42 protein-coding genes are annotated in these 49,897 nt (G+C 66.0%); 15 read left to right on the forward strand and 27 right to left on the reverse strand.

Annotated elements, in window-relative coordinates; genetic code table 11:
- Nucleotides 1-228, forward strand: a 228-nt coding sequence (locus ACT86A_RS25600; RefSeq protein ID WP_445094773.1) for a hypothetical protein, incomplete at its 5' end; no start/stop codon positions are given.
- A gap of 44 nt (nucleotides 229-272) precedes the next feature.
- Here ACT86A_RS25600 and ACT86A_RS25605 read toward each other — a convergent pair.
- The 5 genes from ACT86A_RS25605 to ACT86A_RS25625 all read right to left on the reverse strand — a co-directional run bounded on the left by ACT86A_RS25605 (nucleotide 273) and on the right by ACT86A_RS25625 (nucleotide 4,251).
- Nucleotides 273-743, reverse strand: a complete 471-nt coding sequence (locus tag ACT86A_RS25605) for a hypothetical protein (protein WP_445094774.1) — start codon at nucleotides 741-743, stop codon at nucleotides 273-275.
- Nucleotides 744-1,225: 482 nt separating this feature from the next.
- Entirely contained in the window at nucleotides 1,226-1,543 is a 318-nt protein-coding gene (locus ACT86A_RS25610) for a HEAT repeat domain-containing protein (RefSeq protein WP_445094775.1), read from the reverse strand.
- 595 nt (nucleotides 1,544-2,138) lie between these two features.
- Nucleotides 2,139-2,885 (reverse strand): SDR family NAD(P)-dependent oxidoreductase, encoded by a 747-nt coding sequence (locus ACT86A_RS25615; RefSeq protein ID WP_445094776.1) that lies wholly within the window; start codon nucleotides 2,883-2,885, stop codon nucleotides 2,139-2,141.
- A 67-nt stretch (nucleotides 2,886-2,952) separates the two neighbouring features.
- Entirely contained in the window at nucleotides 2,953-3,276 is a 324-nt protein-coding gene (locus ACT86A_RS25620) for a hypothetical protein (RefSeq protein WP_445094777.1), read from the reverse strand.
- 30 nt (nucleotides 3,277-3,306) lie between these two features.
- Nucleotides 3,307-4,251 carry an NADP-dependent oxidoreductase gene (locus ACT86A_RS25625; protein ID WP_445094778.1) on the reverse strand — a complete coding sequence of 315 codons (945 nt, stop codon included), beginning with the start codon at nucleotides 4,249-4,251 and terminating at the stop codon, nucleotides 3,307-3,309.
- A gap of 293 nt (nucleotides 4,252-4,544) precedes the next feature.
- Here ACT86A_RS25625 and ACT86A_RS25630 point away from each other — a divergent pair, with 293 nt between their 5' ends.
- On the forward strand, nucleotides 4,545-4,736 hold the full coding sequence (locus tag ACT86A_RS25630) for a hypothetical protein (protein WP_445094779.1): 192 nt from the start codon (nucleotides 4,545-4,547) through the stop codon (nucleotides 4,734-4,736).
- Between the two features lie 118 nt (nucleotides 4,737-4,854).
- On the opposite strand, the gene ACT86A_RS25635 is transcribed toward ACT86A_RS25630, so the two are convergent.
- The 7 genes from ACT86A_RS25635 to ACT86A_RS25665 form a co-directional block, all read right to left on the reverse strand.
- Complete coding sequence (locus ACT86A_RS25635) at nucleotides 4,855-5,940, reverse strand: LppU/SCO3897 family protein (RefSeq protein ID WP_445094780.1); 1,086 nt, start codon at nucleotides 5,938-5,940, stop codon at nucleotides 4,855-4,857.
- A gap of 942 nt (nucleotides 5,941-6,882) precedes the next feature.
- Entirely contained in the window at nucleotides 6,883-10,158 is a 3,276-nt protein-coding gene (locus ACT86A_RS25640; RefSeq protein WP_445094781.1) for a protein kinase domain-containing protein, read from the reverse strand.
- Between the two features lie 387 nt (nucleotides 10,159-10,545).
- Nucleotides 10,546-11,298, reverse strand: a complete 753-nt coding sequence (locus tag ACT86A_RS25645) for an SDR family NAD(P)-dependent oxidoreductase (protein ID WP_445094782.1) — start codon at nucleotides 11,296-11,298, stop codon at nucleotides 10,546-10,548.
- A gap of 46 nt (nucleotides 11,299-11,344) precedes the next feature.
- Nucleotides 11,345-13,180, reverse strand: coding sequence for a flavin-containing monooxygenase (locus ACT86A_RS25650; RefSeq protein ID WP_445094783.1), 1,836 nt, complete (start codon nucleotides 13,178-13,180; stop codon nucleotides 11,345-11,347).
- A gap of 19 nt (nucleotides 13,181-13,199) precedes the next feature.
- Nucleotides 13,200-14,006, reverse strand: a complete 807-nt coding sequence (locus tag ACT86A_RS25655; protein WP_445094784.1) for an alpha/beta fold hydrolase — start codon at nucleotides 14,004-14,006, stop codon at nucleotides 13,200-13,202.
- A gap of 49 nt (nucleotides 14,007-14,055) precedes the next feature.
- On the reverse strand, nucleotides 14,056-15,000 hold the full coding sequence (locus tag ACT86A_RS25660; RefSeq protein WP_445094785.1) for a zinc-binding dehydrogenase: 945 nt from the start codon (nucleotides 14,998-15,000) through the stop codon (nucleotides 14,056-14,058).
- Between the two features lie 54 nt (nucleotides 15,001-15,054).
- A complete protein-coding gene (locus ACT86A_RS25665) occupies nucleotides 15,055-16,269 on the reverse strand; it encodes a cytochrome P450 (protein WP_445094786.1) in 1,215 nt (404 codons plus the stop codon).
- A gap of 500 nt (nucleotides 16,270-16,769) precedes the next feature.
- On the opposite strand from ACT86A_RS25665, the gene ACT86A_RS25670 reads away from it, so the two are divergent.
- The 4 genes from ACT86A_RS25670 (at nucleotide 16,770) to ACT86A_RS25685 (ending at nucleotide 22,123) form a co-directional block, all read left to right on the forward strand.
- Nucleotides 16,770-18,755, forward strand: coding sequence for an acetoacetate--CoA ligase (locus tag ACT86A_RS25670; RefSeq protein WP_445094787.1), 1,986 nt, complete (start codon nucleotides 16,770-16,772; stop codon nucleotides 18,753-18,755).
- 29 nt (nucleotides 18,756-18,784) lie between these two features.
- Entirely contained in the window at nucleotides 18,785-20,014 is a 1,230-nt protein-coding gene (locus ACT86A_RS25675) for a CaiB/BaiF CoA transferase family protein (RefSeq protein WP_445094788.1), read from the forward strand.
- A 148-nt stretch (nucleotides 20,015-20,162) separates the two neighbouring features.
- Nucleotides 20,163-21,662 (forward strand): flavin-containing monooxygenase, encoded by a 1,500-nt coding sequence (locus tag ACT86A_RS25680; RefSeq protein ID WP_445094789.1) that lies wholly within the window; start codon nucleotides 20,163-20,165, stop codon nucleotides 21,660-21,662.
- Nucleotides 21,659-22,123, forward strand: coding sequence for a nuclear transport factor 2 family protein (locus ACT86A_RS25685; RefSeq protein ID WP_445094790.1), 465 nt, complete (start codon nucleotides 21,659-21,661; stop codon nucleotides 22,121-22,123). The genes ACT86A_RS25680 and ACT86A_RS25685 overlap by 4 nt, the downstream gene beginning before the upstream one ends.
- Before the next feature lie 46 nt (nucleotides 22,124-22,169).
- Here ACT86A_RS25685 and ACT86A_RS25690 read toward each other — a convergent pair whose 3' ends face one another.
- The 12 genes from ACT86A_RS25690 to ACT86A_RS25745 form a co-directional block, all read right to left on the reverse strand.
- Nucleotides 22,170-23,126, reverse strand: coding sequence for a cyclase family protein (locus ACT86A_RS25690; RefSeq protein ID WP_445094791.1), 957 nt, complete (start codon nucleotides 23,124-23,126; stop codon nucleotides 22,170-22,172).
- Complete coding sequence (locus ACT86A_RS25695; protein ID WP_445094792.1) at nucleotides 23,123-24,202, reverse strand: acyl-CoA dehydrogenase family protein; 1,080 nt, start codon at nucleotides 24,200-24,202, stop codon at nucleotides 23,123-23,125. The genes ACT86A_RS25690 and ACT86A_RS25695 overlap by 4 nt, the downstream gene beginning before the upstream one ends.
- 31 nt (nucleotides 24,203-24,233) lie before the next feature.
- A complete protein-coding gene (locus ACT86A_RS25700; protein ID WP_445094793.1) occupies nucleotides 24,234-25,457 on the reverse strand; it encodes an acyl-CoA dehydrogenase family protein in 1,224 nt (407 codons plus the stop codon).
- A 41-nt stretch (nucleotides 25,458-25,498) separates the two neighbouring features.
- Nucleotides 25,499-26,419 (reverse strand): enoyl-CoA hydratase, encoded by a 921-nt coding sequence (locus ACT86A_RS25705; RefSeq protein ID WP_445094794.1) that lies wholly within the window; start codon nucleotides 26,417-26,419, stop codon nucleotides 25,499-25,501.
- On the reverse strand, nucleotides 26,416-27,399 hold the full coding sequence (locus tag ACT86A_RS25710) for an alpha/beta hydrolase (RefSeq protein ID WP_445094795.1): 984 nt from the start codon (nucleotides 27,397-27,399) through the stop codon (nucleotides 26,416-26,418). The genes ACT86A_RS25705 and ACT86A_RS25710 overlap by 4 nt, the downstream gene beginning before the upstream one ends.
- A gap of 175 nt (nucleotides 27,400-27,574) precedes the next feature.
- Nucleotides 27,575-28,201, reverse strand: coding sequence for a nuclear transport factor 2 family protein (locus tag ACT86A_RS25715; RefSeq protein ID WP_445094796.1), 627 nt, complete (start codon nucleotides 28,199-28,201; stop codon nucleotides 27,575-27,577).
- A 136-nt stretch (nucleotides 28,202-28,337) separates the two neighbouring features.
- Nucleotides 28,338-30,173 (reverse strand): GAF domain-containing protein, encoded by a 1,836-nt coding sequence (locus tag ACT86A_RS25720; protein ID WP_445094797.1) that lies wholly within the window; start codon nucleotides 30,171-30,173, stop codon nucleotides 28,338-28,340.
- A 173-nt stretch (nucleotides 30,174-30,346) separates the two neighbouring features.
- Nucleotides 30,347-32,011: a class I adenylate-forming enzyme family protein gene (locus ACT86A_RS25725; protein ID WP_445094798.1), complete on the reverse strand. Its 1,665-nt coding sequence runs from the start codon at nucleotides 32,009-32,011 to the stop codon at nucleotides 30,347-30,349.
- Between the two features lie 29 nt (nucleotides 32,012-32,040).
- The gene (locus tag ACT86A_RS25730) at nucleotides 32,041-33,681 is read right to left on the reverse strand and encodes a flavin-containing monooxygenase (protein ID WP_445094799.1); all 1,641 of its coding nucleotides are present in this window, start codon (nucleotides 33,679-33,681) and stop codon (nucleotides 32,041-32,043) included.
- 56 nt (nucleotides 33,682-33,737) lie between these two features.
- The gene (locus ACT86A_RS25735) at nucleotides 33,738-34,133 is read right to left on the reverse strand and encodes a Zn-ribbon domain-containing OB-fold protein (protein ID WP_445094800.1); all 396 of its coding nucleotides are present in this window, start codon (nucleotides 34,131-34,133) and stop codon (nucleotides 33,738-33,740) included.
- Nucleotides 34,130-35,257: a thiolase family protein gene (locus tag ACT86A_RS25740; RefSeq protein ID WP_445094801.1), complete on the reverse strand. Its 1,128-nt coding sequence runs from the start codon at nucleotides 35,255-35,257 to the stop codon at nucleotides 34,130-34,132. Before ACT86A_RS25740 ends, ACT86A_RS25735 begins: the two co-directional genes overlap by 4 nt.
- Before the next feature lie 21 nt (nucleotides 35,258-35,278).
- Nucleotides 35,279-36,052, reverse strand: a complete 774-nt coding sequence (locus ACT86A_RS25745) for an enoyl-CoA hydratase/isomerase family protein (protein ID WP_445094802.1) — start codon at nucleotides 36,050-36,052, stop codon at nucleotides 35,279-35,281.
- A 293-nt stretch (nucleotides 36,053-36,345) separates the two neighbouring features.
- Between ACT86A_RS25745 and ACT86A_RS25750 the strand changes: the two genes are divergently transcribed.
- From ACT86A_RS25750 to ACT86A_RS25760, 3 genes are all read left to right on the forward strand, one after another.
- Entirely contained in the window at nucleotides 36,346-36,549 is a 204-nt protein-coding gene (locus ACT86A_RS25750) for a ferredoxin (RefSeq protein ID WP_445094803.1), read from the forward strand.
- 38 nt (nucleotides 36,550-36,587) lie between these two features.
- Nucleotides 36,588-37,799 carry a cytochrome P450 gene (locus ACT86A_RS25755; RefSeq protein WP_445094804.1) on the forward strand — a complete coding sequence of 404 codons (1,212 nt, stop codon included), beginning with the start codon at nucleotides 36,588-36,590 and terminating at the stop codon, nucleotides 37,797-37,799.
- A gap of 258 nt (nucleotides 37,800-38,057) precedes the next feature.
- Nucleotides 38,058-38,972: a TIGR03620 family F420-dependent LLM class oxidoreductase gene (locus ACT86A_RS25760; protein ID WP_445094805.1), complete on the forward strand. Its 915-nt coding sequence runs from the start codon at nucleotides 38,058-38,060 to the stop codon at nucleotides 38,970-38,972.
- Nucleotides 38,973-39,037: 65 nt separating this feature from the next.
- Here ACT86A_RS25760 and ACT86A_RS25765 read toward each other — a convergent pair whose 3' ends face one another.
- Nucleotides 39,038-40,246 (reverse strand): NAD(P)/FAD-dependent oxidoreductase, encoded by a 1,209-nt coding sequence (locus ACT86A_RS25765; RefSeq protein WP_445094806.1) that lies wholly within the window; start codon nucleotides 40,244-40,246, stop codon nucleotides 39,038-39,040.
- 99 nt (nucleotides 40,247-40,345) lie between these two features.
- The gene (locus ACT86A_RS25770; RefSeq protein WP_445094807.1) at nucleotides 40,346-42,139 is read right to left on the reverse strand and encodes a flavin-containing monooxygenase; all 1,794 of its coding nucleotides are present in this window, start codon (nucleotides 42,137-42,139) and stop codon (nucleotides 40,346-40,348) included.
- Nucleotides 42,140-42,307: 168 nt separating this feature from the next.
- Between ACT86A_RS25770 and ACT86A_RS25775 the strand changes: the two genes are divergently transcribed.
- Nucleotides 42,308-42,883, forward strand: a complete 576-nt coding sequence (locus ACT86A_RS25775; protein ID WP_445094808.1) for a MarR family winged helix-turn-helix transcriptional regulator — start codon at nucleotides 42,308-42,310, stop codon at nucleotides 42,881-42,883.
- Between the two features lie 17 nt (nucleotides 42,884-42,900).
- Here the strand turns inward: ACT86A_RS25775 and ACT86A_RS25780 are convergent, their stop codons facing one another.
- A complete protein-coding gene (locus ACT86A_RS25780) occupies nucleotides 42,901-43,668 on the reverse strand; it encodes an SDR family NAD(P)-dependent oxidoreductase (RefSeq protein WP_445094814.1) in 768 nt (255 codons plus the stop codon).
- 223 nt (nucleotides 43,669-43,891) lie between these two features.
- Here ACT86A_RS25780 and ACT86A_RS25785 point away from each other — a divergent pair, with 223 nt between their 5' ends.
- The 5 genes from ACT86A_RS25785 to ACT86A_RS25805 form a co-directional block, all read left to right on the forward strand.
- A complete protein-coding gene (locus tag ACT86A_RS25785; RefSeq protein WP_445094809.1) occupies nucleotides 43,892-44,689 on the forward strand; it encodes an SDR family NAD(P)-dependent oxidoreductase in 798 nt (265 codons plus the stop codon).
- A gap of 204 nt (nucleotides 44,690-44,893) precedes the next feature.
- Nucleotides 44,894-46,507 (forward strand): flavin-containing monooxygenase, encoded by a 1,614-nt coding sequence (locus ACT86A_RS25790; RefSeq protein WP_445094810.1) that lies wholly within the window; start codon nucleotides 44,894-44,896, stop codon nucleotides 46,505-46,507.
- Nucleotides 46,504-47,268: an SDR family NAD(P)-dependent oxidoreductase gene (locus ACT86A_RS25795; RefSeq protein WP_445094811.1), complete on the forward strand. Its 765-nt coding sequence runs from the start codon at nucleotides 46,504-46,506 to the stop codon at nucleotides 47,266-47,268. Before ACT86A_RS25790 ends, ACT86A_RS25795 begins: the two co-directional genes overlap by 4 nt.
- Nucleotides 47,261-48,289: an alpha/beta hydrolase gene (locus ACT86A_RS25800; protein WP_445094812.1), complete on the forward strand. Its 1,029-nt coding sequence runs from the start codon at nucleotides 47,261-47,263 to the stop codon at nucleotides 48,287-48,289. Before ACT86A_RS25795 ends, ACT86A_RS25800 begins: the two co-directional genes overlap by 8 nt.
- Nucleotides 48,286-49,897, forward strand: a 1,612-nt coding sequence (locus ACT86A_RS25805) for a flavin-containing monooxygenase (protein WP_445094813.1), incomplete at its 3' end; no start/stop codon positions are given. The genes ACT86A_RS25800 and ACT86A_RS25805, both read left to right, overlap by 4 nt.

The raw sequence follows: 49,897 nt of genomic DNA on the forward strand, positions 1-49,897 counted from the left end.
GCAGCGGTAATTGTCGCGTTCCGGTGGAAGCCGGACGAACCGGCTACCGCACCGACCTACCTGTTACCCATTGCGACCATCGAGGCGGATCCGGCAACCGGATCCGATGCCCTCATCACCCGGCTCGACCTCTTCCTCGACTCCGACCGGTGGCGTGAACAGCACACCTACGCCATCGGTAACCGGATCGCGGTCGCGATCATGCCCCCACGAGAAGACGGGGAATGATCGGCAGGTCATCACTGTGACGTGCCATGACGGCGCGGCGCAGCTCACTGATGCGGGTACCGCGGCGGAGTGTACGCCGACGCGGGCGGGCTGTGCGGCGGTGCCGGATGTATCGATGGATGTGAGAACTGTGGGGATGCCTGCATCGACGTCGATGCGACCGGTGGTTGGTCTTTCCCTCGAATCCAGCGGCCTGTCGCGGGCATCGCGGCAAGAACCAGAATAAGAATCGCGACAAGCACTGCGAGACCGAAGATGACGGCACCGATCACATCGTGACGAACAAACCACGCGAGGGTTTCGGCACGGTCGGGCACCATCATGGCTGCTCCGAAAATCACCATCACACGACCGGCGATTAGCCTGCACAACAGCAGAATTCCGCCCAAGATCAGCACTATCGCTGCTGTTGTGTTCAACGCGAGTCCAAGCTTTGCCCATAGGCCCGGCCCCCTGCTGTTGAACGACAATCCTTGCCAGGCGGGAATGCTCTCGAGCGCGTTGAGGGTACCCATGGCGAGAGCAAGTATGCCCGCCGTAACGCCCACAGACCGGCTCGGAGACTTCGGATAGCGATAATGCGGGTAGCCGGGCTGACCATATGGGAAGCTCACCGGATCCCCCTTTTCCTGCTCATGGGTGTATACTACCGCGCGACAACCCGGCCCAGCGATTTACCGGCCACCCTCCGCTTATCCTCCCCTTCTTCGAGAGCCCAAGTCGGGAAGGGATTTTCCTGCTCGATTCGAGGTGTCGGCGGCAAAAATCGAGACGCTCCACGTCAATTCGACCTTGGACACCAGTCGGTCCTGCCCATGGGCACCCGTCCACATGCATCACGGGCGAATGCCCCCTCATACCGCGATAACACGCAGTCCGCTTTGCCCGCGATCGGTGTGCTCGAGCCGTACACGATCAGCGGCGGGGCGGTTCGCGGCTGAGCCGTTGGAGGGTTACACCACGCAGCATATGGTGTGGTGAAACCGGTTCGCTGGCTTCAGCTTTCGTCGTAGTGCAGGATCCGCTTCGCGCACCGGCGGTGCCACGGGTTCGTCGAGGTCTGAAACGGCTCGACCTGTTCGCGAACCCCTTGTGCGCGCAGTTTCGACAGCGCTTCCAGGGCGTCTCCCTGCACGGTCGGGTCGTCGAGTTGTGTGAGCGCGATGGTGACGGCGTCGGGGTGGCGTGACTTTCCGAGCCACCTGACGACCATCTGCCGGTCCGCGCCGAAGTACCGGTCACCGGCGATGACGGCCATCTGTTCGAAGTATTCCTTGCCCGCGGGAAGCTGACCGATTCGGCCGGCGCGGGACATCCGATCCTGCTGAACTCGGGCCTACGCCGAGGTCGACCCTTCGGCGGCAGGCTCAGCTGATCAGTAAGACTTCCAGTGGACAGTGACCTTGGTGAAGTCGTGGGCGGCTGGGGGATGGTCTCGACCACTGCGTAGGTCATGTCGGCACGTCGGATGATGCGGTCGCGTTCCGCGAGGTCCGGTGGCAAGGGTCTCTCGTTCAGGACCACGTCGTCCGGGAGGAACAGGCACTCCCCGGCCCAGCCGTTCGTATCCCCGAACACCGAGATCCTGCCGGAGGCAGGGAGGTTCAGATCGAGTTTCGGCAGGGTGGCGAGATCGATGGTGGCGACCTGCTCGTCGTGGCCGTGATCGGCTCCGGGCCAGGCGAATCCGTCCGGTAGCTGTGACAGGCCACCGAAATAGCCGATGATCGAGTCGTCTTCGCGAGCGTGCCGCAGCCGTTCCTCATCCCAGGCGATGCCGTCGCGCAGTGCGACGTGCACCCCCTCGTCCGCGTAGTAGCCCTCCCGGTCGGCGATATGGGCCACCAGCTCCTCGTGCAGGCCCCGACCAACGTAAGCCAGATCAATGGTGTGCACAGTCGGCCCTTCCCTCAGTACATCGCCATGCCGCCGTTGACCGCGGCGGTGGTGCCGGTCATGAACCTGTTGTCCGCGCTGGCGTAGAAGGCCACCGCCTGGGCGACGTCGGCCGGGGTTGCCAGGCGGCCCAGTGGGGTGGCCGCCACCTGCCGCTGTTTCAGATCGTCGTCAAGTCCGTGCGTCATCTTGGTCTCGGCTACCGGGCCTGGCTCGACGACGTTGACCGTGATGCCCGCCGGGCCCAGTTCCTGGGCGAGATACCGGGCGAACTGCGCCAGCGCCGCCTTGGCCGTGCCCAGCGCGATCATGCCCGCCCGCGGTCGGCGGCTCAGACCCGTGCCGAGATAGATGACGCGTCCCCAGCCCTGGTCGGTCATGGTGGGTAGCACGGCCTTGGTAACCACATACGCCGCCCGCATCTCGTCGTCGAGCTTGCCGCCCAACTCCTCCCAAGTCATGTCGTGGAACGGCTTGATCACGTACGGGGTGAGCGCGTTGTGCACGAGTACGTCGACGCCGCCGCCCCAGGCCGCCCGGATCTGCTCGATCATGCGGTCGACCGCCGCCACGTCGCGCACGTCGGCCTGCACGGCCATGGCCTGGCCGCCGGCGGCCTCGATTTCGGCCACGACATCCTTGGCTGCCTGGCCGCTGTGCAGGTAATCGACCACAACGCGCATTCCGCGTTCGGCCAGCAGGCGCGCGGTCGCCGCACCGATTCCGCTGCTGGACCCGGTCACCAATGCCACCCTGGTCATGATTCGACCTCCTGTTCACGAATTGCCCCATAGCGGATGGTGTCGACGGTCATTCGCAATGGCGAGTTCAGCAGCCGTTCTGCCGCGCCGGTGACGAGGAGACGCGAGAGCGGATATCGGCGGCACGTAGCCCGGCAAAGACGAAGAAGCTGGGTTGGCTGGTGCGCGGTTTCGACGAACAGAAGTGGGCAGCGGAGTGTTTCGAGTTGGTCGTCGAAGGCAGTGCGGCAAGTTCGGGCAGCGTGCGCAACTGCTGGAGCATCTTCTCGGCACGAGCGGGCAGGTTGTTAGGTGATCGGCGAGTGCCAAGTTCATCGATTGCGCCAAGGCTGTCAATGAAGGAGAGACCGAGTCGGGTGTGAAAGACCGCAAAACCCAGGGTGATCCACAAGCGGGGAAAACCGTCGCTGTCCTCGAGCCCTCACGGACGAACGCGGATGATCGTCTTCCCATTGATCCGCTCGGTCGGGTTGAAGGCGGCGACGGCATCGTCGAGGGTCGCGACTTGGCCGATGTGCGTCCGCAGCCGTCCGTCCCGCACCCGCCGCGCGATCTGACCCAATTGGGCGCGATCGGACACGACAACGAAGTCGACCGCCAGTGCGTTGGTCGGCCGTGCCTCGGGCGGACCTGCGACAGTCACGAATGTACCTCCGGCTCGAACCAGACCCGCGGACCGCCTTCCGATGTCTGCGCCGAAGACATCGAACACCAGATCGACTCCGCCGACATCTTCCATCGCGTCGTTCTCGAGGTCGACGAACTCTTGCGCGCCGAAGTCGAGCGCCGTCTGGCGGTGGGCAGCGCGTCCGGTACCGATGACGTAGCCGCCGGCCTCACGTGCGAGTTGTGTCGCCATCGAACCGACTGCGCCGGCCGCGCCGTGCACTAGGACGCTCTGCCCCGCCTGAAGACGTCCATGATCCAGCAGTCCTTGCCACGCGGTCAGGCCTGTCATCGCGACGCTCGCGCCCACCGTGAAGTCGACGTCGCCCAGCAGTGGCGCAAGGTTGCGCGCCTCGACGACGACATACTCGGCCAGGGTGCCGTCGCGGGTCCAGTCCGTAAGCCCGAATACCCGCTGTCCCACCGACAGCCCCGTCGTGCCATAGCCGAGAGCGGTGACCACTCCAGCCACCTCGTGTCCGGGGATCGACGGCGTCCGGTCACGACCGAGGCGATCGATCCAGGTCGACGGCCACTCCAGTTCATTCCCGGTGAATCCCGACGCATGAACTTCAACGACAACATCGCCGTAGTTCGCGCGCTCGAGACCGGCGAGCCCCGCCGCGTCCGGCTCGGGCCGCTCCGTCAGCGTCATCCCCGCCGTTCCAGCTGCCCGGTCCATGACCACGATCGCTTTCATCCGACACCTCCCTGCATCCAGTCTTGCCTGGGCAACATGTACCGGCCGGCCACAACTAGACGACATCATCCAGCGTAGTCCAGAGCCTCCGCTCAGCAAATAGTCAGCAACCAGGCCGTGAGATCGCGCGGCCGGCACGCCTTCGAGCGGGGAACACACACGATGGCCGATGGCCCAACTGCTCACCGCCGCCGCTCGCACCGGCAGGACTGCGGGATCTACCCGAATGCGTGTGGCCCGCAGCGCTTTCCGTGACAGCGGATCCGCTGGACGCGATCGTAGGGCGGGCAGCGATGGCTGTGGCGACCGGCCCGGCCGCGATCGTGGTGATGGGGTTCGACGCGTTCGCCGCGGTAGTACGCGCCGAACTGCCGCGCTGGGGCGGGATCCGCGTCAACAGGCACATCCTGGCGTTGGCAGGCAGGGCCGTGTATGTACCGGTTCCATTCCGCAGGTGTGAGGAAATCACCCATGTCGGCACATAGCCGGACACGACATCGCCGAGGTAGCCGACGTTCCATAGCAGCCTTCAGCAGATTCAGTGGACTTGTCCTCGGGCAGGGTGTAGGTGCTCGTCTGCCGGGTGCGGCGCGCGTGTCGGACTCAGCGACGTGCGAGGCAGACCGTTACGCCGGTTGTTACTCCGGCATCCCATGTGATCACCGACTCCGTCCCGGACGGGCAGTTTTTGTCGGGGGATTCATGCCGTTCGATCACGTCGTGCGTGGCTGCGGGATCGGTGCAGTCGACCCGATGCGAGCGCGAGGCGGATCCGGTGCCGCTGACCGAGAGGCAGTCGCCGACTACGGAATACAGTGCGGCGTTCGGATCGGCCGGTCCGAAACAGGCCGTGAAGATGAGATCGGTCTTGTCGTTGTCTGTCATGGAGGACGCGCTCGCGCCGAAGACTTCACGGCACTTCGGTGATTCGGGCCGCACATAGACCATTCTCACCGTGAGGGCCCGTAGCGTGGCCTCGGGACTGTCACATGAGATCAGTCTGCTCAGGTTCCGGTCGGTGCAATCGCCGACCACCGCGCTGTTGATGCTTTTCGGGTCGGTCGGCGCGGCGCACACCACCAGTGTTCGTCCGCCCAGTGAGGGATGAGCGAATGCTTGACGCGCCGATGGATGCGCGCGGCACGCCTGATCGGTGACGGGGATCTGACGGTGCAGTTCGGTGGCGACGACCCGAGAGCCGTGCGGACTCGGTTGGCATGGGATGCGGGTTATCGAGTCACCCGCGCCTTTGACGTCTATGCAATCACCGGCCTGCAGCGCGCCGGGATCGGTGGCGTTGAACCTGGTCGGAGCCAGGCACAGTGCTGTCTCGGGCTGTTCGCCCGCAGCGGCGGGTTCGGGCACCGCCTGGGTGGTGTCCTGGAATTTCATGCAGGCGGATGCCACCGGCCACACGATGTCCTCGCGTGCCGCGATCCGGTACTCGACTCGATCGTCGGTGCAGGCGTATTCGACCGGATGATCGGATTCGATTGCGACGCAGTCATTCACGGCCAGCGCGATATCGGTGGAGTGGTTCAGTCGGGCGGCGACGAGAACGGTGGCAGCGGCGAGCAGGACGCCCATGGTGAAGGCGACCGCCGCGAGAGCGAGCCGGTGGTGGCCGATGAATCGCTTCGCCCGCCCCGGCTGCGGAGGCTCTACCGATGGTGGCGGTTGTGTTGACATCGCGTGCTGTGACTGCTGCATGGACGCAGACATCGCTGTCTGATCGGTATGCGTGAACCACTGGTCGTGCACGATGTCCCCCGAGGCTGAACAGAACAGTTTTCGATCCCCGCTCAGTCACGGAGAAGCAGAGCTTAGCTGTCCGGCGGAGAAGGCGGCAAACCCCACCGGTAACGGCTCGACGTGCACGGCTGCCCCATGTTTCGACCAGCCGGCGCCGATACGGCCCATAGTTCCGCAACGAACCCGCATGCGCCGCCGCCTATACCAACGCCACGTACGCGGCGAAGGTCGAACAGCCGGATTCGCGGCGAGCGTTGATGCGGCGTCGACCTGTTCATCGGAAAACGCTGAGCCGGTTTCAGGTGTGGTGTCGAATAGTTGTTCGGGACGTATGCCAGTTGGTCGAGAAGCAGGCGGGCGGCGGCGAGTGCTGACTGGTCGTTCACCAATCCACCTCCGCACCGTCACGGTGGTGGGCTGCGAGGATGGCCGCGAGCACATGGGGTGTATGCAGGCTCACCGATGACCGGCTCATGGCCCGACCATCAGGACCTATCTGCATCCTCGCGAGGTGAGCACCAAACCCGGGGCGGTTCACTCCAGCATGCCGAGGGTCAGCGCATTGCGTGACTCGGGGGAGTCGATTTCCAGAACCAGGATCGAACCGTCCTGTTCTCGTCGTCGGCGAATCATGCCGGGAGGTTCCGGGCGGACATTTCAGCTCCGATCAGATCGCCAATTCCATCTGATCAAGAATAGTCGACTATTAGACTATATCTGCCAGTGGTGTCGGCGCGGACCCGTAGCGACGCGGAGTCCCTGAACGTAATGGCAGTGCCAGGAGAGAAGGCATGGCGGAGTTTCGACTCCCGAACAGGGCGTGTTGACGTAGGCAGCAACAGTTTTCGCGCCGAGACGGTGGGCGGCCGGTCGGTATGGTCAATGGATTTGTCGTTCGGCGTCTTCCGCGGTCCAGGCTGCGATCTGTGCGCGGGAGGTGAATCCGAGTTTGGTGAGGATGTGCGCCACGTGCCCATTGACGGTGCGTGGGGAGATCACCAGTTTCGCGGCGATCTGCTTGTTGGTGAGACCTTGGGCGATCAGGTCGGCGACTTGCCGCTCACGCTTGGTCAGAGGCACGTGCGGACCCGAGGTGAGCGTGGTGTCGGTGGGTTGCTCGCCGAGTGCGTAGGCTACGGCTTGGTCCATCCCCATCTCTCGGCCGTGCCGGAGGGCCGCATCGAACTCGCGGGCCCCGAGGGCGGATCGCGCCAGCCGGACACATTCGTCGTGATCCCGCGGCGTTACCGGGACGGTGCGCGCGACGTTACCCATGGACCGGTCCAGTTCCTGCGCGGCTCCCATCAGCACGACCGCGCGTTCGGCGTCACCGTCGGCGCACGCGATCCAGGCCAGCGCCTCGAGACCCATGGCGGTGAGAATCGGGCTGCGCATCGGCCGGTTGACTTGCAGTGCCTTTTCGAGCAGCTCTATTGCCCGCGACCGCTCACGTTGCTGCCAGAGGGCAACGGCCATGCTCCAAAGCGCGGTCGACCGGAACAGCGATTCGCCGCACGCCTCGGTGACAGAAAGCACCTGCCGGTGACACTCGATCGCTTGTTGAGTGTCATCCGCCAGTTCGTGCACCCAACCGAGCTCGGTCAAGGCAACAACGTAAAGGATTCCTTGCCTATTCGAGCCGAACACGTCGACGGCGCGTTCGAGAGAGGAGGACGCGCGTGCGAGCTCACCGCGGTAGAGCCCCAAGACGCCGTCGGCGAAGGCGATCAGCGCCCGGGTCATCGGGGTGGGAGCCTGTTCAGCGAGGACGTGCCCCTGCTCCAGGAGGGCGGCCGCCGCCTGGAAATCGCCCTGCTGCGTCGCCATGACGCTGCCCGCCTGGAACGCTTTGACCCGGTCGGGTACGGATTGCCGGGCGGAGTGGTTGAGGACCCGGTCGATCCAGCGCCGGCCTTCGCCCTGCAGACCCCGGAACATCCAGAACATCCACAGTGCGGCGGCGGTCCGTAGTCCGGCTTCGGCGACCTCCTCGGTGTGCTCGGCGAGGCTGTGTTCGAGCGCGTCGCGCAGGTTGGGCTGTTCGCGTTGGAGCCTGGCGTTCCAGTAGAGCTGGCGGTCGCTGACGAACCCGGCCTCCGCGTCCAGCGCCAGCCGCTGGTACCAGTCGCGGTGCCGCTGCCGCAGATCCGCGTCTTCGCCGAGCTCCCGCAGCTTTTGCCGTCCGTAGTCGTGGACTGTCTCCAGCATCCGGAACCGCACCACGCCATCCGACTCGTCGCGGATGAGGATCGACTTGTCCACCAGCGAGGACAGCACATCGAGTGGATCGTCCGGGGCCAGATCTTCGCCGCACACCTGTTCGGCGGCGTCGAGTTCGAAGCCACCGGCGAACACCGACAACCGGGCCCACAGCCGCTGCTCGGCGGGGCTGCATAGCCCGTAGCTCCAGTCGACACACCATCGCAGGGTTTGCTGCCGGGTCGGCGCGGTGCGGCTGGCGCGGGTCAGCAGCGCATACCGATCGTCCAGTCGCTGCAGGATCTGCTCGGGCGACATCATGCGCATCCGCGCCGCGGCCAGCTCGATCGCCAGCGGCAACCCGTCCAGCCGGGCACAGATCCGGGCCACCGTGGCCCGGTTGTCCTCGGTCAGCTCGAAATTCGGCACCACCGCGGTCGCGCGGTCGGCGAATAACGTCACCGCGTCGTATTTGAGCAGTCCCCGCAGTGACGGCTCCGGGTCCGGCACCGTCAGCGGCGGCACCCGCAGTACCGTCTCGCCGATGATGTCCAGCGGTTCGCGGCTGGTGGCCACGATCCGCAGGTTCGAGCAGGCCCGCAGCCAGGTTTCTACCAGCTCGGCGACCGCCGCGACCAGCTGCTCGCAGTTGTCCAACACCAGCAGCGACGCCCGCGTCGACAGGAACTCGACCACCACCTCCGGCAACGGCCGCCCCGCATCGTCGCGCAGGCCGAGGGTGGCCGCCACCACGTCGACCAGCAGCGACGGGTCGGACACGTCGGCCAGCTCGATCAGCCATACCCCGTCGGCGAACTCCCGGCGCACCGTCGCCGCGGCCCGCAGCGCCAGCCGGGTCTTACCGACCCCGCCGATCCCGGTCAGCGTCACCAGCCGCGCCGAGGACAGCAAATTCTTCACCTCCGTCAGCTCGGTGCGGCGGCCGACGAAACTGGTCAACTCCAGCGGCAGAGCGCCGCCCCTGGCCGCCGCCGGCGCGGTCGGGGGGCGCCACCCCGGCGTGGCGGGCTTGCGGTCCCCGGTCACACGGACCGGTTCGGCGTGTAGGGCCATTTCGTCGACGATGAACCCACGGTGGCGCTGCGCCCGCCGGATCGCCTCCCCCAGCGCCGCCGCCGACGGCCGCTCGCCGGGGTCGCGGCTCATCGCGGTCGCGACCATCGCGGACACGTCCTCGGCGATACCGTGCTCACGCAGGTCCGGCATCGGCTGGGTGGTGATCCGCAGGAACTGGGTCACCACGTTCTCTCCGCTGCGCCGTTCGAACGCCGCGTGCCCGGTCAGCGCGCAGAACAGGGTGGCACCCAACCCGTAGACATCCGCGGCCGCGGTAGGGGCCTGGCCCTCGAGCACCTCCGGGGCGGTGAACGCCGGAGACCCGGTGACGGTGCCCGCGGTCGTCTGGAACCCCCCGGGGATCCGGGCGATGCCGAAGTCGGTCAGCGCGGGCTCGCCGTAATCGGTGAGCAGAATGTTGCCCGGTTTCACGTCCCGGTGCAGGATGCCGAGCCGATGCGCGCTCTCCAGCGCCCCGGCGATCTTCACCCCGATCCACAACACCGTCTCCACCGGCAACGGTTCCTGCCCGCGGATCCGCACATCGAGAGAATCCAACGGGTGATACGGCATCACCAGGAACGGGCGCCCGCCCGCGGTGGTACCCGCCTGCAGCATCGTGACGATGTTCGGGTGCCCGGTCAGCCGGCCCATCGCCTGCTGCTCCCGGAAGAACCGCTCGCGGTTCTCGGTGTCCAGTTCGGTGGTGAGGATCTTCACCGCCACGGTCCGGTCGAGCTCGGGCTGGGTGCAGCGGTATACCACGCCGAAACCGCCGCGTCCGATCTCCTCGGCATCTTCGAACCCGGCCGTGCTCAGTTCCTCGGTAACCGGCATGGACACGTCACGGACTGTCCGGAACGGATCTTTCTCGCTCATCGGCTGCACACCATCCGCCGGCTTTCCCGGCAACGAGCACACGGGTCAACTCTTCGTTAATGGACAGCGTATTGGACCGTTCCCGGTTCCGTGGACGCGGGGCTGGAAGTCGCCCGGTAGTACGGGAGTTCACAGGTGGACGCGGCGTAGTTTCACCGAAGAGTACAAGGCCCAGGCGGTAGCATTCGTTCTGGACGAGGGTCGGCGGCCCAGGGGCACGCAATAACGGTGTGCACGAGATGACGTCGAGGAAATGGGTGAAGAAGGCCAGGGAGTCCGGCTGCTACCCGCCCGCGTGTCCGATCTGATCGATGTCCGAGCATGACCGGGACATCCACCGGCGAACTGCCGATGCGCATCGCCATGGTGCAGGCTGCCGCGTTGCGTTCAGGGGGTAACGCGTAAGGCACCGTCGAGCCGGATGACCTCTCCGTTCAGCATGGGGTTCTCGATGATGTGCCCGACGAGTGCGGCGAATTCCCGAGGGTCGCCCAGCCGACGTGGGTGCTGGACAGCATCGATCAGTTGTTCGCCGACGGATTCCCGCTGTCCGTTCAGCATCGGCGTATCGAACAATCCGGGCGCGATGCTCACGACCCTGATGCTTGCGGCCGCGAGTTGCCGGGCCGCGGGCAGAGTCAGTGCGGCAACCCCGCCCTTGGATGCGGAATAGGCGACGTTGACACCGTCGAATGCGGCGATGGAGGCCGTGGTGATCACCACGCCGCGGTCGCCGTCCAACGGTTCGGATGCCGCCATCGCCCGTGCCGCGTGCTGTACGACGTTGAAGCAGCCGGTGAGGTTCACCTCGACGATTCGCCGAAACTGCTCGAGTGCCTCCTGCGGTCGTTCGCCGGATACCGGGGTCGGGAGGCTGATCCCCGCCGCGTGGACGACCGCGCGCAGTGGTCCCAGATTCGTGGCCGTCTCGAACGCCGCCCCGAGCGTCTCGGTATCGGTCACATCCGCCGGCTCGAAGCGAATCCGGCCGCCAGATGATTCCGCGACGGTTCCTCCGGTGGACTGCGGAAGGTCGACGAGGACGACGCGCGCGCCCGCCGCGGCGAGATATTGCGTAGTGGCAAGACCGAGGCCGGACGCGCCGCCGGTGACCAGTACTACTCGATCGTGGATTCTCATCCGGCTCTCCCGGCGAAATCGTCGGTGGGAATCGCGGGGGTCTTGGTCACCGTTGGTCCCCAGCTCGGCCGGAACGCAACTCGAGTCCTTCGAAGGTTCCCTGGCGCCACCAGTTTTCGATCATGTCCCAGTACTCGACTTCGGTTCCGTTGTAGATATCGGCAAAAAAGCTTCGCGCGAGCTCGCCCTGCCCGTTGTAGAACCCCGGGGTGCAGGTGGTGAAGTAGGGGAGCCGGGACTGCAGCGCTTGCCTGGTCGTGGCGACCCATGCGTCCTGCGCCGCAAGCGTGGGCTCGAGACTGACGATGCCGTGTTCGTTTGCATAGGCGATGAGACGTGCGGCGTGGCGTGCCTTGCGATCGAGCATGTACACGAAGCTGATCGCGAATGCATTCTGACTCAAGCCGATCTCGACGTAGTTCGGGAATTCGCGGGCGAAGAATCCGTGCAGAGTTCGGTGACCTTCCGCGAAGTGTTCGCGCATGGATATCCCCGCGCGACCGACGATGTCGTATCCGTACCGGCTCGCGGTCGAGCTGCCGGTTTCGAACCCGGTCGCGAAGATGAGGCAGTCGACCTCGTGGTGGACCCCGTCCACCACGAAACCGGACTCGGTGACCCGTTCGAGCCCTGCGGGTGAATGCACCAGTTCGACCGAGTCCGAATTGAAGGCGCGGTAGTAGTGGTCGTTGAAACACGGCCGCTTGCACATCACCCCGTACCACGGCTTGAGCGCCGCCGCGGTGTCCGGATCCTCGACCAGGGCATCTATCAGCTTGTGCGTTCGCAGCACCCGCTGCATATCGGAGATCTCGGCGAGGGCCGCCCGGTCCGCCGGGGGCAGGGATGTCACGGGTATATCGACGAGGTGCTGTCCGGCCGCTGTTGTCGTGATCGATGTCCAGGCGTCGTCGACGAGATCGACGTCCTGTGGAAATCCGTTCGTGATCCTCACGAAATTGTCGATGCGGGCGTCCTGCCAGCCGGCTTCGAGCGGAGCCGCCCATTCCGGGTCGGTGGGGCGGTTGCGCCGGGCCGCGACATTGGTCGGTGTCCGCTGCACCACGTACAGCTTTTTTGCCGACGCCGCAAGGTGCGGCACGGCCTGCACGCCAGTGGCGCCGGTGCCGACGATCGCCACGATTTTGTCCCCGAGCCGGTCCAGCCCACCGTCGGGGCCGCCGCCGGTGTAGCCGTAGTCCCACCGAGTGGTGTGCATGATCTTGCCGCGGAATGTGCCGATACCCGGTACCCGGGGGATCTGCGGTTTGTTGAGCGGGCCATTGGCGCGCAACAGGAATCGGGCCTCGATGGTGTCGCCACGGTGGGTACTGATACGCCACCGGCTCTTCTCGTCGAGCCACCGCGCCTCGGTGACGGTCGTCTGGAACAGCGCGGTCCGGTAGAGGTCGAAGTGGCGGCCGATCCGCTGCGCGTGTTCGAGTACCTCGGTGCCACTGACGAATCGCTTGGTCGGTATGTACCCGGTGTCCTCGAGTAAGGGCAGGTACATATAGGACTCGACATCGCATTCCAGCCCGGGGTAGCGGTTCCAATACCAGGTTCCGCCGAAATCGCCACCCTCCTCGATGATTCGGAAGTCATCGATGCCGTTCTTACGCAGGTGCGCGCCCGCCAGTAGTCCGCCGAAGCCGCCGCCGAGAACAGCCACCTCGACGGTTTCGGCGACCGGGCTCCGTTCGAACGGGACCGACCACGGGTCGGTCGAATCGATAGTGGCGGTGTCGGTGAGTCCGTCGAACTGGTGCACCGAATCTGCGCGCAGGCGTTTCGCACGCTCTTCCGCGAATTTCAGCCGCACCTTCTCGGGATCGAAATCGACCTCGACAGGAGTGCCGGATACCGGCAGTTCGAAAATCACTGGTTGCCTCCTTTCGAGATCAGGCGGTGGGGGCGGTGACCAGATCAGCGAGGAAGGTGCCGATGTGCTGGGCTACGACTTCGGGCCGCTCCTGCGCAAGCGCATGACCTTCGTCGGGAATATCGATGATCGTGCCGTGGGCGAACAGTTCCGCACCGGCGCGTTGCAGGGAGCTGGGGACAGCATCGTCTGCTCCCGGAACGAGAAACAGCCAGGGCTGGGTCACGGCCGCGACGAGGACATCGGAGTTGTCACGCATCGGTTCGGAGGCCGCGAGAGCGAGGCCTGCGGCGGTCATCCCGGCTGCCGACCGCGCCGCGGAACGGATCAGCTCGTCGTGCCCGGGGTGCCGGAACAATGCGGTGAAGGTGGTCAGGAACGCGTCGACCTCGCCGGCGGTGTCCTGGATGGCGGCCAGCCCCGCTCGCGCCGCCATAGGCATTCCGATGGCAGGTACGCCGGCGATCGCGACACCCGCGGCCACCATGTCCGGATAGGTGGCGGCGACCCGCAGTCCGACCGCGTTGCCGAGAGAGTGACCCACCATGACGAATCGATCGATGCCGAGTCCGGAGACGATGGCATGCACGTCGCTGACTATGCGTTCGAAGGTCATATCGGTATCGGCCTGCGCGGACCTGCCGTGCCCGCGCATATCGATGGCGATATGCCGGTGGCCGGGCAGCAGAGCGATGGCGGCTTCGTACAGTTCGGCGTTGAAGGAGAATCCGTGCAGCCACACCAGGGGGAGTGCGGACACGGCCTCGGTGCCTGGTGGGTGATCACGGAAATAGAGAGTGTCGCCGTTGACATCGATGGTTGTCACGTTGTGCTCGCTTTCGAAAGATGACGGGCCAGCTGGGGCTCGGCGGGCCTCATCGGCCGGGCACGAGTAGCAATTTCCCTGTCGCGGTGCCGTTCTGCATGGTCTGGAACGCCACGCCGGCCTCGCTCAGCGGGAAGGATTCATGGATGGGTGGGCAAATTCCATGGCGAAGGCAAAAGCCGATCAGATCGGTGAGTTCGACCCGGGAGCCCAGGGACGAGCCGAGGATCGAGATCTGCTTCGCGAAGACCCACAGAATGTCGACCATCGCCTCGAATCCGCTGGTAGCTCCAGAGACGACCATGGTGCCGCCGGGCTGTAAGCAGTTGATGGAATGGTTCCAGGTTGCCGCGCCGACCGAGTCCATCACGTAGCCGACCTGCTCCGGAAGCCGGGCGCCGGGGTCGAATACCGCGTCCGCGCCGAGGACAGTGGCGAATGCCTTTTTGTCCGCGGATGTCCCGGTGACCCACACTCTGGCGCCGGCAGCGGCGGCCAGCATGATCAGGGCGGTGGACAGCCCGCCGCCGGCGCCTTGGACGAGGACGGTATCGCTCGCCCCGACCCCGGCTCTGGTGAACAGCATCGAATACGCCGTCAGCCACGCGGTCGGCAGGCACGCCGCTTCCGCGGTCGAGATCCCGCTGGGAATCGGAATCAGATTGTCGCGGGGGACGTTGACGTACTCGGCGAAGGTGCCCTGATGCCGCTCGGACAACAACGACGTGCCGTTCTCGTCCTCGACCACCGGGTAGACGAGGACCGCACGGCCGTCTTCGTCCACGCCGGCGGCGTCGCTGCCGAGAATTATCGGGAGGTGGCCGATCGCGGGCCCTACCCCGCTCAGGGCGAACAGATCGTGCCGGTTCGCCGCCGCCGCCTGGACGCGCACCGTCGTCCACCCGTCCGGCGGGTCGGCCAGCGGGCAGTCGCCGTACCGGAGGGCGCTGATCGGATTGCCGGAGTCCGGCTCGCTCAGATAGACCGACTGCATCGGGAAACCTTGGTTCCGTGGGTTGTGATCGTGCTCGGACTGGAGATCGGCCGGTTATCCGCGCTCGGTGACGAACCGGACGGTGAGCTCCTCGGCGCGGGCCGCGTACATCGACCCACCGAACCTCGCGTTGACGATCTCGCAGCCGTCCCATCGGTCGATCAGCGCGCGCAACACTTCTTCCTGCTCCATGAGAGTGATCATCCGGCCCAGGCAGCTGTGGGTGCCGGTCGCGAAATTGAGCAACTGGCCGCTGTTGTGCCGGGTGATATCGAGGCGCCCCGGGTCGGCGAACACCGCGGGATCACGGTTCGCGGCGAAGACATTCGGCCACAGGATGTCCGTCGGTTCCAGTGGGATGCCGTGGTAGTCGAGCGGCTCCTTCGGGGACCTCATGACCGCCCAAACATTCGGGTTGAACCGGGAGAGTTCGAGCACAGCATTGGGGATCAGGCTCGGGTCCTGCTTCATGTGCCGCCACGCCTCGGGATGCTTGGCCAGGGTCAGCAGGTGCAGGTTGAGCTGAGCGTTGGTCGTGTCGGTGCTGCCGAAAAGCGCGAGCCACACCACAGCCATTACGTCATCACCGGTCACCTCGCCGCGGTCCTGGGCCTGAACCAGGAAGGAGAAGAGGTCGTCACCCGGGTAGACCCGGCACGAGGCCAGTTGCCGGTCGATGAGTTGCTTTGCCTCGCCGGCCGACCTCTCGACGATCTCGCGGTACTGCACGTTCGCTGCCTGCGCCATCAGCAGGATGTCCTCGGACCACTGGGCTATTTCGGTCCAGTGGTCCAGCGACACCCCTGCCATCTGGCAGAACAATGTGGACGGGAGCCGGCGGCCGACGGTGTTGTGGAAATCCACCACCTCGACGTCGCGCTGTTCATCGAGCCACTCCGCCACCCAGCGGCGAACATAGGACCGGAGGTTGTTCGCGTTCGTCGCGTTGAACCACGGATTGGCGGCTTTCCTGGCAACGGTATGTGCCGGCCCCTCTCGGTTCTGGAGGGCATTGACGAAGGTCTCGTAGACAACACCGCTGGTGATGCCGACACCGCCCAGCCGGGATGCCACCGAGGCGTTGAACCGCGGGTCGCGCATCACCCGGGCGGATTCGGCGTAGGACAGCGGTTCCAGCCCACGCTGGCTTCGTACGTAGCCGACGCCGTCCCGGTAGCCGGCGTAGACGGCCTCGGCGGCGCGCACACCTCCCTGGAAGTCGTCGGCCGTCAGATCGATTTCCGGAATCGAGTCGAGCGTCAGCGTCATCGTGTCTCCTGATGGTGTGCCGCGATGTGATGCCCGACACGATGTGAGGTGTGGTGGTATCGGGGCGACCGGCACCTTGCCCGGTGCTGGGGACTTCTCCAAGAATCGATCGATGGGTCGGCGGCTCGGCGGCGCCGCGCCCTGTGATTCCCGTGCTCTCGTCGTGGTCGCCGCCCGCGTCGTCGTCGCAGCAGAAGCATCCGTGCGGCCACTGCCCGGACAACCGGAAGCGTCCTGTTCCGGCTGCCGCTGAGGCGGCCGGGTTCTTGGAGAGACCGACAAGGCGCTGTTCGCGTGGTTGCGAGCCGTGACCCTGGTGCGCTGGGGTCACGCGGCGGCACGGCCGGACTCGCACGGAAGCGGTCGTGGAACGGTGGGTCAGCTGCCTCGGTTATCGGGCTCGGCGGCGCGCACACCCGAGCGCGATCATTTGTAGATCGGGACAGGTGCCGGGACCGCGCGGATGGACAGCTCCAGCGTCATTGTTCACCGTGGGGTTCATGGGAACCAGCAGTGAGGGTGCCGGGCCGGTGTGGGTGCCCGACGCCGATCTCGTGGAACAGGCCGCGATGACGCGATACCTGAATTGGGCTGCCGCGCGGACGGGTCGACACTTCGACGGATATCAGGACCTTTGGGAATGGTCGGTGCGCAACAGCGCGGAATTCTGGGAAAGCATCTGGGACTATTTCGGTGTCGAGGGGGCCACGACCTACAGGCGCGTCCTTGGGACCAGGACGATGCCTGGTACGGAATGGTTCCCTGGCGCGTCCCTGAACTATGCGCGGCACGTGTTCCGCGGCCGCAAAGCCGACCAGCTCGCGCTCCAGCACGCCTCGGAAGTCCGCGGTCTGGCCGCCACGACCTGGGGTGAGCTCGAGCGCGAGACCGCCGGAATCGCCCGGACTCTGCGTGCGGCCGGAGTCGGACCGGGTGATGTCGTCGCCGCGTACCTGCCCAATCTGCCGGAGACGGTCGCCGCATTCCTGGCATGTGCGTCGATCGGCGCGATATGGTCCAGTGCCGCACCGGAATTCGGTATCAGAGCTGTGCTCGACCGTTTCACCCAGATCGAGCCCAAGGTGCTGCTCTGCGTCGACGGATACCGATACGGAGGTAAGGATTTCGATCGGCGGCCGATGGTGCGGGAGCTGATCGACGGCCTGCCGACCGTCGAGGTGGTCTTCGGCCTGTCGTACCTCAACGAGGATCCGGTGCCCAGGACCCGGCCGTGGTCGGAATTGTCCGGCGCGGGGGAACCGGGGCAGCTCGAGTTCACCGATGTGCCGTTCGAGCATCCGCTCTGGGTGCTCTACACCAGCGGCACCACGGGCCTGCCCAAAGCGATCGTGCACAGCCAGGGAGGCATCCTGCTGGAGCACCTGAAGATGATGTCGCTGCATATGGACGCTCGGGAGGGTGACCGGATCTTCTGGTTCACCACCACCGGCTGGACGATGTGGAACTTCCTGGTGGGGTGTCTGCTCACCCCGGCCTCGATCGTTCTGTTCGACGGCAATCCCGCCTATCCCGGACCGGAAGTGTTGTGGCATCTGGCCGAGCAGGCCGAAATCACCTGTTTCGGGACCAGCGCCGGCTTTCTCGGAGCCTGCGCCAAATCCGGTATAGCTCCGGCCGAGCAGTTCGATCTCGGGGCGCTGCGCGCTATCGGCTCCACCGGCTCCCCGCTCGCGCCCGAGGTGTTCGACTGGGTGTACGAGTGTGTCGGGAGGGATATCTGGCTCTTCTCTACCAGTGGCGGGACCGATGTGTGCTCGTCGTTCCTGGCGGGCGTCCCGATCCTGCCGGTGCGTCGCGGCGAGCTCCAGGCACCTGCGCTCGGCGTCGCGGTCGCCGCATGGGACCCGCAGGGGCAGCCGCTGCGCGGGGCGGTCGGTGAGCTTGTGGTCACCGAGCCGATGCCGTCCATGCCGGTCCGCCTGTGGGGCGACGAATCCGGCGAGCGGCTGCGCGCATCCTATTTCGATATGTACCCGGGTATCTGGCGGCACGGCGACTGGATCGAGATGACCGAGCACGGCGGGGCAGTGATCCACGGCCGCTCCGATTCGACCATCAACCGCGGTGGTGTCCGGATCGGCACCAGCGAGATCTACCGGGTGCTGACGAACCTGGACGAAGTGGCCGACGCGCTCGTGGTCGATGTACCCCGGCCCGGGACGCACGGCTGGATCGTGCTGTTCGTTGTCCCGCGCGCCGAAGTGGTCCTGAACGAGGAACTGATCCGGACCATCCGTGGCCGGATCCGGCAGGAATGCTCACCCCGGCACGTGCCGGACCGGATCGTCGCGGCTCCCGAAGTGCCGCGGACCCTGTCGGGTAAGCCGCTGGAGGTGCCGGTCAAGCGCATTCTGATGGGCGACGAGCCGTCTTCGGTGGTGAGCCCGGACGCGCTGGCCAATCCGCGGTCACTCGACTTCTTCGTCGAGTTCGCCGTGTCCGCGGAGCTGAGCCCGGCGCGGTGATCACCGGATCGTCGAATCGAGGAGTACCTATGACGGAAACCAGCGATCCCCATGCCGCGGCCGGCGCGGGACCGCTCGAAGGGCTGCGGGTCATCGAGCTCGGGACGATTCTGGCGGCTTCGACCGCGACCCGGATCATGGCCGATCTCGGCGCCGAGGTGATCAAGGTCGAGGCACCGGACCGACCTGATCCGATGCGGCACTGGGGCCGGGGCACCAGTGCCGAAGGCCGGGCGTTGTGGTGGCCGGTGACGGTCCGCAACAAGAAGCTGGTGACCGCGAACCTGCGTACCGACGGCGGCCGGGAGCTGTTCCTGCGGCTCAGCGACAGCGCGGACGTGGTGGTGGAGAACTTCCGGCCGGGCACGCTGGAGAAGTGGGGACTCGGTTACGACCAGCTGTCCCGGGACAACGCGGGCCTGATCTTGGCACGGATCTCCGGATTCGGGCAGACCGGGCCGTACGCGCACCGCGCCGGGTACGCCGCGGTGGGGGAGGCGATGGGCGGCCTGCGCTATATCAACGGCCACCCGGACCTGCCGCCGCCGCGCAGCGGGATCTCGCTGGGTGATTCGCTCGCCGGAATGTTCGCCGCGCACGGGGTGCTGGCAGCACTGCACGAGCGGGTGCGCAGCGGCCGCGGTCAGGTGATCGACGTCTCGCTGGCGGAGTCGTGTATGGCTCTGCTCGAGAGTTCGTTCGCCGAGTACGATGTGCTCGGCCAGATCCGCGAGCCGTCGGGGACCGGGCTTCCGGGGGTGTCGCCGTCAAACCTCTTCCGCTCGCGGGACGGGAAATGGGTGGCGATCGCCGCGAACCAGGATCAGATCTTCCGCAGGCTGTGTGCGGCGATGGGCGAGCCGGAACTCGCCGACGACCCCCGCTACGACAATCACATCGGGCGTGCGCAGAACCAGGCCGAACTGGAAGCGCACGTCGCCGACTGGGCCGCCCGGCACGACGCGGAGGAACTGGATACGATCCTCGCCGCCGCCGAAGTCGCCGCCGGCCCGGTCTACACCGTCGCGGATATCGCGGCCGATCCGCACTTCCTGGCCCGGAACTCGCTGGTAGTCCATCACGACCCGGCGATCGGCGATTTCCGCTCACCGGGTGTCGTACCGCGGCTGGATCGGACCCCGGGACGAGTGCGGTGGACCGGTCCGTGGGAACTGGGTGCACACAACACGGAGGTCTACCGCGCGCTCGGCGTGGACGACGCCCGATTGAGCGCGCTTCGTGAAGCCGGGGACGTGTGAAACCGCCGCTTTGGAGCGGGGCACAACGGTGGCGCGTTACTCGATCCGAGGACAGCCACCCAGTGACTAGCGTTGCCGCCGATCCGAGATGAAGGGGCAGGAAATGCTGACTCATGGCCGAGGGAGCCCGGATGTACGCGGGCCCCGGGTGGCGATAATCGGTGCGGGATTCGGAGGAGTCGCCGCCGCGGTAAAGCTCGTCACGGCGGGAATAGGCTCGTTCACGGTGTTCGAGAAGGCCGACCGGCCCGGCGGGGTGTGGCGTGACAATACCTATCCAGGCGCCGAGGTCGACACCCCATCGCACTGGTACTCGTATTCGTTCCGCTACTTCGACTGGCCGCGGACCCATGGCAGGCAGCCCGATATCCTCGAGTACATCGAAAGCGTGGTGGACGATTTCGGGATCGGCCCGCATATCCGATTCGGGACCAAGGTCCAGTCACTGATTTGGGACGACGACCGACACGGCTACGATGTGCGGCTGGCGGACGGCACGGTCGAGGAATTCGATGTGGTGATCTCCGCGATCGGGCTGTTCAATGTGCCTCGATACCCGGACTGGCCCGGACTCGACTCGTTCGAGGGGCCGCTCTTCCATACCGCACGCTGGGAGCACCGGCACGATCTGACGAACGCGAGTGTCGCGATCGTCGGGACTGGTTCGACCGGTGCCCAGCTCGCCACCGCGCTGGCGCCCCGTATGAAACAGCTGACAATTTTTCAGCGGGATCCGGGCTGGGTGACCCCGAAGGGCGAACGCGATCTCGACGCGGCCGAACGGGCGCGATTACGCGATCCGCGCCGTTACCGGATGGAGCGGTACCGCAGCTTCCTGCGCGAGCAGATCAGGTTCTGGGGCGGAAAACAGATGCAGCCCGGAACCGAACAGAATGCCGTCGCGCAGGCACAGGGCGAGGAGTACATTGCCACGACTTTCCGCGACCGGCCCGATTTGCGTGCGGCGGTGACGCCGAATCATCCGTTCTTCGGAAAGCGCCCGGTCCGGGCCACCGGTTTCTACGAAACCCTGTTGCGGGACAACGTCACCTTTTTGCCCCGCGCGGTGCAGGAGGTCACCCGGCGGGGTTTGGTCGACGCGGACGGACAGGAGCACCCCTTCGATGTGATCGTGCTGGCCACCGGATTCCGGGCCGCAGAGTATCTGGCGGAGATCGATCTCCGGGGTAGGCACGGCCGGTCCATCCACGAACGCTGGAACGGGGAACCGGACGCGTTTCTCGGTATCACGGTGCCGGAATTCCCGAACTTCTACATGCTGTTCGGACCCAACACCAACATGGGGACGATCGTCTACAACCTGGAGACCCAGGCGGACTACGCGGTGCGCGATATCAAGCGGATGCGCCGCACCGGCGTGACGGCGATCGAGACCAGGGAGAGTTTCCACGCGCTGTACAACCGGTGGCTGCAGCGCGCACTCGGCAAGACGGTATGGAAAACAACGCCCAGTTACTACAAGACACCGTCCGGAAGGCTGGTCGTGCCCTTCCCCACCGCCATGGTCGTCTACTGGGCGCTCACCCGGCTCGCGAGGCGGATCTCGGCCCGGGAACGTCGCCACCGTCGTCCGGCCCGGCACAAGAACGACATAAGGCTGCCGGGCGCCGTCGAACCAGCCGCGTGACAACTCGACTGCGCATGGAACCGGAGAGCTATATGAAATACGGCAGCGCGGAGGACCGCCTGTGCATCGCGGATCTGTTCAGCAGATACGCCTGGGGCATGGATCGGGTGGATCGCACCGCATTCGAAAGTATTTGGACCACGGACGCGGTCTGGACAGCAGAGGGCGTGGATATCCACTGCGTCGGTCTCGCCGCGATCATGGCGTACTTCGACGCGACGTCGGCGACCCGGGTCCCGGTGCCGGGCGTGGGGGGCTGTGTCCGCTTCTGCTCGACACCGATCATCGATTTCTCTGACGCCGATCACGCGGCGTCGAGGTCGGAGCTGGTGGCCTTCCGGAACACCGGGACCGCGGTCGCGCCGTATTCGATCGGATACTACGAGGACGCGCTCGTCCGGGTGGACGGGCGCTGGCTGATCCGCCATCGCACGATGGTGGTCAATCCGCCTGCGGCCTGATCGGGCGCTGATCGGGCCGGGCAGCGCACGCCGCCCGGCCCGATTCTCATTTCACCGCGATCGGATTCAGCGGCGAACCGACTGCCCCGGTGATCGTGAGCGGGACGGCGGACAGGAAGAAATCGTAGGTGCCGTCTGCCGCGCAATCGCGCGCCAGTTCCTCCAGATCCCACATCTCACCGATGTGAATTCCCGCGTTGACGAGCAGGATCACGTGCAGAGGTGCGAACACCTCGGTCGATTCGTAGGGCCGGACGTCCAGCCCCCAGGTGTCGGTCGCGACCGCCACGACATCGCGGGCGCAAAGGAAGTGCGCGGCGTCCGCGGACAGCCCCGGCGCGTCGCCGCCGGCGTAATCGCCCCATTCGCCGCGCGTTCTGACCTGCGCGAGCTGACCGGTGCGTACCAGCACGAAATCGCCGGGGCCGACGTCGGATCCCTGCGACTCGGCGCACCGCCGCAGGTCCGCGGTATCGATCGCGTCACCGGGCTCCAGCCAGTCGACCCCGCGAAACCGAGCTATGTCGAGCAGTACGCCGCGGCCGATCGCACGGTCTTTGATACCGGTGATCGAGTTGCGTAGCGCACCCGCGCTCGTGACGTCCGCAGTGGTCCGCCCGTTGTACATCTGTTTGCCGTAGAAGGCGTGGGCCAGGGCGTCCCACTGGGTGCCTGCCTGCAGATACAGGTGTACGAGATCGTCGGTGCCGTCGAACTGTGGCAGGTCCCCGGCGTCGGCGGCGATATCGCCGCCGTCGCGCGCCATGTAATGCTGCGCGTTGGTCCGGCCGGTTCGGCCGCGTCCGGTCTGCGGCCCGGTCCGGTCCAGCGGCAGCGCCAGTGAGTAAGGGCGGCCGGTCCGCACCAGCCGTGCTGCCCTGGCTATCCGTTCGGGATCGACCAGATTCGCGGTCCCGACCTCGTCATCGGCGCCCCAGCGGCCCCAGTTGCGGTAGCGCTGGGCGAGTTCCTCGATCTGAGCGCGAGAGTAGGTATGCCTCATGCGGCCGCTTCGCTCGCCGGATCCAGGCTGCGTGCTGCGCGTTCAATCGGTGCGAAACCCGCGACGAGCGCCGCGGTGGACAGTGCTCGTTTCAAAAAGCGCGGAACGTCGTGCTCCCAGGTGAAGCCGATGGCGCCGTGTACCTGCACCGCGCTCCGGGCGACCCGGCCGAACGAGCGGGACGCCGTTTGGGCGGCCAGCAACGCGTCCACCGGATCAGCATGGTCCCCGATGTGCTCGGCGGTGGCGACCAGTACAGCGGTCCGCGCGCGTTCCACGTCCACGAACATATCCGCGCACCGGTGTTTGACCGCCTGAAAGGATCCGATCGGACGCCCGAACTGGTGCCGGACCAGTGCGTAGTCCACGGTCATCCGCAGCACTGCCTCGGCAGCACCGACCTGTTCGGCCGCCAGGCACAATGCCGCGGCGGCCAGCGCCCGATCCACCGCTACCGGATCTGCGGGCACCGCGGCCGCCTCGGCATCGGTGAAAGCGAATTCGGCGAATTCGCGGGAGGGATCGACCCCACGGGTAAGGCGGCGGCGCACCCCTGCACCCCTGAGATCGACGATGATCAGTGGGTGTTCCCGGTCGTCGTCGCGCACCAGCACCAGCAGGTCGGAGATATCACCGCTGAGCACCGGGCCGGTGCCGCCGGTGAGCCGTAATCGATCGCCGGTTCCCGTGATTCGTAGCTGCGGTGAGCGGACGGCCGCGGCGCCGATCGCGGCGCCGGAGGCCAGTCGCGCCGCCGGACCCGTGGCATTTTCCGGGTCGCCGGCCCGGAGTAGGCAGGCGGCCAGACCGGCCGACGCGAGCAGCGGGCCCGGCAGCAGAATTCTCCCCGCCTCCATGAGCACCACACTCAGTTCGAGCAGCGTGGCGTCAGTGCCGCCGGCTGCGTCGGGAAAGTGCAGGCCGGGCAGTTCCAGCTCGGTCATCCGAGCCCACAGGCTTCGCTGAGCTTGCTCGCCGAACCCATCCCGAGTGCGATCGAGCGGCGCATGCCGCTCGAACAGTCCACGGACCGCGTCTCGCAGCGCCTGCTGTTCATCGTCGAATTCGAATCTCATTGCACTCTCTTCCGTTGCGACCCCCAACCGGTCAGTCGCGCTTGTCCCGTGGCAGGCCGAGGATCTGCTCCGCGATGGTGTTACGTTGCATCTCGCTGGATCCGCCGTAGATGGAGATGGCCCGCGCGTTGAGGAAATCGCTCAGCCAGGCCACGGTGGAATCGGAATCGAAGCCGAGAGACTGCGGCTGCAACATCTCCTGAGGTTCGGCGCCGCGTAGGTTGTTCAGCGTGTCCCCAGCCAGCTCGATGGTCAGCTCGGTGACACTCTGCCGGTAGGTGGAGGCGACCAGCTTCACCACGGATGCGAGCGCACCCGGGTCTTCGCCGTTCGCGGCCATGGCCAGGACTTTCAGTGCCAGGCTGCGTTGCGCGTGGACGTCGGCGAGGCAGTGGGCGAGGCGTTCTCGGATGACCGGATCAGCTGCTCGGCCCATCGATTGCGCCAGGCCCCGGACCCGATCCAGTTCCAGCCTGTTGCGCAGCGAGGCCGCGATACCGCTGGTGCCTCGCTCGAACCCCAGCAGAGTCAGGGCGACCTTCGCGCCGCCGTTCACCGGGCCGACCAGGCGATCGCGGTCGGTGTGCGCGTTATCGAGGAAGACCTCGGAGAACTCGACCTGGCCTGCCATATTCGTGATGCCGCGGACCCGCACGCCGTCCTGCTCCAGCGGAATCAGCAGGAACGAGATGCCGCGTCCGCGCCGCTCGGCGGGGTCGGTGCGGACCAGTGCAAAAATCCAGTTGGCGGTGACGCCCGCGGTCTGCCAGATCTTCTGCCCGTCGACCCGCCAGCCGTGCTCGGTCGCCTCGGCTCTCGTCCGCAGCGCGAACAGATCCGAACCCGCCTCGGGCTCCGAATAGCCCTGGGCCCAGCGGATCTCACCGCTGAGCGTGCGGGGGAGGAAGTAGTCCTGCTGGTCAGGTGTGCCCCATGCCAGCAAAGTAGGGCCGAGCAGATTGATACCGAACGGGTCGTTCGGGGCGGGCAGATGTGGCACCCCCCGGCGGACGAACTCCTCGATCAGGACCGACTGATCGAATACGGAAAGCCCACGACCCCCGAATTTCTCGGGCCAGTGTGGTGCGAGCAGCGCGTTGTCGGTCAGTACCGCGCGCCACTGCTCGGTGAAACTCGCCAGCTCGTCCGGCGGGAGCGCGCCGACTCCGGCCCATGCAGCCGGGAGGTGCTGGTCCAGGAAAGCGCGCAGCTCCTTGCGGAAATGCTCGGCTGCCGGTGGAAAGTTCAGATCCATGGTGTCATCTCGTCCACATCGTCGGGATTCGGCATCGGGTGCTACACCTCGGGCTGTGGATCATCCGCGCGGGCCCGGCTCTTGACGGTCGGCACCACCGGGCGCTGTGTGGATCGGTCCCGGCCGCCGAAATCCGGGGTTTGAACGGTAGCGTCGCCACCGCTGAGCATCAGCCAGTGCGCGTGGTTCAGCTGGTGGAGCGCGAACGCGGAGGAGAGGGCCTGCCCGAACCCTTGGGCATCCTGTGCCTCATTCACCTGGTTCTTGATCAACGTGGACGCGACGGAGGGCAATTCGGCGATCCGGCGGGCGTATTCGATGGTCGAATCCACCAGTGCCGCCGACTCGAATACCCGCGATACCATACCGATGCGATAGGCATCCTCCGCAGTGAGGGAGTCGCCGGTCAGCAGGAGATCTTTGGCACGGCGGAATCCGAATTCCCAAGGATGCGCGAAGTATTCGACACCGCACATACCGAGCCGGGTGCCCACCACATCGGCGAAGGTCGCAGTGGTGTCGGCAACGATGAGGTCACAGGCCCACATCAGCATGAGGCCGGCCGCGTACACCGGACCCTGCACCGAAGCGATCGTGATCTTCTGGATATCTCGCCACTGTTTGGTCTTTTCCAGGTAGAAGTGCCGCTCCTGGCCCCACATCCGCTCGACGCCCGCCCTGGTGCCGCCGAACTGCAGGTAGGTGGGGTGCTGGCCAGGGCCGGGCACCCGCTCCGCGAGATGTTCACGCGATCCGAGGTCGTGGCCGGCGGAGAACGAGGTGCCCGCGCCACGCAATACGATGACCCGGACGGCGTCGTCGGCGCTCGCCGCGGCGAAGGCTTCGTCCAGTTCGACCAGCAGCCCCCGGTTTTGCGCATTGCGCTGACGCGGCCGATTCAGTGTGATGAGCGCAATGGCGCTGTCATCGATCGTCTCGTATTCGATCCAGTTGAAGTTCACTGCGTGTGCTCCGTTCGAGTGGTTCGGGAATCGGACTGGTCCCGGCGGCGACCGGAAGTAACGGCGGCACGTACGAAGCGACCGACTCGTGCCTGTGCCGCGCGGCTGTGCGCGACCGTGCCTGCCCAGTCGAGAAAGCCGTGTGGAAGCCGCGGATAGGTATGTGTCTCTACCTCGACACCGGCGGTTCGGAGAGCGTTCGCGTAGGCCACGCCGTCGTCGTGCAGGACGTCGAAACCCGCGAGAGCGATCAGGGTGGACGGGAGACCGGCGAGGTCCGCGTCGATCGGAGAGATTTCGGGGCCGTCGGCGTCCGGCGATTGGCCGAGGTACAGCTGCCAGCAAGTTTCGAGCGCGTCCTTGGACAGGATCGGCGACGGGCCCCCATAGGAAGGCCGTGTCATTCGCCGGTCGGTCACCGGATAGACCAATACCTGCCCGGCGAGGGCGTGTTCGGCGGAGTCCCGGGCGGCGACCGTGATCAAGTTCGCGCCCGCGCTGTCACCACCGGCTACGACCCGTCCTGGATCGTGGCCCAGCACTTGTGCTCCCGCCCTGCCGCGTGTCCACGCGAGCACATCGCGTACCTGCTGTAGCGCTCTGGGAAACGGGTTCTCCGGCGCCAACGCGTAGTCGATGGACACCACAGGGGTCCGGCTGTGCGTCGCCAGCGCGGCCGCGGTGCCGTCGAACCCGGCCGCCGAACCCGCGATCCAGCCGCCGCCGTGTGCCCAGACGAGCAGGCCGCCGGTGTGGCCTCCGGCCGGAACGTAGTGGCGCACACTGGCGGCGGCGGATTCGACAACAAGCTCGGTGACGGCGGTACTCACCGGTATCCGCGGCCCGAATCGCTCGGCGCAGAGGAGATACTTCGCCCGGATACCGGGCAAGCCGTCGGCGGGAATCCTGGCTCTGGCGTCGATCACCGCCCGCGCTTGCGGGTCGAGCCCGGTCGCCGATGTTGCCGGATGATTGTCCACGACATCCGCTCCTAGCCGATCTTCGGCCGGGAAGTACTCGGAAACCCGGCGTGACTCGTTTCCTGGATCGCCACGGCGTCCGTGCCGGGCCTCGGTGGCCGAATCTAGTCAGCGGGCGCGTGGTGAGCGGGCGGATGTTCGGCGCGGATTGTCGCGTTCTCCAACCGGGTGCTGCCTACCGATCGACCGGCCGGTCCGCAGTCGTGGAGCGATAGCGAGCGAGGCGCTGTGCGGAGATGGTCAAGGGGCGCCGGTAGCTCGGATCGAGCCGGTCCCGACTGGGCAACTCACGAGACTCGGCCAGTGCGCGCTCCCGGGCCGGAAAATGGTCGAGTGGGGCGGGCTGCTGCTCGGCACCTTCCGGCGGGTTCGACACCGGGAGTTGCCAGTCGGTGAGCACCAGCCGCCTCCGGATAGTCCATGTCTCGTCCTCCTTGACCAGGTGGTCGATATATCGGCCACCGACCATCGAGAAAGGCTTGCCGATCTTGGTCATGCTGCTGGCGATGAAATAGGTCTCCGCGTGCGCTTCGGCGCCGTCGATCTCGACACTGTGATTGCCGATGAAATGGTGGGTGCTGTGCCGCTGCTCGCGCAGAGTCGACTCCATCCACTCGTAGAATTCCTCGCGGCCGCCGACGAAGACCGCGTGATCGTCCTCGGCGTCCGGGTGATAGGTACTCAGGAAGAGATCACGGTCGAGCCGGTCCGCGGCCCGCGCGAATCGGGTGACGACCTCGAGGATCTCCTGTTTGTCGAGCAGTCGCTGCAGCTGCCGCACCATCTTCTCGTCGGCCGTCATGTGCTCTCCCTATTACGCGCAAACGGTTCCCGGGCCGAAACGCTAGCGCGCTGTGCAGCACCCGTCCGGATCGCGGCGGAGCTGGATTGTGCGGCTCCACAACCGAGTCGCACGGCATCCCGGCCGGATCGACGGTCTACTCGCCGGGGCGATCCCATGGCATATCGCCGACGAGTCGTAGCGCGGCGATGGACAGTTCGGCCTTGAGTTGGTCCGTGGTTTTGTTCAACAGATCGAGCCCGGTGAGTTTCTCGATCCGGGCGAGCCGGTAGCGGATGGTGTTCTCGTGCACGCCGAGTGTCTTGGCGGCGCGGCGGACATTTGTGGACTCCAGGAATACCCGGGCGGTGACGAACAGGTCGTCCTCGCCGACCGAGCCGTCCAGCCCCTTCAGGTTGCGCCGGGCGTAAGCGCGCGCCTCGTCCACGTCGACCGAGGCGACGAAGGGCAGGGCGGGGCCGAAATCGCCGACCAGGACCGCGCGGGGTAGCTGCGGGTGGCGAAACCGCTGCGCGCACCGCATTGCCTGCTGACACTCGGCGTACCGGTCGTGCGTGTCGGTGACGTGGGTGAATCGCTCCGAGACGACCGCCGAGATGTCGAGGGGGCAGTGTCGCTCGGCGAGCAGGCGCGCCAGCTCGTCCCGCAGCGCCCGGAGATCGGATTTCGGAGCGTCGGCGAAGACCACGACGTCACGATGACGTACCGAAGTGAGGATGTTCCCGCCGCCGAGGGCACTGCCTGCGAGCGCGGTCAGATTCCGGACATCCTCCGGGGTCAGACCCGCCGGAGACGCCGTGCTGAACAGCATGAGCAGATGCTCGGCGCCGGTGGTGAGACCGGCCACGTCGGCGCGGTCGGTGAGCGCGGCGGTATCGGTGTTGTCGGCGAGTAGGGCGCGAAGCACGCTCCCGCGCAATTCCGCGACTGTCGCCGCCTTGTCGTTGGTCGCCGCTACCGCGGCGCCGAACCGCGCGCCGACCCGATAGACAACATCGTTCTCGAACGGTTGAAACGGCCGCGCGATCTCGTGGACCACGATATGCCCCCAGCGTTCGGCACCTAGCTCTATGGGGGCGACGATGCAGCGATGGTGGATGTCGAGCGCGGGCAGCGCAGCGATCGTGCGCGTCTCTCTCTGGTCCCGGAGGCGGTCCAGATCCTTGCGGATCCGGGGATGCGCCTGGATCCGTCTGTCGCTGAAATCGACCAGGCGGCAGTGCTCGGTACCGTCCGGGTATCCGTGCGCGACTTTTCGCCAGTTCCGGTCGTGCACGCTGACCGGTCTACCGAGCAACCGCGCCGCGTTGCCTGCGAAGGTGGCAGGTGACATCCCTGCCGCGACGAGATCTTCGAGCAGCCGGTCGAGTCGGATCAAACGCCGCAGGGTGGCGTTCTCACTGCGCGCCCGCTGCAGCGATTCCATTTGTTTGCCCAGCGTCATGGTCATCGCCAGCGGTGCCCCGCACAACGCGCCGAGTTGGCTGGCGGCCTCGATCTGCCAGGCCGAGAACTTCGCCTGCTCGTGCTCGGTATCGAGGAATGCCAGGCCGACTACATCGTCGTCGAAGGTGAGTGGGATGCCGAGCATCGAAAATACGCCCAGTGCCCGGGAGGCCGGTTCCCACTTCCGCACCAGCGGGTCGGTGAGGCTGTCGTTGACGACGACGGGCGCCCGGCGGGTCAGGATCTCGTTCGAGAGCGGGTCCGTGCCGTCCACCATGGCGCGGGCTCGGGCGGTGTAGTCGGTTCGGCCCAACGACAGACCGATATGGAAATAGCCCGAGTCGTCGTCGGGCAGGGAAATCGAACACCGGCTCACTCCGGTGGACATCGCGAACGCACTCGCTACCGAGCGGAGGACCGCGTTCATCTCCGGATTGGAGTGGGCGGTACGGGCAACGGAATTCACGGCGCCGATCACCGTGGGTAGCAGCGATCTGCTGTAGGAATCCATCGTGGTGGCGGACATAGCGGCGGTCATGGTGGCGGGACCTCCGAAGCAAAGGAACTGTGAACTGGAACACAGTATGGTGGCCGATGCCTCTTTCGTCAAGGTATTGACAGAAATGCCGGAATGCGGGTTGGCCAGCGCGGATCGGCAGATTTCAAGGCAGAAATGGCGTCGCCGATAGGGCGAGCAGACTACGGCGTGGACGGTGTCAGGAGCTGTTTCACCTGTGATTTCACAAGCTTGCCGCTGGCGTTTCGGGGCAACGGCACGGTCGTCAGCACAATAGTCGCGGGCACTTTGAAGGCTGCGAGCCGCTCGGCTGTAAAGGCCCGGAGTTCGTCCGGCCCGATCGTATATCCCTTGTTGAGCCGTACGACAGCACACACTTCTTCACCGAGCCGGGGATGCGGCACACCTATCACGGCCGATTCCGCCACTGCCGGGTGGATGGAGAGCACCGATTCCACCTCACCGCTGCTGATGTTCTCGCCACCGCGAACAACCACATCTTTCAACCGGCCGACGATATAAAGGAATCCCTCGTCGTCGGCGCGCACCAGGTCCCCGGTGCGGAACCAGCCACCGTTGAACGCCGCTCGGGTTTCCTCGGGCCGATCGAGATAGGACCGTGCGACCTGGGCGCCACGCACGAGTAGTTCCCCCGCCGTACCGACCGGTACGTCCCGCCCGTTGGAGTCGGTTACTCGCACCTCGACGGTCGGTAGCGGCCTGCCGATGCTGGTCGGCCGTCGGACGAACTCCGGCCCGGAAATCGTGGTCACCGTCGAGGTGGTCTCGGTCAGTCCGTAACCGGTCACCGGGCGTACACCGCCGCCGAGCAGGCCGTTGATCTCCATTACCTGACTCACCGGCGCCAGCGAGCCGCCCGATCCCAGGGAGCGCAACGGCGTCGGCGCGGGATCGGCATGGATCAGATCAAGTATCTCGCGCACGGTCAACGGCGGCCCGGAGAAGGAGGTGATCCCGTGCCGACGGATCAGCTCGTGGGCCTGCGTCGCGTTCCACTTGTACAGTAACGTCAAGCACGATCCGCTGAAAGCGGCGCTGTAGACGAGGCTGAGCCCGGCGATATGAAACATCGGATAGACGTTCAAGGTGGTGGAAGGTCCTGCCGGTCGCTCGCCACGAAGTTGTAGATGCAGCAGGTTCGTGACGTGATTGCGATGGGTGGAGATCACCCCCTTGGGGTGCCCGGTCGTACCGGAGGTGTAGAGAATCGTGGCGGGCGCATCCGGATCGACGGTGGCCGCGGCGAAGCGCTCGGGGTCGCCGCCGCGGGCCAGTAGATCCTCGATCGAAACGGTTTCGGGGACGTCATCGCCGCAACGCACACCCACCAGTGCAGTAGTACCGTCCACAATCGTGGCCAGCGATTCGGCGCGTTCTCGATCGGCGAATACCACTGTGGGCCTGCTGTCCTCGTAGAGGAAGCGCAATTCCTCGGTTCCGAACCAGGCATTGAAACCGACCACAACCGCACCTGCAAGCTGGGCGCCCCAGAACGCGAGCGCCCATTCCGGATAGTTGCGCATGGCGATGGCGATCCGATCCCCGGGACGCACCCCCAAATCGCCGCGCAGCGTCCCGGCCAGCGCGCTCGCGGCGTGCCACTGCTCGGTGAAGGTCCACTCCGCGCGCTCGAAGCGCAGTGCCGGGCGGTCACCGTGCCCGCGTGACTCGCGCAGCACATCCAGCAGAGTATGCGGCGCGCGATCGAAAACCTTGTACGTATGCCCCCCGACCACGGCGGTGGTCAACGGGAACTGTGTACCGGCACCGACCGGCCAGACGGGGCCGGCCGGACCAGCCGGTTCCTCCCGGTTCACCCTGGTCACGGCGTCTCCTCTCGGTAAGTCGGTTTCGGTCAGGCGGTGACGAACTCGCACAGGCTGTCCATGGCGGTGCGCGCGCGGCTGCGGTACTGCGCGAATCCGCCTCCGTAGGCGAGTGCCTGACGTGGTTTGCCCGGGATATTTGCCCCGACCCACCAACTGTCCGTTTTCCAGATCAACGTCGCCTCGTATACCGAATTGGCGTGATCGCCCCAGGTCCGCTCGGCTTCCGCGGCGGGCTCGATCGCGGACCGGCCCGTGCTCGCCAGACTGTCGATCAGATCCGCGATATAGGTGGTCTGGAAGTCGCACAACAGCGGAGGGGAGAAGTGGAACGCCGGAGACTGCGGGCCGTTCACGAAGTACAGGTTGGGAAATCCCGCGGTCATCAGTCCGAGTAGGGTCCGTGCTCCGTCCGACCAGTGCTCGGCCAGCCTCCTGCCGGCCCGTCCGCGAATATCGATCCGCAGTGCGGCACCAGTAGCGGCGTCGAATCCGGTGGCGAAGATGAGCACGTCGAGTTCGTGCACCGCGCCGCTCGCCTGCCGGACTCCTTCGGGCAGAATCTCCGCGACGGGGTCGGTGCCGATATCGATGAGTTCGACGTTGTCGCGATTGAACGCCTCATAGTATCCGGATTCACCGGGCGGCCGCCGGGACAGCGGCGGATGGTTCGGCACGAGTTTATCGGCGGTCTCGCGATCGCGTACCACCGCGCGGATCTTGCGCTCCAGGAAGGACCGCAGCTCGTCGTTCGCCGATTCGCTGCGGATCAGGTCCGGAAAGCTCCGTCCCATGTGGACACCGCCTGCGCGCCAGCGCCATTCGAAGTCCGAGAGCCGTTCGGCCGGTCCGACGTCGACGGCGTTGCGCGCCTCGGGTAGCACGATCCGGCCGTCCATCAGCACCATGCCGGGGCCGCGTGACTCGTGCTCCAGCTGGCGAATCTCGGCGTAGTTCTCCTTGACGAACTGCTCGTAATCCGGATCCATCGGAGCGTTCCGCAGTGGGAAGCACCAGTTCGCGGTGCGCTGGAACACCGCGAGGTGCGCGACGTCGGGGCAGATCGATTGGATCACCTGAACACCGCTCGCGGCGGTCCCGACCACTCCCACGCGCCTGTCCGCGACGACCGGATCTGGATCGGGCCAGGCGCCGGTGTGTACGAGTTCGCCGCGGAACCTGTCCAGGCCGGGGATGTCGGGATAGTTGGGGGTGGAGAGGAATCCGGTAGCCAGCACGACATGTGATGACCGGAACACTTCCTCCGCACCGTCGACGGTCGCGGTGGTGGTCCAGGTCGCGGAGGCTTCGGCGAAGATCATCCGGGTGACGCGCCTGCCGAACCGGATATCGGGCCGCAGGTCCAGGCGGTCCGCGACCCAATTGAGGTAGCGCTCCACCTCGGGCTGCCCGGCGTACTTCTCCGACCAGTGCCAGTCCTGTTGGATATCGTCGCGGAATCCATAGGAGTACTCCAGCGACTCGATATCGACGCGGGCACCGGGGTATTTGTTCCAGTACCAGGTGCCGCCGACACTATCGCCCGCTTCCAGGAGAACGGCCGTGAAACCCCGGTGCCGCATTCTGTAGAGCGCGTTGAGGCCGGCGAATCCGGCTCCGACGATGACGACGTCCACAGTTGTGGCCGCGTACCGTTCGTCTGCTGACATCGATCTTCTTCTTTCCTCTGCGATCGGAATGGCCGCCACCGGCACTGTCGTGGGACTCAGTCCGCCAATTCGAAGGACGCCACCCCGAAGTCATCCACCACGGTGGGCCGGAATCGCAGCGGGGCGTCGATAGTGGGTGTGCCTCCCGGGATGAGAGAACTGATGAGCCGCGGCCCCTCGTCGAGCTCCACCACGGCCACCGTGTAGGGCACCTTGTCCACGAACCATTCGTGTATGGCGCGGTGGTACACGACCCAACTGACCAGCCGTCCGCGTCCGCATGCCTCGACCCAGGCGGGCGCATCGGCCAGGCAGTCCGGACATTCCTCGCGGGCCGGCAGCCACGAGTGCCCGCACCTGCCGCAGCGCTGGTAAGTCAGCCGCCCGTCGGCCAATGCGACCCAATACGGTTCGGTCAGCGCAGTGATCTCCGGCAGCGGCGCGCGGGTCATCGGTCGCCCAGGATCAGAGTGGAATGGGTTGTCATGATGCCTCCCTGGTTGCTGACGATGCAGGTGTTCGCGTCGGGTACCTGTGCGGTAGAGGTCCCCCGGATCTGCCGCACGCCCTCGATGACGAGTTGCATTCCGGGTATACCGGTCTCTGCCAGCAACCCGCCGCTGGTGTTCAGTGGCAGCGCCCCACCCAGCCGGACGGCGCCGTCGCGGACGAACTTCCCGCCCGCGCCCTTCGCGCAGAACCCGTAATCCTCCAGCGTCATGATCGGAGCGATCGTGAAGCAGTCGTACAGCTGCGCACAATCGATATCGGCGGGTGCCATCCCCGCCATCTCGAATGCGGTAGCGGCGGAAATAGTGGCTGCGGTCGTGGTCAAAACGGGACGTTGCGCGACATCCCAGGAGGTCTGGCCCTGCCCGAATCCGAGGATCGGCACCGCATCGGTGACTCCGCACCGAGCCGCTCGCTCGGCGCTCATCACGACAACCGCCGCGCCACCGTCGGAGATCAGGCAGCAGTCGTCGCGACCCAGCGGATCGACCACGGCCGGTGCGGCCGCGTGATCGTCCAGCGATAGCGGCCGGCGCAGCTGGGCGTGCGGATTGGTCAGCGCGTGCGTGCGGGCGGCGACCGCGATCTCGCCCAGATCGCCGGGCGTGGTGCCGAACTCCTCCATATGCCTGCGCGCGATCATGGCATACCCCGCAGGGGTACCGAACCAGCCGTATACCGCGTCGTCGCCCCAGCCGCGTTCGTACGCCTGCCGGGTACCGGTCCGCGGGTTGTCGGCGATCGTTACCAGGGCTACTTCGCACTGTCCGTGCTCGATCGCCATCGCGGCGTAGGAGATCATCGAGATATTGGTCGCCCCGCCCTGGTCCCACACGCCGCCGATACGGGGTTGCAGGCCCAGTGCTTCGGCGACCGTCTGTCCATACATCATCCGGTAACCCGACGTCGGGTATTTCACGAACACGGCATCGATATCGCGCTTATCGATTCCCGCGTCCGCGATGGCCTTGCGGGTCGCCTCGACATTGAGGGAGATGGTCGACCGGCCGGGAAGTTTCCCGTACTCGGTATGGCCGATCCCCGCGATGACAGTTTTTCCTCGCATTAATCTCCTCGGTTCGTATCGTCACTCGCCGACGAATTCGACATCGCGCTTCTCCGCAAAAGCGCGTGGGCCCTCGACGGCATCCTTGGTGTAGCGCAGGAGTTTCAGCAGCGATTCTTCGAGCCGGAGCCCTGTCGGTAGATCGACATCGCGCGATCGGAGTGCCAACTCCTTGGTGGCCTGTACCGCCAGCGGTGCGTTGTCCCGAATGCGCCGCGCGGTGGTGAGCGCGGTCTCCAGGAGATCTTCGTGTTCTACGAGCCGGTTGACCAAGCCCCAGCGCAGCGCCGTTTCGGCATCGAAACTTTCCCCGGTCAGCAGCGCCTCCATGGCGATGGCATGGGGTAACTGGGCGATGAGCCGCTGAGTTCCGCCGTTACCGGGTAGCACACCTCGTCGCACCTCACTCAATCCGAATGTCGCACCGGGTGTCGCGAATCTGATATCCGTCGCGAGCAACAGGGTCAGGCCGCCGCCGAGGCAGTATCCGTTTACTGCGCCGATCACCGGCTTCCACATCTCGATGCCGCGATTGAGTAATTGCCCGCGCTGAGTCAGCCAGAAGTCGCCGAGGTCGGTCGAATTACCCAGAAAAGATTTCAGATCGGCGCCGGTACTGAATGCCTTGTCGCCCGCACCGGTGATGACCGAGACCCGAATATCCCGATTGTCACGGATCTCCTGCCATATCTCGGAGAGGCGATGATAGGCATCAGCGTCCATCGCGTTCATTCGTTCCGGGCGATTGATGGTGACCAGCGCTATCTGGTCCTTGATTTCGAGGTCGATGGCCAATTCGCTAGCTCCCTGGTTCGGTTGGCGGCGACGATACTGGTGCGCCGAGCCGGAACCGGAGGCTTGCAGACGGGGAACTTGTGCGTATCTCCAGCATCGGATCCGGACGGGGAAGCGGCGTTTCCACGACGTTGGTCACCGGCGCGTGAGTGCGGTGACGCGGTGCCGGAGACATTCGACCCGGCGCTTGTAGCCGCCTACAACCCGGCGGAGATCTCGATGCGGAGGTCCGTTGTGACGCTCCTTACATTCGTGCGGTGAATGGCAGCGACACCCCCGGAGACGGAGGACCTATGGGGACTCGGATCAGTGCCGAGAAGGAGAAGTGCATCGGAGCGGGCCTCTGCACCGTCGCCGCGGCGCACTTCGATCTGGATGAGTCAGGAAAAGTCGTGGTGCTGCAGGACGGCGATATCGCAGAGGCCGACCTCGCGCTTGTCACCGACGCGGTATCCATGTGCCCCGCTGAGGCGCTGAGCCTGCGGGAAGACGGTTGATCGCACCGAGACGTTCGTAGATCTAGACGAGGAGCACCATGAGTATCGATACTCTCCCCAGCATCGACTGGATGTCCGAGGACTTCCAGACCGATGTGGAGCGTGCATGTGCGGCGATCGCCCCGCACCAGAAGGGGCCGGGCCTGGTCCGCAGTGATCGGGGAATCGAGATCGTGAACTACGCTCTCGCGCTGAGTGTCGTACGCGACGCCCGATTCAGTTTGGCCATGCCGTCGCGACTCCGCACCATCGGCATTCCGGACGGAGCCGCCGCACGCTCCTTCCTGAACTTCCTGTTCAGCCGCGAAGGGGTAGATCATGTTCGTGCGCGAAAGGCGTGTGCGCCCTGGTTCACCGCCTCCGGCGCCGAGAAGCTGCGCGAGCAAACCCGTGCCTGGGTGAATCAATGGCTCGACGAAAGTAATTCGGAGCGTGCGGACTTCGATTTCCTCGGCCTTCTGTCGAATCGTCTTCCCTCGACCCTGTTCTGCCTCATGATCGGGGCACCGTTGAGCGACGCCGGTTTCATCCAGCACATGTCCGAGGAGATGATGCTGCTGACCGCGCCGCCGGCCCCAGGGAATGCCGAGCGCATCGAGGACGCCGCGATCAAGACTCAGGCATACCTACTGGACCAGGCCGAACAGCGGCGGCGGAAGCCCGGTGCGGACCTGCTGTCGCATATGGTCGGGGTCGAGGCCACCGGCGCGATCGACACCGACGATATTCTCGCGGTCGTTTTCAACGCGCTGGTCGGCAGCACCGACACCACCAGTAGCCAGATCTGCCTGAACCTGCAGGCGCTGGCCGCGAATCCGGATCAATGGCGGCTGCTGAAGGAGAACCCGGCGCTGGTCTCCAAAGCTGTCATGGAACTGCTGCGGTACAACCCGGGCGCATGGTCGGTGCAACGTTCGCCCTTCGACGAGATGGAATTCGAAGGACTGCGAATCACCCCGGAGGACACCCTCTTTCCCGCGGTTTTCGCGGGCAACAACGATCCGGCCGCCTTCCCCGAGCCGCGTCGGCTGGATATCGAGCGGGAGCACGCGGTCACTCCGCTCAACTTCGGCACCGGCCGGCACGGCTGCCTCGGTCGGATGATCACGCTGATGGAGCAGGAAGAGGTGCTGCTTGCGGTGACGCGGAAGTGGAAGTCCTGCACGGTGCTCGACGCCGATTTCAGCGGCAAGATGTTCGCGCTGGCTCCGCAGAGCTTCCGCGTGTCGTTCGTCCCGGATTCGGAGTAACTTCCGCCCGGATCGGAATGCCCGGCCGATCGGCCGGGCATTCCGGCGCCGCGTCATGCGTCCAGAAAGGTGACCGGAGATGGTCGTCAGGTGTCCGGTTTGCGAGATTGCGGTCGATATCGACTTCTATCCCGAGGCCATTCGCCGTGAATACAACGACAGTGAGATCGAGTTCTGGAGGTCGCTGGACAAACAGTGGACCGGTGCTCCGTCCGGCGGACATTCCGTGCCCGCGTCCGCCGCTCCGGTGGTGTCCGTATGACCGGTCCACGACGCGCGGTTCCGCCGCTGCCCAGGGTCGGGATCTGGACCGATGTGTTCGATTTCCTTCCGATCGGCCGGGCTCGGGAGCTCGCGGCCGAACTGGAGTCGCTCGGTTTCGGCTCGGTGTGGCTGCCGGAGATGGTGGGCCGGGACCCGTTCGTCCAACTGTCGATGCTGTTGTCCGCCACGAGGCGGATGACCGGTGCGACCGGTATCGCGAGTATCTGGGCGCGTGATCCGATCACCACCGCCTGCGCGGCGAATACGCTGACCGAAGCCTTCCCGGACCGGGTGCTAGTCGGGCTCGGGGTGAGCCACCGGTCGGTGGTGGTGGGCATGCGTGGCCACGACTACCGGAAACCGCTCACCGCGATGCGGGTCTACCTCGACGCGATCGCGGCCGCACCGTACTCCGCGGTACCGCCCGCCGCGCCTGCCCGCTACATGCTGGCGGCGCTTCGGCCACGCATGCTGGAGTTGGCCGGGACCCGGACCGCGGGCGCGCACCCCTATCTGGTGACACCCGAGCACACCGCGAGCGCCCGGCTGGTGCTCGGTGCCGGACCCATGCTCTGTCCCGAGCAGACCGTGGTGGTGGAATCGGATCGAGCGAAGGCGCGGGCGATCGCCCGGCGTTTCCTGTCGGTATATCTCACCCAGCCCAATTACTTGCGTAACTTGCGTGAGCTCGGCTTTACCGAGGCCGATTTCGGTGCCGGTGGTTCGGACCGGCTGGTGGACGCGCTGGTCGTGCACGGCGATATCGACAGCGTGGTCGCCCGGGTGAACGAGCACAGGGACGCCGGTGCTGATCAGGTCGCGGTGCAGGTGCTCTCCGAAGTTCCGGGCGAGCCGCCGATCAGGGCCTGGCGGGAGCTGGCTGCGGCCCTCCCCGCGATCCGCGGCTGAACCCACACCGTACAGAAGCTGCGGTGACGGGTGCGGCGGGCCGAATATCCGGCCCGCCGCACCCGTCACGCGGGGAGTGTCGATGCGTCGATCGGGCTGTTCGGGTCTGCGATCAGATCCGGCGCCAGCACCGCACGGTCCGGATTCGCCAGTACCCGCCGGGCGGCGACGTGGTCCCGCGGCGCATCCAGGGACTCGACTGCCATCAGTTCACCTGCGGCATCGATCCGGCACACCGAGAAGCCGCCCGTCGCGGGGTTACCCCGGAGTACCGCGCGGTCTTCGGGTCGGGCGCATCCCGCGATCATCAGTTTGTGGCCGTACTGCTCGGTCCAGAACCACGGCACCGCCCGGTACGGCTGCGCGAAATGGCCGGCCGCGATGCCCTTGGCGAGGTAGCGGGCCTGATCGGTGCCGTTCTGCACCGATTCCAGACGGATCGTCCGGCCGGAGACCGCGCAGGGGAACAGCGCGCAGTCGCCGATCGCGTACACCCCGGGCGCGTCGGTACGCAGATTCTCGTCGACGACGATGCCGTCCGCGGTCGTGAGTCCCGCCGCGGCGGCGAGTTCGATGTTGGGTGCCACCCCGATACCTACCACCACGGAGTCTGCCGGGAGCCGCTCCCCGGAATCGAGCACTACCTCGCCGGGGCGGAGGGACCGTACGGAAGTGCCCAGTGCCAGCCGAACGCCGTTGGCCGTCTGTAAGGTGGCCAGATGGTCCGACATCGGCGTCGAAACAGCCCTGGTCAACAGTCGCGGCGCCGCCTCGATCAGGGTCACTTCGACATCGTGCGCTCGTGCCGCGCAGGCCAGTTCGAGACCGATGAAACCGCCGCCGACGATACACAACCGGCGCCCCGGCCGCAGTTGCCGGCGAATGGCCTTCGCGTCGCTCAACGAACGGAGCACAGCGTATGGGGCCGCCGCCGGAATCGATCTGGCGGTCGCGCCGGTCGCCAGGACCAGGGTGCCGTACGGCTGGATCGCACCGTCCGCGAGCCGGACGGTGCGGGTGTCGATATCCAGCGCCGCCGCCGACTCGCCGAGCCGTAGACGGATGGACCGGTCCTGCCAGAAGCCGTCATCCCGGATCTCGACGGCGGATCCGCCTTTGAGGTAACTCTTGGACAAGGGCGGCCGGTTGTAGGGCTGATGCGGCTCCGCACCGATGACGACGATGTCGCCGGGGAAGCCTTCGTCGCGCAAGGCGATCGCCGCCGAGACACCGGAGTGCCCGGCACCGATGATGACAATGGGGTCAGAGTTCATTCCACGTCTCCACTGCGGGGCGGGGACGGCTTCGTCCCCGGAAAGCTGGAACAGGTTGTCGCGGTCGGGCAGTCGAGGGGCGAGTGGCCCGGTCGGCGGTCAGGGAGCCTGGACGAGCGCACCGGTCTCCACACCGAGAATCTGCAGCGCGACGTGCTTGGAGTGGCCTCGCACCATACCGGTGGAACCGGCGATGAACCACAGTTTGGGGTGCCCCGACTGGCGGAAGGTATTGCGGAGTTCACCGTACTCGTCGAGCCCCCACACCGGTGTAACGCGCTCGACGACGTCGTCACCGAGGATCGGCCGTGCGATATCGCGCATATTGGACCAACCGGTGGCGAATACGACGATATCGGCGTTCTCAGTGGTGCCATCCGAATAGACCACGCCGGTCTCGGTGAACTCGGTGATCTCGCCGCGTTGCACGCGCACGGTGCCGTCGATGATGAGCTGTGCGCAGCCCTTGTCGATGTAGTAGCCGCCGCCGCGACGCAGCGCGGCGCCCAACATCCCCTCGGCGCCACGGCCCAGGTCGACCTCGAAGCCGACCCTGGTGAGCCCGTCGATGAGGTCGGCGTCCAGTTCGGCGATCGCGCGGGTGGCGGCGGGACCGAGTTCCTCCAGCGCGAGCAGATATGGCATCGAGGCGTTGAGCAGATCGGCGTCGCCGAGTTCGGGACCGTCCTCGGTCCAGTACGCGCCGTGGAAGATGGGGATGCCGTTGACACCCGACATCACGTAGGTGCCGCCGCGCTGCACGATGGTCGTCGCCTCGGCACCGCCCTCGTAGAAACTCTGTGCCACGTCCTGCCCGCTGGAACCGGTGCCGACCACGATCGCCTTGACACCCGGGTAGTCGCGGCCGCCACTGAAGGCACTGGAATGGACGACTTCCCCGCGGAACCGCCCCGCGCCCGGAATTTCCGGAGTGTAGGGCAGCCCGGCCTGCCCGGTCGCGAATACGAGATGGCTGGGACGCAGGACGCGCTCTCCGCCTTCCCGGTCGACGACGACAGTCCAGCGTCCCTCGTCGGCGTCGTAGTCGGCGCGTTTCACCTCGGTCCGCACCCAGGCATTCAGCTGGACCAGGTTGACATACGACTCGATCCAATCGCCCATCAGCTCGGCCGGGGTGTACAGCGGCCAGTTGGCGGGGTACTCCAGGTACGGGAACCGGGCGAACCAATAGGTGTCGTGCAGAGACAACCCGGCGTACCGGCGGCGCCAGTTGTCGCCGAGACGTTCTTCCTTGTCGACCACAAGATGCGAGACACCGAGGTGGCGCAGCCGGGCCGCGAGCATCAAGCCCGAATGGCCGGCCCCCACAATCAGCACCGTCGGCTCGAAATCGGCGAATTCCCGTTCCTCCGATCGGGTTTCGTAGAATGTCCGACGACCGCGGATCGCGGTGTTGTACTCGGGAAATTCGACATCCCGGATAGAGGTGTGGCGCTCTTCGTGCCCGATCAGGTCCTCCATGCTGGTCGCCATCGTCCATGCCTTCCAGCCACCGTCCACCTCACGGAGCCGGACCACGCCGCGACACTGCGCCGGGTCGGTACGGAAGGTGAGCAGTGCCTCGATGGTGATGCCGCCGTCTGCGCGGGTGACCGTGGGTTGCTTACCCACCTCCACCGCGAAATCTCGTGGGTTGACGAGGGACGCGAACTCGCCGATCAACCGGATGATCCCGGGAACACCGCGGTAGGTGCGAATATCCCAGGTCAGTGCGAGTAGATCACGCCACCAGCTGTCCGCGACGAAGAGCTCCGCGATATCGTCCCCGTTCTCGTTCCGGAGGCAGGATTCGAGCCGCCGCAGCCATTGCGACACTTCGGCTGTCGCGTCGAGGGACGGAGTAAGGTCCTGGGGCGTAGTCACTGCGGTCATGGTCGGGTCGCCTCTTCGTTTGTGTCGTTCAGGGCCGGCGAGGGCGGTATCCGCTCGCGGCGGGTTGTGCCGACGTCGCTTCTGCGCGGACGCTAGCCGAGCGGGCGTTCCGATCATCTACGCTCAAAATGGGTGTTTGTTCATATCGACAGCCGAGGGGTTCTCATCGTGCAGACAACGACGGACGGTCTACCCAGGGCGACCAGCGGTGAATCCTTGGCGTCCCGGGTCACGGTCCATGAGATGGACAATCTGATCGACCAGGTGCTGGCAGCGCGGTATCCGAACATAGACAGTGCCGCCCTCCGGATGTCCACCAATCTCAAACGAACGCTCACCTACCTTGCGCATCGAGAAGCGACCGCGGTATACGACCGTTTCGGATGTCCGGAGGCCGCCTCCCGAGTGCTTTCCATGCTCTGGATCTTCGGCGAGATGCTCACCCGCGATATCTGTAAACTGACCGGCGTCTCCCGCCAAGCGGTCGCAGGTGTGCTCAACACCTTGGAGAAGCGCGGGCTCATCAGCCGCGACCGGGCCAAGGACCAGGATCGACGACAACACACCGTCCGGATCACGCCGGCGGGATCGGATCTGATCGGCCCCAGCCTGCTCGCGCAGAACGAAGTCCACTCCGAGTTCTTCTCGGTGCTCAGCGCTGACGAGGCCGAGCAGTTCGCCGCGACCCTATCCAAATTGCTGCGCGCGCAGAGCGCCGGGCACCCCGGCACGGACGGAGCCTGATCGCCGGCCCGGTCGAGTCAGCGCGCGGTCCAGCCGCCGTCGACCGGGATCGCGGTGCCGGTCACGAAGGTCGCGGTGCGCCCACACAACCACGTCACCGCCGCGGCGACTTCGCCGGGATCGCCCATGCGTTCCATGGCCTGCTTGTTCTGGAGCTGTCGCGCGTCCTCCGGGCCGGTTCGGACCAGCCGGCGCTGTAACCCGGGGGTGTCGATAACGCCCGGGCACACCGCATTGACCCGAATCCCTCGCGTTGCGTATTGCAGTGCCGCTGATTTGGTGAGCCCGACGACACCGTGCTTCGCGGCCACGTACGCGGGTGAGTTGTCGGCTGACCCGGTCAGGCCCACCGCGGACGCGATGTTGACGATCGAGCCGATCGCGTCCGGGGTCTCCAGCAGGTGTGGCAGCTCATACTTCATCGACAGATAGACGCCACGCAGGTCGACGTCGAGGACGAGATCCCAGTCCTGCTCGGTGAGATCGGCGAGATCGACCGCCTTGGTGCCGAGTCCGGCATTGTTCACCGCCGAATCGAGCCGGCCATAGGCCGACCTGACCGCGTCCAACGCGGACCGCACCGACGCGGCCGATCGCACATCGCAATGGACACCGACGGCGTCGGCACCCGCGCGGCACAGCTCTGCGGCAGTCGCACCCGCACCGTTTTCGTCGAGGTCGAGCACCCCGACCGAGAATCCGGACCGGCCGAGGCTCAGCGCTATCGCGCGGCCGATCCCGTGGGCGGCTCCGGTGACGACTGCGACGGGCTTGCTGGACGGCATGGGCACTCGATCTCCTCCGGGTACTTGAGCAACCGGACGTTAATCGCGGGTACGGCCGCAGCGGATGAGAGGACAGCGGCTCGTTGGAGAAGATTCCGATCTGCCGCAGCGAGGGTGTTCCCGGTCACCTCGGCGCCGGATAGCTTCCCCAGCGTCGCGGATGGTCCGCGGAGCCGCCGGACGGGGGGAGCCACGACGGCACGTCGAGTTCGAGGAGGAGCGCATGGCGCTCGAAGGTTTGCAGGGAAAGTCCGCGGTCGTCACGGCGGGCGCGCAGGGAATCGGCGCCGCTGTCGCGGAACGTCTGGTCGGCGAAGGCGCGCGGGTCGCGATCGTGGATATCGACGCGGATCGGGTGCGGGCCTTCGCCGAATCGCTGGGAGATTCGGCGATCGCTATCGCCGGCGATGCCTCCACTCCGGAAGGCGTCGAAACCTATCTCGCACAGGCGGTGGAGGCGTTCGGCCGGGTCGACCTGGCACATCTCAACGTCGGAATCGGCAATAAACCGCATTTCGTCGCCGACAGCGAGATCGATGATTTCGACAAGGTGATGAACGTGAATCTGCGTGGCGCCTACCTGGGGCTACGCGGTGTGCTCAAGCGATTCCTCGCGCAGGGCGGTGGCGGTTCGGTGGTGATGACCTCATCGATCAACGGAATCGGTGGCACCCCGGGCTCCACCATCTACACCGCCTCGAAACACGGCATCATCGGTCTCGTTCGAAGCGCTGCCCGGGAGTACGGCCCGCAGGGCGTCCGGATCAACGCGATCGTGCCCGGCTTTGTGGAGACCAAAGCACTCCTGGATCTGCTCGACTCGGATGGCCGCGGTGCCGAACGACGGGCCGAGATGGAGAGCACGGTGCCGCTGGGCCGGTGGGCTCGTCCGTCGGAGATCGCCGCGGCGATCTCCTGGCTGCTCAGCGACGAAGCGAGCTTCGTATCGGGTTCGGCGATGGTGGTGGACGGCGCGGCCACCGCGGGCGCTACAGCATGGGAGCGATTCACCTCCGAGTGACGTCGTCCGGGTGCGCGCGGACCGCCGAACGGGATACCCGAGGCCCCGGCACGGCGTCCGCGTCCACCCGGACCAGCGCTGTGGAGATCCCCAATCCGCCTGTCGGCCGACCGTTGTGCGCGTCACTGCCTGTTCTTACCGTCGCACTCACCCGAGCGCCGGCAGCGGGAATCCGGACAGGTGACATGAGGAATCGGTAACGCCATGGTTGAACCCAATCGACAAGTGGACGGGTGTGACTACGACGTGGTCGTCGTAGGTGCGGGGATGGGAGGAATTTACGGCGCACATCGGTTCGCGAGCCAGGGGCTGCGTTTGCTCGGCTTGGAAGCGGCGGCCGGATTCGGCGGGGTTTGGTACCACAATCGCTACCCCGGAGCCCGCGTCGATGTCGAGAGCCAGGTCTACAATTTCCTGTTCGATCGGGAGCTGGTCAAATCATGGGAGTGGAGCGAACGGTACGCGAGCCAGCCGGAGATCCTCGCCTACCTCGAGCATGTGGCCGGGCACCTCGGCGTGCGCGACCTTTTCCGCTTCGAGTCCAGGGTGACGGGCGCGCGCTGGGACGATGAGCGGCATCGATACACAGTTGATATCAACGGTTCGACAGCGCTGACCACACGCTTTCTGGTCATGGCGACCGGCCAGCTGTCGAAACCGCACGATCCGCCGTTCACGGGCCTGGCGGACTTCCGCGGCCGGTGGGTGCGAACCGGGGACTGGCCGCGGGACCCGGTGGATATCGACGGCAAGCGGGTCGCGGTTATCGGGACCGGTTCCTCCGGGGTACAGGTGATCACGGAGATCGCGCCGAAGGTCGCGAGTCTGCACGTATTCCAGCGCACCCCCGCCTACACGGTACCGTCCCGCAATCGCGCATCCGGACCGGACCAGGCCGCAGAGGTCTATGAGAATTTCGATCGCTTCCGCGACCAGCTGTTCGGCCAAGCGGCCGGAATCCGGGCCCGGCCACCTGCCGGACCGGCCGCGCAGTACTCGCCCGCCGAGCAGCGGCAGCTGATCCAGCAGCGCTGGGACGAAGGCGGCGCGACCATCAACTTCACCTTCTCCGATCAATCGGTCGACCTCGAATCCAGCACCGTGGTAGGTGATTTCGTCCGCGACAAGATCAGCGAGATCGTCGCCGACCCGGCCACGGCCGCGGCGTTGAAGCCGACCACCTATCCGATCGGAACCCGGCGGGTCTGTGTCAGCTCCGGTTACTACGAGACATATAACCGCGACAATGTCGTCCTGGTGGATATCGCCCGGGAACCGATCGTCGGAATCACGCGGAGCGGTATCAAGACGGCCGCCGCCGAATACGAGTTCGACCTGATCGTGTTCGCGCTCGGGTTCGACGCGTTCACCGGAGCACTCGAGGTGGCGAATATCGTGAATCACGAGGGTCGCGGGCCGACGGATCACTGGGTGAACGGCCCCGCCACCTACCTCGGGTTGATGACCACGGGGTTCCCGAACCTGTTCACGATCACCGGTCCCGGCAGCCCGTCGGTTCTGGCGAATATGTTCTTGGCCAACACCCAGCATCTCGATCTGGTGGGCGATCTGCTCGCCCATATGACCGAACGCGGTCTCACCAGGGTCGAGCCGAGTGAAGCGGCCCAAACCCAGTGGACTCGGCACGCCAACGAGGTCGCCGAGCCCCTGCTACGACGTCAGGTGGCGAGCTACATGGTCCAAGTCGGCCAGGACGGGCAGCGGTACCTGATTCCCTACGCGGGCGGGTTCCACACCTTCGTCGAGCACTGCTCCGCAGTGGTCGCCGGTGGTTTCACCGGAATGGAATTCCGGTGAGCGGCGATGCGGCTCGGCCGTTCGGGGGCGCGATCGACCTCGCCGACGCGGTGGTGGTGGTGACCGGCGCCGCCCAGGGGATAGGCGCGACGATCGCCGAGCGCGTGGTCCGATCCGGTGGGGCGGTGATCCTCACCGATATCGATCCGAACGGAAGCGCGGTCGCCGAGGACCTGGGGCCGAGGGCTCGTTTCGTGCATCACAATGTCGCGGAGGAGGACGGCTGGGATCGCGTGATGACCACGGCGGTGGACAGTTTCGGAGAGGTCAGCGGCCTGGTGAACAACGCCGCCGTGTACATTCCGGAGACCCTGAGTGAGACCACGCGGGAAATGTTCGACCTGCACTATCAGGTCGATCAGCTCGGTCCCTTTCTCGGAATGCGAGCTTTCGCCGCGGCAGTCGCTCCCGGAGCACGAGGTTCGGTCGTCAACATCTCCTCCGGCGCCGGTCTGCGGGGTGCCCGCGGTCGGCTGGCATATACCGCGGTCAAATGGGCGCTGCGGGGAATGAGCAGGGCGGCGGCCTGCGATCTTGCAGAGCGCGGGATCCGGGTCAACTGTATTTTTCCCGGCATCATCGAAACCCCCATTCTGGCGAACAACCCCCCGGAGACGAACGCGCTGCTCACCGCTCAGACACCACTGGGCCGTATGGGCACGCCGGACGAGGTTGCCGCCGCCGTCGCGTTCCTGCTGTCGGACGCGGCCAGTTTCGTGACCGCGGCCGAGCTGACAGTGGACGGAGGAATACTTGCGTGACACTGCCGTTCCCGGCTCTCCCTATATAGACCCGCAGCTCGTCCCGGTCCTCGACCTCATCCCGGATATCGATCTGGACGACGAGTCGCTGTCCGATACGCGGCTTGCGTTGTTACGCAGCCGAACCCATCAGCCTGATCAGTTCGCGGTGACAACGCAACCCCGGGTCGCGCAGGTGGCGGGCGCTGCGGAAGTCCCGGTGCGGATTCACGCGCCGACGGGAACGGATACTGCTCGGGCCGCTGTCATCCAGCTCCACGGTGGTGGTCTGGTCATGGGAAGCGCGGACATCGTCGATTCGGAGAACCGGAAGATCGTCGCCGATCTCAACTGTGTGGTGATTGCGGTCGATTACCGGCTGGCACCGGAACACTGCTTCCCGGCGGCACTCGATGATTGCTACACGGTGCTCGCCTGGGTCAGTGCGAACGCCGCCGCCCTCGGCATCGATCCAGGGCGGATCGTGGTCAAAGGCGAGAGCGCGGGCGGCGGTTTGGCGGCCTGCCTGTCCCAGCTGGCGCGGGACCGGGGTGAGTATCCGATCGCATTTCAGCACCTGACCTATCCGATGCTGGACGACCGGACCAGCCGACGATCCGATCTCCCGCCGTGGGCGGGCGCTTTGGTGTGGACGCGGAAGTCGAACAGCTACGGCTGGCACAGCTACTTGGGCAGGCCGCCCAGTACGGCCGATGTCAGCGAGTACGCCGTCGCTGCCCGGTGCGCCGACTTGAGCGGCCTCCCACCCGCCTACCTCGTGGTGGGCGCGTTGGACCTGTTCCTGGAGGAGAGTGCCGAATACGCCCTGCGGCTATCTCGCGCCGGGGTCCCGGTGGAGTTCCAGATCGCCCCGGGGGCGTTCCATTCCTTCCTCAGTTTTGGCGCTGCCACCGAGGTGGGCGTCCGTTTCGGGCAGCACAGCACGGATGCCTTGCGCCGTGCCTGCCACGCCGGGCAACCACAGCGCGACCGGGTTCGGTCGAACACTTTTCGAGGTTCTATTCAGGAGGAAATCATATGAGCACGAACTCGGGTGTCTCCGAGCCGGAGACCAGGGCGGATTCGTACCTGGAACCGTACGGTGCCACGACCGGTCAGCCCGCGGCGGTAGCCTCGGACTGGTTGGAGGCATTGCAGCTCGCACTCGTTTCCGGTACGCCCGACCAGATTGCCGGCCTCTTCACGAGCACCGGGTGGTGGCGCGATCTGCTCTCGTTCACCTGGGATCTGCGAACCTTCCACGGGCGCGACGCCCTCGCGGGCGCGGTCTCGCTGTGGCCCGCGGTTCGTGAGTTGACGGGTTTCCGATTGCCCGCTGACGGGGTTCCCAAGGCAGGCAATGACGATTCGGGTCGCGCGACGATCGAGTCGTTCATCGAGTTCGAATCGCCCGTCGCGGTCGGGCACGGAGTGGTCCGGCTGGTGCACGAGGACGGGAGCTGGCGGGCCTGGACACTGCTCACCGCAGTGCAGGAGCTGAAGGGGCACGAGGAATCGCTGACCAACTGGCAGTCGCTGCACGAACCGCAGTACACCCATGTCGCGGTGGATCGGGTGCCGTGGGCGCGAGAGCGGGCGATCGCGGCGGAATTCGGCGGCTCACAACCGCCGATTCTCATCATCGGCGCGGGTCAGGCCGGCCTGACCCTGTCTGCTCGGCTCCAACGCCTCGGTGTCCGATCACTCGTCGTCGACCGGACCGACCGCCTGGGCAACAGCTGGCGCAACCGCTACAGCAACCTGCAGTTGCACGACACCTACTGGAACAACCAGCTGCCGTACCTGCCCTTCCCCGACACCTGGCCGATCCTCTCCCCGAAGGACAAGATCGCCGACTGGCTCGAGTCCTACGCCAATCACCTCGACATTCCGGTATGGCTGAGCACCCGGCTGACCGCCGCTTCCTATGACCGGGAACAGCAGCGTTGGACGGTCGAACTGGCCCGAGGTGACGAGCCGCCACGGACGCTGCACCCGCGGCATCTGGTGATGGCGACCGGTATGCAGAACGCGCCCTTCGTTCCCGAGCTCCGCGGCCGGGACAGCTTCGCGGGCGAGATCTACCATTCGGCGGAATTCCCTGGCGGGCCGCGGTTCACGGGGCGCCGAGCGGTCGTGGTCGGCGCCGGGAACAGCGCGCACGACGTTGCGCAGGATCTGTTCGAACAGGGCGCCGACACCACGATGGTGCAGCGCAGCAGCACCTGGGTGATGAGCACGACAGCGGGGCTGCCGCTGTTGAACGACGGGTACGGGCCGGGGGAGAGCGTCGAGCACGCGGACCTCTGGGGCGCGTCGATCCCGTTCCCGTTATCGATCCGGATGAGCCCTGGCCTGGCCGCGCATATCGCGAGCTTGGACAAGGAACTGCTCGACGGCCTGCGATCGGTCGGGTTCAAGCTCAACGATGAGGGGCCGGGACGCGGAATCACCAAAGCGGGTGGTTTCTACTTCGATCAGGGCGCTTCGCGCCTGCTGATCGAGAAGAAGGTGGCCCTGGTGTCCGGGGACGTCGTCGGATTCGAACCCGATGCGGTGGTTCTCGATGACGGTACCGAACTGCAAGCCGATCTGGTCGTCCTGGCGACCGGGTATCGCAATATGCGAGACGGGATCAGGGAACTGCTCG

The sequence above is a fragment of the Nocardia glycosmidis genome (assembly GCF_052545115.1).

What these genes read in the sequence shown, in the direction of transcription:
- ACT86A_RS25780 (WP_445094814.1), bottom strand. Translation starts at nt 43,668, where the DNA reads ATGCCGTCCAGCAAGCCCGTCGCAGTCGTCACCGGAGCCGCCCACGGG.
- ACT86A_RS25790 (WP_445094810.1), top strand. Translation starts at nt 44,894, where the DNA reads ATGGTTGAACCCAATCGACAAGTGGACGGGTGTGACTACGACGTGGTC.
- ACT86A_RS25640 (WP_445094781.1), bottom strand. Translation starts at nt 10,158, where the DNA reads ATGAGCGAGAAAGATCCGTTCCGGACAGTCCGTGACGTGTCCATGCCG.
- ACT86A_RS25765 (WP_445094806.1), bottom strand. Translation starts at nt 40,246, where the DNA reads ATGAACTCTGACCCCATTGTCATCATCGGTGCCGGGCACTCCGGTGTC.
- ACT86A_RS25645 (WP_445094782.1), bottom strand. Translation starts at nt 11,298, where the DNA reads ATGAGAATCCACGATCGAGTAGTACTGGTCACCGGCGGCGCGTCCGGC.
- ACT86A_RS25660 (WP_445094785.1), bottom strand. Translation starts at nt 15,000, where the DNA reads ATGCAGTCGGTCTATCTGAGCGAGCCGGACTCCGGCAATCCGATCAGC.
- ACT86A_RS25695 (WP_445094792.1), bottom strand. Translation starts at nt 24,202, where the DNA reads ATGAGATTCGAATTCGACGATGAACAGCAGGCGCTGCGAGACGCGGTC.
- ACT86A_RS25610 (WP_445094775.1), bottom strand. Translation starts at nt 1,543, where the DNA reads ATGTCCCGCGCCGGCCGAATCGGTCAGCTTCCCGCGGGCAAGGAATAC.
- ACT86A_RS25720 (WP_445094797.1), bottom strand. Translation starts at nt 30,173, where the DNA reads ATGTCCGCCACCACGATGGATTCCTACAGCAGATCGCTGCTACCCACG.
- ACT86A_RS25690 (WP_445094791.1), bottom strand. Translation starts at nt 23,126, where the DNA reads ATGAGGCATACCTACTCTCGCGCTCAGATCGAGGAACTCGCCCAGCGC.
- ACT86A_RS25700 (WP_445094793.1), bottom strand. Translation starts at nt 25,457, where the DNA reads ATGGATCTGAACTTTCCACCGGCAGCCGAGCATTTCCGCAAGGAGCTG.
- ACT86A_RS25625 (WP_445094778.1), bottom strand. Translation starts at nt 4,251, where the DNA reads ATGAAAGCGATCGTGGTCATGGACCGGGCAGCTGGAACGGCGGGGATG.
- ACT86A_RS25665 (WP_445094786.1), bottom strand. Translation starts at nt 16,269, where the DNA reads ATGACGCTGACGCTCGACTCGATTCCGGAAATCGATCTGACGGCCGAC.
- ACT86A_RS25630 (WP_445094779.1), top strand. Translation starts at nt 4,545, where the DNA reads ATGGCTGTGGCGACCGGCCCGGCCGCGATCGTGGTGATGGGGTTCGAC.
- ACT86A_RS25675 (WP_445094788.1), top strand. Translation starts at nt 18,785, where the DNA reads ATGACGGAAACCAGCGATCCCCATGCCGCGGCCGGCGCGGGACCGCTC.
- ACT86A_RS25670 (WP_445094787.1), top strand. Translation starts at nt 16,770, where the DNA reads ATGGGAACCAGCAGTGAGGGTGCCGGGCCGGTGTGGGTGCCCGACGCC.
- ACT86A_RS25785 (WP_445094809.1), top strand. Translation starts at nt 43,892, where the DNA reads ATGGCGCTCGAAGGTTTGCAGGGAAAGTCCGCGGTCGTCACGGCGGGC.
- ACT86A_RS25740 (WP_445094801.1), bottom strand. Translation starts at nt 35,257, where the DNA reads ATGCGAGGAAAAACTGTCATCGCGGGGATCGGCCATACCGAGTACGGG.
- ACT86A_RS25615 (WP_445094776.1), bottom strand. Translation starts at nt 2,885, where the DNA reads ATGACCAGGGTGGCATTGGTGACCGGGTCCAGCAGCGGAATCGGTGCG.
- ACT86A_RS25770 (WP_445094807.1), bottom strand. Translation starts at nt 42,139, where the DNA reads ATGACCGCAGTGACTACGCCCCAGGACCTTACTCCGTCCCTCGACGCG.
- ACT86A_RS25635 (WP_445094780.1), bottom strand. Translation starts at nt 5,940, where the DNA reads ATGTCAACACAACCGCCACCATCGGTAGAGCCTCCGCAGCCGGGGCGG.
- ACT86A_RS25735 (WP_445094800.1), bottom strand. Translation starts at nt 34,133, where the DNA reads ATGACCCGCGCGCCGCTGCCGGAGATCACTGCGCTGACCGAACCGTAT.
- ACT86A_RS25730 (WP_445094799.1), bottom strand. Translation starts at nt 33,681, where the DNA reads ATGTCAGCAGACGAACGGTACGCGGCCACAACTGTGGACGTCGTCATC.
- ACT86A_RS25755 (WP_445094804.1), top strand. Translation starts at nt 36,588, where the DNA reads ATGAGTATCGATACTCTCCCCAGCATCGACTGGATGTCCGAGGACTTC.
- ACT86A_RS25605 (WP_445094774.1), bottom strand. Translation starts at nt 743, where the DNA reads ATGGGTACCCTCAACGCGCTCGAGAGCATTCCCGCCTGGCAAGGATTG.
- ACT86A_RS25715 (WP_445094796.1), bottom strand. Translation starts at nt 28,201, where the DNA reads ATGACGGCCGACGAGAAGATGGTGCGGCAGCTGCAGCGACTGCTCGAC.
- ACT86A_RS25750 (WP_445094803.1), top strand. Translation starts at nt 36,346, where the DNA reads ATGGGGACTCGGATCAGTGCCGAGAAGGAGAAGTGCATCGGAGCGGGC.
- ACT86A_RS25760 (WP_445094805.1), top strand. Translation starts at nt 38,058, where the DNA reads ATGACCGGTCCACGACGCGCGGTTCCGCCGCTGCCCAGGGTCGGGATC.